Source organism: Methanothrix thermoacetophila PT (genome assembly GCF_000014945.1).
In the GTDB taxonomy this organism is placed as follows: Archaea; Halobacteriota; Methanosarcinia; order Methanotrichales; family Methanotrichaceae; genus Methanothrix_B; species Methanothrix_B thermoacetophila.
Window position 1 is genome coordinate 688211 of sequence record NC_008553.1, and the last position, 57671, is coordinate 745881.

The 57671-nt window shown below is 54.3% G+C and carries 55 protein-coding genes and 2 tRNA genes (2 of these 57 running past the window's edge); 27 read left to right on the forward strand and 30 right to left on the reverse strand.

The window, feature by feature from the left end; translation table 11 throughout:
- Together MTHE_RS03345 and MTHE_RS03350 are read right to left on the reverse strand one after the other, a co-directional pair.
- A protein-coding gene (locus MTHE_RS03345) for an IS5-like element ISMth3 family transposase (protein WP_011695394.1) crosses the window boundary here: on the reverse strand, positions 1-481 show its 5' portion. 389 nt of this gene lie to the left of the window's left edge; only the first 481 of its 870 coding nucleotides appear in the window; its start codon is at positions 479-481; its stop codon lies off the left edge, out of view.
- 434 nt (positions 482-915) lie between these two features.
- The gene (locus tag MTHE_RS03350) at positions 916-1686 is read right to left on the reverse strand and encodes a TIGR01458 family HAD-type hydrolase (RefSeq protein ID WP_232840895.1); all 771 of its coding nucleotides are present in this window, start codon (positions 1684-1686) and stop codon (positions 916-918) included.
- A gap of 181 nt (positions 1687-1867) precedes the next feature.
- Between MTHE_RS03350 and cgi121 the strand changes: the two genes are divergently transcribed.
- Positions 1868-2347, forward strand: coding sequence for a KEOPS complex subunit Cgi121 (gene cgi121 / locus MTHE_RS03355; protein ID WP_011695840.1), 480 nt, complete (start codon positions 1868-1870; stop codon positions 2345-2347).
- 17 nt (positions 2348-2364) lie between these two features.
- Positions 2365-2961, forward strand: a complete 597-nt coding sequence (locus MTHE_RS03360) for a DUF2150 family protein (RefSeq protein ID WP_011695841.1) — start codon at positions 2365-2367, stop codon at positions 2959-2961.
- A gap of 1 nt (position 2962) precedes the next feature.
- Here MTHE_RS03360 and map read toward each other — a convergent pair whose 3' ends face one another.
- Together map and alaS are read right to left on the reverse strand one after the other, a co-directional pair.
- Entirely contained in the window at positions 2963-3826 is an 864-nt protein-coding gene (gene map, locus MTHE_RS03365) for a type II methionyl aminopeptidase (protein WP_011695842.1), read from the reverse strand.
- A gap of 143 nt (positions 3827-3969) precedes the next feature.
- Entirely contained in the window at positions 3970-6711 is a 2742-nt protein-coding gene (gene alaS, locus MTHE_RS03370; RefSeq protein ID WP_011695843.1) for an alanine--tRNA ligase, read from the reverse strand.
- A gap of 63 nt (positions 6712-6774) precedes the next feature.
- Here alaS and MTHE_RS03375 point away from each other — a divergent pair, with 63 nt between their 5' ends.
- Entirely contained in the window at positions 6775-7041 is a 267-nt protein-coding gene (locus MTHE_RS03375; protein ID WP_232840896.1) for a DUF504 domain-containing protein, read from the forward strand.
- A gap of 656 nt (positions 7042-7697) precedes the next feature.
- Here the strand turns inward: MTHE_RS03375 and MTHE_RS03380 are convergent.
- On the reverse strand, positions 7698-9161 hold the full coding sequence (locus MTHE_RS03380) for a DNA-directed DNA polymerase II small subunit (protein ID WP_011695845.1): 1464 nt from the start codon (positions 9159-9161) through the stop codon (positions 7698-7700).
- A gap of 40 nt (positions 9162-9201) precedes the next feature.
- Here MTHE_RS03380 and MTHE_RS03385 point away from each other — a divergent pair, with 40 nt between their 5' ends.
- Positions 9202-9957 (forward strand): S24/S26 family peptidase, encoded by a 756-nt coding sequence (locus MTHE_RS03385; protein ID WP_175265740.1) that lies wholly within the window; start codon positions 9202-9204, stop codon positions 9955-9957.
- Here the strand turns inward: MTHE_RS03385 and MTHE_RS03390 are convergent.
- Together MTHE_RS03390 and nikR are read right to left on the reverse strand one after the other, a co-directional pair.
- The gene (locus MTHE_RS03390; RefSeq protein WP_011695847.1) at positions 9950-10588 is read right to left on the reverse strand and encodes a fibrillarin-like rRNA/tRNA 2'-O-methyltransferase; all 639 of its coding nucleotides are present in this window, start codon (positions 10586-10588) and stop codon (positions 9950-9952) included. The genes MTHE_RS03385 and MTHE_RS03390 overlap by 8 nt on opposite strands.
- Entirely contained in the window at positions 10585-11007 is a 423-nt protein-coding gene (nikR, locus tag MTHE_RS03395; RefSeq protein WP_011695848.1) for a nickel-responsive transcriptional regulator NikR, read from the reverse strand. The genes MTHE_RS03390 and nikR overlap by 4 nt, the downstream gene beginning before the upstream one ends.
- A gap of 382 nt (positions 11008-11389) precedes the next feature.
- On the opposite strand from nikR, the gene MTHE_RS03400 reads away from it, so the two are divergent.
- Positions 11390-11950, forward strand: coding sequence for a hypothetical protein (locus MTHE_RS03400; protein ID WP_011695849.1), 561 nt, complete (start codon positions 11390-11392; stop codon positions 11948-11950).
- 24 nt (positions 11951-11974) lie between these two features.
- The gene (locus MTHE_RS03405; RefSeq protein WP_175265741.1) at positions 11975-12220 is read left to right on the forward strand and encodes a hypothetical protein; all 246 of its coding nucleotides are present in this window, start codon (positions 11975-11977) and stop codon (positions 12218-12220) included.
- A gap of 2 nt (positions 12221-12222) precedes the next feature.
- On the opposite strand, the gene MTHE_RS03410 is transcribed toward MTHE_RS03405, so the two are convergent.
- The 4 genes from MTHE_RS03410 to MTHE_RS03425 all read right to left on the reverse strand — a co-directional run bounded on the left by MTHE_RS03410 (position 12223) and on the right by MTHE_RS03425 (position 16424).
- Positions 12223-13365, reverse strand: coding sequence for a DUF1646 family protein (locus MTHE_RS03410; protein WP_011695851.1), 1143 nt, complete (start codon positions 13363-13365; stop codon positions 12223-12225).
- Positions 13366-13561: 196 nt separating this feature from the next.
- Entirely contained in the window at positions 13562-14650 is a 1089-nt protein-coding gene (locus MTHE_RS03415; RefSeq protein ID WP_011695852.1) for a COG1470 family protein, read from the reverse strand.
- 29 nt (positions 14651-14679) lie between these two features.
- Positions 14680-15495, reverse strand: coding sequence for a hypothetical protein (locus MTHE_RS03420; protein WP_011695853.1), 816 nt, complete (start codon positions 15493-15495; stop codon positions 14680-14682).
- 197 nt (positions 15496-15692) lie between these two features.
- Positions 15693-16424 carry a hypothetical protein gene (locus tag MTHE_RS03425; protein ID WP_011695854.1) on the reverse strand — a complete coding sequence of 244 codons (732 nt, stop codon included), beginning with the start codon at positions 16422-16424 and terminating at the stop codon, positions 15693-15695.
- Between the two features lie 472 nt (positions 16425-16896).
- On the opposite strand from MTHE_RS03425, the gene MTHE_RS03430 reads away from it, so the two are divergent.
- Positions 16897-16971: transfer RNA gene (locus tag MTHE_RS03430), tRNA-Glu, on the forward strand.
- Positions 16972-17342: 371 nt separating this feature from the next.
- Here the strand turns inward: MTHE_RS03430 and MTHE_RS03435 are convergent.
- Positions 17343-17415, reverse strand: a tRNA-Gln gene (locus tag MTHE_RS03435).
- A 54-nt stretch (positions 17416-17469) separates the two neighbouring features.
- Between MTHE_RS03435 and MTHE_RS03440 the strand changes: the two genes are divergently transcribed.
- The gene (locus MTHE_RS03440) at positions 17470-18414 is read left to right on the forward strand and encodes a DUF128 domain-containing protein (RefSeq protein WP_011695855.1); all 945 of its coding nucleotides are present in this window, start codon (positions 17470-17472) and stop codon (positions 18412-18414) included.
- Between the two features lie 2 nt (positions 18415-18416).
- Entirely contained in the window at positions 18417-18812 is a 396-nt protein-coding gene (locus MTHE_RS03445) for a 30S ribosomal protein S6e (protein WP_011695856.1), read from the forward strand.
- Here MTHE_RS03445 and MTHE_RS03450 read toward each other — a convergent pair.
- Both MTHE_RS03450 and MTHE_RS03455 read right to left on the reverse strand, forming a co-directional pair.
- Positions 18802-19947 (reverse strand): geranylgeranyl reductase family protein, encoded by a 1146-nt coding sequence (locus MTHE_RS03450; protein ID WP_011695857.1) that lies wholly within the window; start codon positions 19945-19947, stop codon positions 18802-18804. The genes MTHE_RS03445 and MTHE_RS03450 overlap by 11 nt on opposite strands.
- Entirely contained in the window at positions 19944-21845 is a 1902-nt protein-coding gene (locus tag MTHE_RS03455) for a sodium:solute symporter family protein (protein WP_011695858.1), read from the reverse strand. The genes MTHE_RS03450 and MTHE_RS03455 overlap by 4 nt, the downstream gene beginning before the upstream one ends.
- Before the next feature lie 140 nt (positions 21846-21985).
- Between MTHE_RS03455 and ilvD the strand changes: the two genes are divergently transcribed.
- Genes ilvD through cca form a run of 3 tightly spaced genes read left to right on the forward strand, consistent with a single transcriptional unit; the run spans position 21986 to position 25471 of the window.
- Positions 21986-23632 carry a dihydroxy-acid dehydratase gene (gene ilvD / locus MTHE_RS03460; protein ID WP_011695859.1) on the forward strand — a complete coding sequence of 549 codons (1647 nt, stop codon included), beginning with the start codon at positions 21986-21988 and terminating at the stop codon, positions 23630-23632.
- The gene (gene thpR / locus MTHE_RS03465) at positions 23629-24162 is read left to right on the forward strand and encodes an RNA 2',3'-cyclic phosphodiesterase (protein WP_011695860.1); all 534 of its coding nucleotides are present in this window, start codon (positions 23629-23631) and stop codon (positions 24160-24162) included. Before ilvD ends, thpR begins: the two co-directional genes overlap by 4 nt.
- Before the next feature lie 52 nt (positions 24163-24214).
- The gene (gene cca / locus MTHE_RS03470; RefSeq protein ID WP_268741203.1) at positions 24215-25471 is read left to right on the forward strand and encodes a CCA tRNA nucleotidyltransferase; all 1257 of its coding nucleotides are present in this window, start codon (positions 24215-24217) and stop codon (positions 25469-25471) included.
- A gap of 6 nt (positions 25472-25477) precedes the next feature.
- Here the strand turns inward: cca and MTHE_RS03475 are convergent, their stop codons facing one another.
- Entirely contained in the window at positions 25478-26491 is a 1014-nt protein-coding gene (locus MTHE_RS03475) for a histone deacetylase family protein (protein WP_175265742.1), read from the reverse strand.
- Between the two features lie 946 nt (positions 26492-27437).
- Here MTHE_RS03475 and MTHE_RS03480 point away from each other — a divergent pair.
- Complete coding sequence (locus tag MTHE_RS03480; protein WP_011695863.1) at positions 27438-29600, forward strand: S-layer protein domain-containing protein; 2163 nt, start codon at positions 27438-27440, stop codon at positions 29598-29600.
- Between the two features lie 71 nt (positions 29601-29671).
- On the opposite strand, the gene MTHE_RS03485 is transcribed toward MTHE_RS03480, so the two are convergent.
- Both MTHE_RS03485 and MTHE_RS03490 read right to left on the reverse strand, forming a co-directional pair.
- Positions 29672-30244, reverse strand: coding sequence for a Kae1-associated kinase Bud32 (locus MTHE_RS03485; protein ID WP_011695864.1), 573 nt, complete (start codon positions 30242-30244; stop codon positions 29672-29674).
- A 5-nt stretch (positions 30245-30249) separates the two neighbouring features.
- Positions 30250-31272: a DUF1786 domain-containing protein gene (locus MTHE_RS03490; RefSeq protein WP_011695865.1), complete on the reverse strand. Its 1023-nt coding sequence runs from the start codon at positions 31270-31272 to the stop codon at positions 30250-30252.
- Between the two features lie 151 nt (positions 31273-31423).
- Here MTHE_RS03490 and MTHE_RS03495 point away from each other — a divergent pair, with 151 nt between their 5' ends.
- From MTHE_RS03495 to pfkB, 7 genes are all read left to right on the forward strand, one after another.
- Positions 31424-32671, forward strand: a complete 1248-nt coding sequence (locus MTHE_RS03495) for a cysteate synthase (protein ID WP_175265743.1) — start codon at positions 31424-31426, stop codon at positions 32669-32671.
- Positions 32668-33429 carry an ATP-binding cassette domain-containing protein gene (locus MTHE_RS03500; RefSeq protein WP_011695867.1) on the forward strand — a complete coding sequence of 254 codons (762 nt, stop codon included), beginning with the start codon at positions 32668-32670 and terminating at the stop codon, positions 33427-33429. Before MTHE_RS03495 ends, MTHE_RS03500 begins: the two co-directional genes overlap by 4 nt.
- On the forward strand, positions 33426-34124 hold the full coding sequence (locus tag MTHE_RS03505; protein ID WP_011695868.1) for a GTP-binding protein: 699 nt from the start codon (positions 33426-33428) through the stop codon (positions 34122-34124). Before MTHE_RS03500 ends, MTHE_RS03505 begins: the two co-directional genes overlap by 4 nt.
- A gap of 2 nt (positions 34125-34126) precedes the next feature.
- The gene (locus tag MTHE_RS03510; RefSeq protein WP_011695869.1) at positions 34127-34738 is read left to right on the forward strand and encodes a (Fe-S)-binding protein; all 612 of its coding nucleotides are present in this window, start codon (positions 34127-34129) and stop codon (positions 34736-34738) included.
- Positions 34739-35028: 290 nt separating this feature from the next.
- Positions 35029-35580: a gamma carbonic anhydrase family protein gene (locus tag MTHE_RS03515; RefSeq protein ID WP_011695870.1), complete on the forward strand. Its 552-nt coding sequence runs from the start codon at positions 35029-35031 to the stop codon at positions 35578-35580.
- 44 nt (positions 35581-35624) lie between these two features.
- On the forward strand, positions 35625-36233 hold the full coding sequence (locus MTHE_RS03520) for a superoxide dismutase (RefSeq protein ID WP_175265744.1): 609 nt from the start codon (positions 35625-35627) through the stop codon (positions 36231-36233).
- 82 nt (positions 36234-36315) lie between these two features.
- Positions 36316-37266 (forward strand): 1-phosphofructokinase, encoded by a 951-nt coding sequence (gene pfkB, locus MTHE_RS03525; protein WP_011695872.1) that lies wholly within the window; start codon positions 36316-36318, stop codon positions 37264-37266.
- A gap of 85 nt (positions 37267-37351) precedes the next feature.
- Here pfkB and MTHE_RS03530 read toward each other — a convergent pair whose 3' ends face one another.
- From MTHE_RS03530 to MTHE_RS03565, 8 genes are all read right to left on the reverse strand, one after another.
- The gene (locus tag MTHE_RS03530; RefSeq protein WP_011695873.1) at positions 37352-37768 is read right to left on the reverse strand and encodes a CoA-binding protein; all 417 of its coding nucleotides are present in this window, start codon (positions 37766-37768) and stop codon (positions 37352-37354) included.
- 4 nt (positions 37769-37772) lie between these two features.
- Positions 37773-39125, reverse strand: a complete 1353-nt coding sequence (locus MTHE_RS03535; protein WP_011695874.1) for an MBL fold metallo-hydrolase — start codon at positions 39123-39125, stop codon at positions 37773-37775.
- Positions 39126-39129: 4 nt separating this feature from the next.
- Positions 39130-40005: a sulfurtransferase gene (locus MTHE_RS03540; RefSeq protein WP_011695875.1), complete on the reverse strand. Its 876-nt coding sequence runs from the start codon at positions 40003-40005 to the stop codon at positions 39130-39132.
- Between the two features lie 720 nt (positions 40006-40725).
- Positions 40726-41094 (reverse strand): putative zinc-binding protein, encoded by a 369-nt coding sequence (locus tag MTHE_RS03545; protein WP_011695876.1) that lies wholly within the window; start codon positions 41092-41094, stop codon positions 40726-40728.
- 2 nt (positions 41095-41096) lie between these two features.
- Entirely contained in the window at positions 41097-41330 is a 234-nt protein-coding gene (locus tag MTHE_RS03550) for a thioredoxin family protein (protein WP_011695877.1), read from the reverse strand.
- Between the two features lie 17 nt (positions 41331-41347).
- The gene (locus MTHE_RS03555) at positions 41348-42619 is read right to left on the reverse strand and encodes a sulfurtransferase (protein WP_175265746.1); all 1272 of its coding nucleotides are present in this window, start codon (positions 42617-42619) and stop codon (positions 41348-41350) included.
- A 122-nt stretch (positions 42620-42741) separates the two neighbouring features.
- Positions 42742-43590 carry an ATP-dependent sacrificial sulfur transferase LarE gene (gene larE, locus MTHE_RS03560; protein WP_011695879.1) on the reverse strand — a complete coding sequence of 283 codons (849 nt, stop codon included), beginning with the start codon at positions 43588-43590 and terminating at the stop codon, positions 42742-42744.
- Complete coding sequence (locus MTHE_RS03565; protein ID WP_011695880.1) at positions 43574-44041, reverse strand: PUA domain-containing protein; 468 nt, start codon at positions 44039-44041, stop codon at positions 43574-43576. The genes larE and MTHE_RS03565 overlap by 17 nt, the downstream gene beginning before the upstream one ends.
- Positions 44042-44557: 516 nt before the next feature.
- On the opposite strand from MTHE_RS03565, the gene MTHE_RS03570 reads away from it, so the two are divergent.
- The 5 genes from MTHE_RS03570 to MTHE_RS03590 all read left to right on the forward strand — a co-directional run bounded on the left by MTHE_RS03570 (position 44558) and on the right by MTHE_RS03590 (position 49169).
- On the forward strand, positions 44558-44920 hold the full coding sequence (locus tag MTHE_RS03570; protein ID WP_175265747.1) for a hypothetical protein: 363 nt from the start codon (positions 44558-44560) through the stop codon (positions 44918-44920).
- Positions 44921-45563: 643 nt separating this feature from the next.
- A complete protein-coding gene (corA, locus tag MTHE_RS03575; RefSeq protein WP_011695882.1) occupies positions 45564-46631 on the forward strand; it encodes a magnesium/cobalt transporter CorA in 1068 nt (355 codons plus the stop codon).
- Between the two features lie 325 nt (positions 46632-46956).
- A complete protein-coding gene (locus tag MTHE_RS03580) occupies positions 46957-47403 on the forward strand; it encodes a hypothetical protein (RefSeq protein WP_175265748.1) in 447 nt (148 codons plus the stop codon).
- Between the two features lie 152 nt (positions 47404-47555).
- Positions 47556-48653 carry an AAA family ATPase gene (locus MTHE_RS03585; RefSeq protein WP_175265749.1) on the forward strand — a complete coding sequence of 366 codons (1098 nt, stop codon included), beginning with the start codon at positions 47556-47558 and terminating at the stop codon, positions 48651-48653.
- A gap of 12 nt (positions 48654-48665) precedes the next feature.
- The gene (locus MTHE_RS03590) at positions 48666-49169 is read left to right on the forward strand and encodes an amino acid-binding protein (protein ID WP_011695885.1); all 504 of its coding nucleotides are present in this window, start codon (positions 48666-48668) and stop codon (positions 49167-49169) included.
- Positions 49170-49384: 215 nt separating this feature from the next.
- Here the strand turns inward: MTHE_RS03590 and endA are convergent, their stop codons facing one another.
- From endA to rlmJ, 3 genes are all read right to left on the reverse strand, one after another.
- Positions 49385-50440, reverse strand: coding sequence for a tRNA-intron lyase (endA, locus tag MTHE_RS03595; protein ID WP_011695886.1), 1056 nt, complete (start codon positions 50438-50440; stop codon positions 49385-49387).
- A 2-nt stretch (positions 50441-50442) separates the two neighbouring features.
- Complete coding sequence (locus tag MTHE_RS03600; protein ID WP_011695887.1) at positions 50443-51597, reverse strand: hypothetical protein; 1155 nt, start codon at positions 51595-51597, stop codon at positions 50443-50445.
- A 114-nt stretch (positions 51598-51711) separates the two neighbouring features.
- A complete protein-coding gene (gene rlmJ, locus MTHE_RS03605; protein ID WP_011695888.1) occupies positions 51712-52452 on the reverse strand; it encodes a 23S rRNA (adenine(2030)-N(6))-methyltransferase RlmJ in 741 nt (246 codons plus the stop codon).
- A gap of 69 nt (positions 52453-52521) precedes the next feature.
- Between rlmJ and MTHE_RS03610 the strand changes: the two genes are divergently transcribed.
- Entirely contained in the window at positions 52522-54240 is a 1719-nt protein-coding gene (locus tag MTHE_RS03610) for a ferrous iron transporter B (RefSeq protein ID WP_011695889.1), read from the forward strand.
- A 396-nt stretch (positions 54241-54636) separates the two neighbouring features.
- Here the strand turns inward: MTHE_RS03610 and pstA are convergent, their stop codons facing one another.
- Positions 54637-55866 carry a phosphate ABC transporter permease PstA gene (gene pstA / locus MTHE_RS03615; protein WP_175265750.1) on the reverse strand — a complete coding sequence of 410 codons (1230 nt, stop codon included), beginning with the start codon at positions 55864-55866 and terminating at the stop codon, positions 54637-54639.
- Positions 55856-56761: a phosphate ABC transporter permease subunit PstC gene (gene pstC, locus MTHE_RS03620; RefSeq protein ID WP_011695891.1), complete on the reverse strand. Its 906-nt coding sequence runs from the start codon at positions 56759-56761 to the stop codon at positions 55856-55858. The genes pstA and pstC overlap by 11 nt, the downstream gene beginning before the upstream one ends.
- 311 nt (positions 56762-57072) lie before the next feature.
- Here pstC and MTHE_RS03625 point away from each other — a divergent pair, with 311 nt between their 5' ends.
- A protein-coding gene (locus MTHE_RS03625; RefSeq protein WP_011695892.1) for a DUF5612 domain-containing protein crosses the window boundary here: on the forward strand, positions 57073-57671 show its 5' portion. 70 nt of this gene lie beyond the right edge of the window; the window shows 599 of its 669 coding nt (coding positions 1-599); the start codon lies at positions 57073-57075; its stop codon lies off the right edge, out of view.

The following is a 57671-nucleotide window of genomic DNA, read 5'->3' on the forward strand; positions in this document are numbered from 1 at the left end:
TTATCTCGAAGGTTACGGGCTTCCTTGTTTCAACATCTACGGCGATATGCACTTTTATCCAGCCTCTGCGTTCAACACCATGACTTTCTCTCATCCAGTCGCCTCTATTCGTAACCTTCATTCCTGTTGAGTCAACTGCGACCACTAAATCGTTATCAGGTATTGGAATATTCAACTCCAAATTCGTAATCCTCTGCCATAATGTCGAATAATCGGCAGCCAACAGCCCAGGAACAAATCCGCTTAGCGCCTGAATAAATCCTTCGAGCTGCCTGTATGGTAAATGAAGAAAGGCGTATGCTAAACCACAAAATTGAATAAATGTCTCAGGATAGCGATAGGGTCTGCCATTCTTGTTCTTATTCATCTTCAGTAGCTCTTCATCCCAATTATTCACAAAGTCAGTGCTAAGGTAAAACCATCCTCGCCTAACCAATTTCTCATTGTATTCGCGCCAATTGCGGTTATCCTCATAGGCCATGAAATATATTATATATTTTCCTAGTTTAAATAGTTATCCAACACAGCACATTTAACGGAAAATATGACGATTATGATGTACATTTTTGGGCCTGAAATTCCGAAACCTTCAGCCACCAGCATCTGTTTAAAGGATGTTGTAACTGTTCTCGCTCTTATGTGTTCAGCAACTTGGAGGTCATGCAGTAGGTTGCTGAATACACTCATCCGCTCGCCAGGAGCGCATAGCATGACTGCTGCCTCTCCGGGCAAGTTATCAGATGGATAAGAGCGACTGTTCTTATGCTTCTGGCCACTTTAAAAACTGTCCTGAGCTGTGCTTGTTCTGCTGCACGACTCGGCAGATGAATCTGCTTGATTCGGTAGCTGAGCAAACAATGCTGCCAGCAGAATGAGCGCATATGCAATGTGCAGGAGTAAGCACTGAGGCGAATCTCAGAGCCATCTGGCGAGATCCGCGATCGAGTCCAGGACACAGTCTGGCCTCACTCCCGATCTCTCCACATGCTCCGGGCGGTATTTCCCAGTTCTGACAAGAATGCCGAGCATGCCGACCCTCTGGGCTCCGCCGACATCTGTGATTATGTCGTCCCCGATCATAGCAGCATCCTGTGGATTCACGCCCATATCATTCAGAGCGAGGCTGAAGAATTCCGGCGATGGCTTGCCCACGAGCTCCGCTCTCTTTCCGGTCGCATACTCAAGCGCTGCAACAAACGGTCCCGCGGAGAGGACGAGCCCCTCGGACTCCCTCCAGTACCTGTCCATCTCAAGAGCTATCATATCAGCTCCCTCCAGGACGTGATTGAACGCCCTGTTCAAACGCTCATATGTGAAGTTGCTTCCCGCATCTCCTATAACCACAAAGTCCGCCTCGTCCTCGACAAGCGCGATGCCCGCATCCTCGAAGTCCCTGTGAACGTCACCTGTAGAAATAAGATAGCACCTTCTCTTCCCGGATCGATGGATCCTCTCGATTGCCGCAACAGATGGCGTGAAGATACGCTCAGGCTGTATTCTGTATCCCATCTCAGAGAGCCGCTTCGCAACGGATGCCCTGCATCTCCGAGTGGAGTTTGAGATGAATCTGAAGCTGTACCCCTTCTCCTCCATCAGCTCCAGACACTCCCTCGCTCCGGGAACTGGGTTTCTTCCAACATACAGCACGCCATCAAGGTCCATGAGAAACGCAGAGATCCGCGACATCATATCAGTGAGATATTTCTCAAAAGATAAATGTAGCTCTCAATCCCAGTGTCCAAATGAGGATTAGGTGTTTCCGGCATGCAAACGGAGAAGGTCCGGATTTCCCGGCCAAAGCTCCTATTCGGACAGGCCCTCCCAACGTACCACAACCTATTAAAAACCCGGAAATCTTCGGGTTGTTATGCGGCTACTCTTCGGCAGGCCGATTCCAGGCATAGTTAACGCCATAAAAAACCTCAGATCGAAAGGGTATCTGATCCAGGCACTTGATGCTGCAATGGTTGTGAGCGAGAGGCATGTCTTTTACGCAGCCGAGAAGGCCATAGCAGCATTCCAGGAGGGCAGAAACGTGGCGAAGGATCTCGGCATTGAGATCCTGAGATACGCATCCGGCCAGAGGCAGATAGAGAAGGCGCTATCTCTGGGAGTGTCGGATGCGGCAGAACGCGTGGCCCTGCTCATCGTCGACGATCTGGAGGATGATGAGGTCAGGAGGATAACAGGCATGCTTATAGAGCCAGATGATCTGGGGATTCGATTCGACGCTGAGCGGGTGAGGAGATTTTATGATATATCAGATGCTGAGATCGAGGCTGCTGGAGAGGACAGGATACCGGATCTGGTTCTGGAGAGAGTGGCGCTGGTCGATGCATACAGGTAGCACTGGAGGGAGAGAGCATGAAAGAGGAGTTCTACACACAGAAGCGCTGGCTGAACTGGATGAACAAGGTGAAGGAGAGCCAGTTCAAGTTCCCCGAGTCTGAGCAGGATGCTGGAGGGGCTGTCTTTGTGTATATCATGGACGATGTGATCCTGGCATGTTTAAAGGTATTAGCCAGACTGGAGAAAGGTATGCTCACTCAGGATGAGGCGCTTGAGACTATAAGAAGCATAAGAGATATCGTCTCAACAGAGCACGAGAGCCTTGGAGAGGATGCGGACCTGATGCTCGCCTCGCTTAGGACTTCGCTGGCCGCAGTATTCGAATCATGCAACAGCTACATCCTGGGGGATTACGACAAAGATCGCAGATTGGATGAGATGATCAACGAGGCGGTGAGGGCAGAGGCGGAGGGAAGGATTGAGGACGCCCTGGCTGTTGTGGGCAACATCGGCGCGAGGGTTATAGCCGGGGAGAAGCCGCCGGAGATCCCTGATATGGATTATTGCGTTGTAGCTGAGCTCCTTGATGGAATAGATGCGATAGCCGCTGCAATGGTCGGGGATACGAGCTACAAGGAAGAGGACGGGAGCCCGCTCGAGGAGGAGGTATGAGCTACCGTGTAATGATCTCGCATCCGCTCTCCGTCACTATCACAGTGTGCTCCGCCTGCGAGACAATCGCGCCCTCCACCTCCCAGAGCACAGGATATGTGTGAACAGCACCAGCCCGGATCAGTCTCTGGAGAGAGTAGTCTATGCTCTCCCCCCTCAGCCAGCGGCGCGCGAACGGCAGTCCTTTAAACCTCGTCTCTATCTCAGAAAGCAGCGCCCTCGCTCTCCTGTCCCTGACAGGCCTGCGGGATGTGAGCCCGAATATCTCGACCAAAGGCGCATCTGAGATCCTTCCAGAGCCGTTCGTCGCAAAAGGCTCTATCGCGATCACATCACCTGGCCTGAGCTCCACGCCTGATGTGCAGGACCTGTTGGGCACGGTCGGCTCTGTGTGAGCATTGAACCTGGAGAGGCCGTGGCCGGTCAGGTTTGATACGGGCTTGAATCCAAATCCCTCGATCGCAGACTCGATCGCCCTTCCAATCTCACACGTGCTCACTCCCGGTCCGACCAGCTCTATAGCTGCATCCAGAGCCGCCCTGGATGCATCCACGAGCTCCGGATGTCCGCTCAGGTCGACGGTCACAGCCGCATCCGCGATGTAGCCATCGACATGCACCCCTATGTCGAGCTTCACCATCTCCTCGCCGAAGACTGCATCATCATTCGGTTTCGGAGTGTAATGAGCGGCCTCGCGATCCCGAGATATGTTGCATGGGAATGCTGGCTCTCCACCCATCTCCCGGATGGTGTTTTCCACGTAATCCGCAACCCCCAGAAGCGATACGCCGACGTCTATCTTCGCAGAGGCCTTTCCGAGGACGTCCGCAAGTATCCTGCCTGCAGTCCTGTATTTTCTCAGCATATCATCATCCATAGAGACAGGCGCATCTGGACCTGCGCCCAGCTCACCTCCTCAGAGCAAAGATGCGATCTCACATACATGCAGATCTCCTACATTCTGCCCGCAGAGGAGCAGCTTCCTCTTTGGACTTCCCCGCGGATAATCTAAACCTGAAGCGCCTTTCGGGCTGCGCTCATCCCTGCATCGATGGCTGCCCTCAACCCTCCGACGTTTGGACCTCCTCCCTGAGCAAGATCCGGCTTTCCTCCTCCACCTCCTCCGATGTACTTTGCAGCAGCTCTCACGATATCAGCAGCGTTCAGCCCTCGCTCGAGCCCGGATCTTCCCACAGAGACGACGATCTTGGCAGCCCCACCGCTTGCCCCGCCCAGTATCGCGGTTATGTCCCTCTCAGAGAGCATCGTCGCGGCCTTGAGCAGGGTCTCGCCATCCGATTCCCCCATGTCCCTGGCGACGATACTCACACCATTCACATCCACAGCCTCTGATGAGAGCGTGAGTATCCGGATCCCGGCGATCTCCTCTTTCAGATGCTCTATCACCTTCTGCTGATCCTTCCACTCCTCAAAGAACCTGAAGACCGTCCTGGGAAGCTGCTCTATCGGCACCCGCAGAATGGAAGCAGCCTCCGCGAGAATATCGTCCCGCTCCTGTATTCTCTGCACAGCTGCCTCTCCAGCCGCGAACTCTATCCGCTCCACGCCATCCTGAACCCTCTCGGTCCTGAGTATCTTTATCGGGCCGATCATTCCTGTGTTCGTGACATGAGTACCGGCGCAGGCCTCTATGTCAGACCCCACCCTGACGACGCGGATCTCCCTGCCCGGAGGCACGCCTCCCTGGTAGAGCTGGAATCCGAAGAGCCTCTCAGCCTCCTCGCGCGGCATGAATTCCGTGATCACGGGGATCATCTCCATCACGCGCCTGTTCGCCTCGAGCTCTATCGCCTTCAGCTCCTCATCAGAGATCCTCCTGTAGTGGGATATGTCCAGCCTGGCCCTGTCCTCACTCTTCTGAGCGCCGGCCTGCCAGACGTGCCTCCCCAGAACACGCTTCGCGGAGTCGTTGACGATGTGCGTGGCCGTGTGGTGCCTCGCATGCGCCATTCTCCTTCGCATATCGATCCTTCCGGTGACCCTGTCGCCTGGTGAGAGCCCCTCCTGCTCCACCCGGTGGAGGACAACGCCATCTATCATCTGGACGTCATTGACGTTAAACACCTGCCCGTCCCTCACCAGGACACCACGATCCGCCGGCTGGCCTCCACCTTCAGGATAGAAGAGGGTTCTGTCAAGAACAACAGACCCCTCGAATATCCCGAGGACTGTCGCATCGAACTCCTGATCGAAGGGCCTGTAGTAGAAGAGGCGCTCGGTCTTCTCGAAAGGCGGCGAGCGTGTCTCGACCTCTCTCTGCTCAGCCCTGCTGTGGGTCGATGCGACTATGGAGTAGAAGTTGTCCGGCAGCTCCACATCCACGCCGAGTGCGCCTGCTGTCTCCCTGGCGATCTCGGGAGGGATCCCGTGAGTGTCGTATAGTGATACGAGCTCTGTGAGGGGTATTCTTCCGCCCTTCTTCGAGTAATGCGATGCGATCTTGGAGACCATCCTGCTCCCCTTCTCCAGGGTCTCTGCGTACCTCTCCTCCTCCAGCGACAGGATCTCCGAGATCGTCTCCATCCGCTCCCTCCAGTCATCGTAATCGAGTTTTGATATCTGCATCTCAACGATCTCTGAGAGCGGGATCTCCAGCTTCAGATCTTTCATCATCCTGAGGGTTCTGCGAATCACGAGCCTCGCGAGGTAGCCGGCCTTTACATTCGAGGGTATTATCCCATCGCCGAGCATGTATGCCAGGCACCTTGTGTGATCCGCGATCGCGTAGATCCTCTCCATCGGCGCCATTATGCGCTCAAGCCTCTCAGGAGTCGTGTTTATGCTCTCCGCGATCCTCTTTCTCAGATCCCTCAGCGATGCCTCCCCGAGATCGATCATGCCTGCGAGCCTGGCATTTCTCGCGAAGATCTCCGCGTACTCTGGGTCATGAAGATCGTGCTCCACACCTGCCAGATCGGAGAGCTCTCTCACGATGTCCGGGAAGACCGCGTCGTATATCGTGGGCGATCCCTTGGATGCCCACACGAACCTCTCAAGCCCGTATCCTGTGTCAACGATGTAGTTGTCCATCCGGCTGTAGCGCTCGCCCTTTATGACGTACTCTCCACTGGAATCAAGCCTCAGATTCATGAAGACCAAAGTCGCGAGCTCGAGGCCTCCAACGAGCACCTCTAGGCTCGGACCGGCGTTGCCGCCTCCTGCCCATGGCGACTCCTTGTACGTGATGCTCTCAGGATCAACACCCAGCCCGAGGAGGAGCTCATCACAGAGCTCCACAGTCCTGTCCTTCCAGTAGATCTCGTGTTCTTTTGTGTTGAAGACATGATGCGCCATCATCTCAAACGTCGTGAGATGCCTGCCGCTTCGCCCCACCGAATCGAGATCGTCGAGCCTGATGCACGGCTGGGATATGGTGAGGGGGTTCGCAGGCGGCGGGACCTGGCCTGATGTCACAAAAGGCTGGAAGTCAGCTATCGATGCTATTGTGAGGTAGATGTCGTCCCTCCATCTCGCAACAACCGGGTATCTCTGCACCCTCGTATGCCCGTGCGCCTCGAAGAAGCTCAGGTAATGCTCGCGCATCGAGTCCAGTTCCATCTCCCTGAAAACAGGAGAGCCTATGAATGAGTACGGATCGCACGGCGGATCCCCGCAGGTCCTCCTCGAGGCGTCCCTGGTCCAAAAACTGCCCCCGCAGCTCTCGCACACCTTGCGAACAAAACCCTCTGTCCTGAAGAATTCCAGTTGGTACTCGTCCTCGGGAAACATGTCAATCTACCAGCGTGATACAGAGCGAATATCTTATCAGCTCTAAAAGACTTTCTGAGCATGATGGAGGAGCTCTTCCCTTTTGGCAGGCACCCAAAGCACATCCTGAACGAGATGAAGTGGCGCGGCTTCGATCTCAGTGATGTGGAGATCGAGATACTCCACAGGGGCGCGCCATCGAACAGGATCCACGCAAGGGCGAGCGAGATCGCTCTCGGCAGGTCGTTCTTCACGTACATGGGCACGGATATACCCTACCACAGGATCGAGAAGATTGTGTACAAGGGAAGAACGGTCTTCTCGCGCGCGGATATTGTTAAGGGTCAGTAGTCGTCTACCAGCTGAAAGCTTTCGCTGTTTCAGCACATACCTCTGTTGATTCTGAGGGCATCGAACGCTGCATCAGTATTCCGAGGGATTGGGTCGACTTCTTGCAGCATCCATCGACAGGTGTGGGCTCGAACAGAAGAGTGATTCTGCTGGAACTGAGCGACACTGTCTCCATACCAGTGACACACATAGAAGCAGAGCCGTTTTGGGACCTGTCTGGATAAGAGCCGAGGCTAGAAATTTGGACATTACTGCTTCTGCATGTCAGAAACACGTCTCCTTATTCGGACTCCTCCCTGTTCTGCACCAAAATCTTTATCAGCGATCAGTTCAGTACACTCCCCGCGGTGGTTTTATGGACACAGCTACGGCTCTGGAATACCTGCAGTCTCTGATCGTGCTGGCGATATTCATACTGATATTGGGAATTGGCTTCAAGGTGTGGAGATGGAACTACGTAGTTCCACCAAGATGATTCTCTCTTTTTGATGAATCTGATGGCGTACGGGCGCGATCCGTACCGCAGTTTCCTTTTCCATGATAGGGTCGGCATGTGGCCTTCGCGAACTCTCGACTCCGTCGAAGCTCTCACCTGCAGACACAAATTCTGCTTGATCGAATCGCCGTGCATACCGTCAATCAGCACACCACCTGCATCACGTGAACCTCAGCTTCCTGACCTTCATCGTCGATAGATCAACGTGCGGAACTATTCCAGGCGTGGGCTGTATGTTCATCTTCTTCTGGAACTCTGTCTGTCCCTGCCAGGTGCCGCTGTTGATCAGCGTCACGCCCTTGTATCTCGTTATCCCCACCACGTGGACGTGTCCGCAGTGGAGTATCGCGGGCGGTTTGTCTATCACGTAGTGGTCCTCGGCCTCCGGGGCGACAGATACCCTGTTTCCGTATATCGGGCAGAGATGTCTCCGCCGGAGCATCTCAACCATCGCGAGCTCTGGCTCTCTGTACGAGAGTCCCGGAATCTTAAGGACAAAGTCGTCAATCGACCTTCCATGGTATATAAGCACCGGCCGGGAGGAGATCGTTATCCAGGATGGATTTCCGACGAACATCACGTTCCCGGGAAACAACGATTGTATCTCCTTCGGCAGTGCTGGCTGTGGCTCGGCCTGCCTCACGATATCATGGTTCCCAGGTGATATCACGATCTTCACCCATGATGGGATCTGTGAGATCAGATCTGCGGCCAGCTGATACTGCTCGTAGATGTCCTTTATCTCGAGCTCATCCTCCTGCCCCGGGTAGACTCCGATGCCATCAACTATATCTCCTGCGATCACGATACAGCCCACATCCGAGCTTAGCCCTGTCGGATCCTCTCCGGAAATCCAGGAGACGAAGCGGTTCCATGTATCCATCAAAAATTTATTGCTTCCCACATGGAGGTCTGAGAGGAACAGAGCTCCTCCGGATGCAGCTGTCAGGGGCTGGGGCTGAGCCTGCAGATCCGGCCAGACGATGGACTTCGCGAATATGCGACCCCTTCCATCGGATGTTCCGGTGATGCCCACAACCTCATCTGTCACCAGAAGCATCGAGTCCTCATAGGCAGGTGAATCCCTGGCGAAGAGCACGGTAACCATGCCTGTGGGATCCTCGAGCTCCACGACTCTGGCTCGAGATGTGTTTCTTATCGCCATTACCATCCCAATAACAGAGACCTCGCGCCCGGTGGTCTGCGCACCCAGGCTCTCGATGGGCCTGGAGCTCATTCTCTTGCTCAGAAGATCGCGAATCTTTACGTACCTGTCCCGGAAGTACTTCACGAAGTCGGTGTAGTCCCCTATACACGTCGATCTTCCTGTGATCTCCCTCAACACCTCGACCTCGACACCGGAGCTCCTCTGCTCGGGCGTGCAGGTCGTCGCTGGGGGTTCATTCACGGTTTGTGACACTGGTTTTGCATTCTCTTCCGCCGCCCTTCCTCGTCTCCCGTTCAGAAGTGAGAGTATATGCTCTGCGCTTACAACAACGGTGCTTGCATCGAGGCTGCTTATCAGATGGTCGATCGATACTGTATCTTTTTTCGATAGTATCTCGAGTGCCTCAGGTGTGAGCTGGTATCCCCTCTCAGCAAACATCTGAACGATCTCGAGCATCGAAAGCCGTATAACACCCTCCCACCAGATAAACCTCCCGATGAAGCTATCGGATACTCTGGCGGGTCTTCCGTCCTTTGTCAAGGACATAATATTCGTCGTTGTGGTTGTCGGCGGCGTCTCCCTCATCTCCCAGGTGCTTCTCGGCCTCTGGACCCCGATGGTCGCAGTTGAGTCCGGGAGCATGGTCCCGAACATGAATATTGGGGATATCATCATCGTGCAAGGCATATCCAGAACTGATGTGATCACATGGGAGGAGGGCAAGGCGAGAGGATACAGATCGTTCAACAACCCGGGGGATGTCATACTCTACCGCCCGTATGGGAAGGAGAAGCTTGGAGTGCTCGATATCATTCCTGGCATCCTGGGCATCGGAAGCAGTGGGGATAAGGCCACGCCCATAATACACAGGGCGATGAGATGGGTAGAGATGGGCGAGCCGATGTGGGATGGGGGGCCCCCAGCGCCATTCGCGGGTTACATAACGAAAGGCGATCACAACGAGGTAATCGATCAGATGGCTGGAAGGATTCTGGGGGTGCCGAACTATGCGTACATCAGAGAACACCCGGAGAGGTTCAGGGAGACGGCTGATGGCATTCTCATAGATCGAGAGACGGGACTCGTCATTTACAGCCATGGCAACACGTCTTATGTGACAGATGGTATAAGCTATCTGACACCTGTGAGAAAGGAGTGGGTCATAGGTGTCGCGAGATACAGAATACCATATGTGGGCTATATCAGGCTCATCCCCGAGATGATCGTGGACTGGATTCGCGGTATCATCTGAGCTTTCTCGCAACGACTGCGACGTGATCCCTGTGGTGTGGCAGGTCCACCCTCCTCAGGACCTCCACCCCACTGAGGCGCCTTATCTCCTCGTCGAAGATCTCGGTGGAACGGGCTGTTGAGTCGATGGATCTCGCCTTTATCATCACCACCATCAGACCGTTTGGCTTCAGGTATATCGATGCGTTTCTCGATGCTATCTCCGCCTGGTTGCGCTGCGCCACGTCCTGATATAAAAGATCCACTGGCTCGACGATCCTCCGGTACGTCTCAGGGCGTGCTGCATCCCCGAGTACTGGTATTATATTTTCACGCTGCTCTGCCAGGAGGAGAAGATCCCTCATCGCCCTCGGAGAGATCTCGACTGCGTAGATCATGCCTCCAGTGAGAATATCACCGAGGTAGCTGACCGTGGTGCCGTTCGCAGCACCGAGGTACAGGACTTTACCGGATGGCACCACCCCCTCAAGGCATGGATACCTCAAAAGAAGGGCGGCGAGCTTCGATCTTCGCGGATCCCATACCCTCAGACCGTCAACGATCTTCTCGCCATAGAGGGGCTCCTGGGAGGGCGGGCTGGTTGCGAGACGGTCTCTTCTCAAGATGTAAAGCCCCGGAAGTATCTCCTTCATAGCTCCGCGCCGACAGAGGTTGTGGTGAGCTTCACATGCTTGACGCCCTTCAGTGCCATCATCCTCTCCGCTGCCCTTCTCACATCCTTTCCCTCGCCACGTAGTATCACAACCTCGAGGCAGTTATCCTTGTCCAGATGAACATGAAGGCTCGAGTTTATTATGCTGCCGAACTCATGCTGTATGTCCGTCAGGCTGTCCACCAGGCCACGCTGATGGTGGGAGTATACTATTGTTATCACGCCCACCCTCTCGCCCTCGACATCGCTCATCCACTCATAGTGAATAATGTAGTTCCTTATTGCGTCCCTTATCCCCTCGGATCTCGATGAGTATCCTCTCTGGGAGATGATCTCGTCGAAACGGCTCAGCAGCTTCTCCGGAAGCGATACGCCAATTCTCATGAGCTCCTGTTCCATTAAACCACCACCATTTATTTCGATCAGATATAGTAATAAAGTTATTGGAATAAAATCTTACTATTTTTGATTTACGCTTTTTTCAGTGAGTGCCACCTGTGGGTGACAGAGTTCGTGGCGGGCATGATAGTACCACAGGGGGTGTATGGGTAGCGGATATCCCTTTCTTCAGGGCAGGGAGGAACGTTTTTATTCGAATCAGGCTCCTGATTCTGTAACCGTACAAAGCTGGGCGGACGTGAACGATTTTTGCTCATGTGGTATAATCGTTGAAGAAGCGAGTTCTGGCAACCAGATGCAATCGACTTTGCCTTTCTGCGAGGTCATCGATCCGCTGACTCACAGGGATGAGTTTTTAACCACATCAGCATACCGATACCACATGCCAGATGCTGTGATCCTTTGCGACAGGTCTTTTCTTTATGAGAAGCTCTTCGAAGAGGCAGGTGCTGATGTCCAATTCATCAAACCTGAGATGCTCTGCAGCCCGTTCCTCCCCAGGTTCAGGGCTCTGATAATTCCAACAGGATTCGCAAACCAGCAGTATTCCAGAGCTCTGAGGAATCTGAGAGCCTGCAAGGAGGGGATAGAGAACTTCGTGCGCTCCGGTGGGGTCATCGTGGTCTTCGGCCCGCTGGTTCCGGAACACGACTACGACTGGCTTCCGATCGCGATAAGATACAGGGGTGAATACACAGAGGCAGCGCAGATAAACTTCTCATGCGAGGGGGCGCCACTCTGCAGCGATTCTGGGGACTGCGATGGCTACCTCGAGCCCAGCGAGGGGATCGAGGTGCTCGCCAGGGATTCTTCAGGACGACCGGTCCTGTGCGCAGGCAGATATGGCGAGGGCATGATATTCATCACATCAATCCACGAGTTTCCGTCAGCGGATTTTGTGAGGTATGTGATCTCAATGGGCAAGCCATCGAAGATCATATGAAGGCATGTGCAGCCATCAGGGAAGATGGCCTCGAGAAGGGACATCCTAAAAACACAGCGGAGGAATGCGATGTACAGAAAGCAGAGCAGGCTGAGAGATGAGATCGAGTCGCTGAATGTGAAGCCCAAGGGTGGGGTTCTCCTGGTGAACCTGAGCACCGGAGAGCGCTGGAGCTTTGATTCGTACCACGATGCGATCGAGTTCATGAGGGGAAAAAAGGGAAGATGGTATCTGACAGCAAGTATAAACGAAAATATAACTAAAAAATGAAGTTACAGATGGAACTCCATGTGGAATGGGATATAGAATACCCAGATGAAGTAGAGAACCATCAGTACAAGGCCGAGCGGCACGCCGAGCCTCGCCCACTCCTTGCTCGTTATATTGAGCTTGCCTGCTGATATGATGTTGGGGATGTTCCCGGGGATCAGCATGCCTCCCGATATCAGCAACCCCATCAGCACAGCCTGGATCTGGGTTATCTCCATTGACGGGCTCAGCTCAGCAGCGGTCAGCGTAGCGTTATCGAGAATCGCGGATACCATGTTCACCCAGTACAGGATCTGGGGTGGAATCGTTAGCAGGTACTTGTCGATAACGATCTTCATGCCTCCGCCAAGGAGAAGCAGCGCCATGACGAAGATGTAGACCTTCAGAGCCCTGACGAAGACGTCTCTCAGGCCTGCAGCCTCCTCAGCCGCAACAGCACACGCCTCCTTCGCAGCCTTTCCTGTGAAGAACATCGCGAGCAGTCCCATTGCCAGGCATCCTGGAATTATGTATACTGCGAGCCTGTTGAAGAGGAAGAAGAATCCTGCGTGATAGGGCGGTCCCTGCAGCTTGGTGATCGCTATCGTCGAGAGCGGCTCTCCGACTGGAGTCAGAACAGCGCCAAGACCTATCGAGAAGCATGCGATGATCACGACATTGATCTTCGTCTGCCTGTCAAGGGGCATGCAGTTGACGAGCTCGACGAGGAGAAGAGATGCTATGATCGCAGTTATTATGCTCGACGAGAGGCCGAGTATCACAACCATCAGGAAGACTATAACCTTGAGCGGGACGACCTCAAGAATCCTGGCCATGGCCCTCTGAGCCGTTGCTCTTCCATAATGGAAGAGCAGACCCGCAACCAGGACAGCAGGCACGATGCCCTTTATTATCGGCTCCTTCACGGCCTCCATAACGAGCTCCATGTGCCAGCCGATCTTCTCCACCATCTCTGGGTTGTTGGCGTAAAGATGCTCAAGAACCTCCTTGCTCTCAAATCCCGAAAGAGTCACTGCGAGCACACCCATTACGAAAAGAAACGCCTCCAGGTTGTGCTCTATCTTCCTCACCATGAACGGGCCAACGAGCACGATCAGAACTATCGCAAATAGCCCGATATCAACGGGCGTCGGCTGTAATGCCATTGAATCACCTCTTTATTCTACACCCACAAGACTGAAAGTCTGTTGCCAGATGGTTTTTATCTATTAAATGGTTTTGGTTTTCAAAAGCCGATGCTCGATTTCAGATGCTCTGAGGAGATCAGTGTTCAGAAGGGCCTCGCTGGCGCCTCCCTGTGTGCCTGAAATGCACAAAAAGTGGCTGATGCCCCGGAGGGCGTCAGCTTGATTTGAGCCGGAGATTTATGTTGTCCATGAAGTCGCATGCTCCGCCGATGCATCCTCTCCTGAGCGGCTGGTCCTTGAAGAGTATCTTGCGCATTATCTCAAATGACCCCAGGTACTCCTCGTGCTCCTTCATGCTCCTCTGTCCCGGTTTGGATTGCCGCGCGTCGAGCATGAAGTAGCCTGTGAAGTTGTCTGCGGTCTTGAATTCAGCGCTTCTTCCCAGCGTTCCCGTCTGGTAGAGATTGAAGTTCTGGTTCTTGAACTCCATCGCCTGGAGGTTGTAGCTCTCCCTGACCTTCGCGCCGATCCCGCCGAAGGCGATCGAGCTTCTGAAGCTCTCGCTCCCCATGAGCGTGTCTCCGGGCGCCAGAGCTACATAGTCATCGACAGCGTCCTGCTCCTCGAAGTTCGGATTTCTCCCCTTCGCCCTGTCCACCAGATACTCGTTCTTCACCAGCGCCTCGACGCTGCCGCTGAAGTAGACGTCCTTGTTCGATTTTATCCCGGAGTTCATCGACCTGACGTCCTTGCTGAGCTGGAACTGGCCGCTCCCGCTGATCATGGTCTCGGATGCGTAATCGTATCCCTGGACCTTGAACTTCTCTGTATCTGATGAGGATTCTGCGCCTGGTGCTGTCGCTGTGACCCTGAATCTGTAATCACCTCCCATGGCGTTTGTGGGCGGCGTGACCTGGAGCGGCTCCGAGACCTCGCCGCCGGCAGGTATGAACACCTCCGTGGAGGTCCAGGTGAACCAGTCCATACCGCAGGTCTCAGGGCTGACTGTGATGGTGGCGGTCACGTTCGTGTACCCCTCGTTCCTCACGTTCACAATGTAGTCCAGTGTCTTCCCCGGGGTTGTGTACTCCTTATCCCGCTCGTTGATGGGACCGGTCTGCTGCACAGAGACGACGAGCTTCCCAGGGGCGATTGGTGTGGGCGGAACGGACGGGATGTCAAAAGAGCTTGATGGATACGATGGATACACTGAGTCCGCTGCGTACGGCGGGCCTGTTGGGCTCTCCTCAACAGTGGCTGATGCTGGAATCAGCAGAAGCGCCAGGATCAGAATCCAGATCAATGGAACCACCTCAAAAAAAAAAGAGGGAATCAGCAGTCTACACCCTGGCACGGGCTGGGCTTCTCCTCAGCGAACGGCGCCTCGTGGAACTTGATCAGCTTCTCGACCTCGAAGTTGCCTGTGAACGACTGGTGATCCTTTATGTCCTTGTAGAATATCTTGTGCCACTTGGAGTCGGTGCCCCATGTGCCGTTGAAGTAGTTCCTGGTCTCAAAGCCGACGAGATGCGTCGGGCTCACGTTGTACTTCAGGTTGTACTGCTCTGCCTTAGCAAGGTTCTCATCGATCTCTCCAGGATCTACCTTCTTGTTATTATTCGCATCTTTCCACCCCCACGGCATTCCTGTCGCAGGGTTCGCGGTCCAGTGACCTGTTGGATCCGTCGATGAGAAGAAGACCTTCTGCTCCTTCTCCATCTCTGTTACAGAGAAGACCTCCTGGACCTCTGCTCCGATGCCTCCGTAGAAGGCCTTTGAGTGGAGGTACTTGCCACCGACGAGCGGTGTATCTCCTGAGTAGGTCATCTTCGAGTTCTCATAGAGGTTGAGCGGAAGGCTCTTCGTCTCGTTGGGTCCTGTCCTGTTCAACCTGCTCGCGTTCTCCGAGAGCAGGTGCTCGGAGTCGAGCTCGAAATCGCCGTCGCCAGCCATCACGTTGTAGTACTCGAGAGCGATCTTCTTGTCCACGATCGACGTGCTTATGTCTATAACACCGTTCCCTGCCACCTTCTGCGCCTCGCAGTACTGCTCGTACTGCTTTGGCTCTGGAAGTGGTGGATTTGCTGAAGCCAGATTACATGCTAAAAGAGCAGCTATAAGCATTGCCGCTATTACTACTCCCTTCATTCAGTTTCACCCCCTTAGGTTTATCTCAGATGTTCTCTCTCTTGTTATATAAATTTTATTTATCCCCTCCGGCGCGCATGAGGATGGATGCAAAGAGCGGACGTGAGTGCGGGAGGGATATAATCAGGAGAAGAATTCGATCGAAGTTGGATAAAAATAGTTCAGACCCCGTGCGGGGTCTGCGTCAGGCTACGCGTTCAGATGCACGGGAGCCAGTCGACGCTTATCGCGCCGCATGTCGAGTTGCCCCAGAGCTGGATGAACTTCTCGATCGAGAAGACACCAGTCAGGTCCTCAACGCTGCGGCCGTACTCGACGTGCCTGCCCTTGACTATGGCCTCAGCCATGGGCTCGCGGGACATCCAGCCGATGTGAGCGACGCCGATCACGTTGCTGTTGAAGTTCGCCTCAAGGACGCCTGTGCAGCAGTTCTCCTGGAGTGTCGCACCATACAGCCTGGTCTTGACCTCTGTGTTCTTCTGCAGGTGCTCCGCATGCGTGTACATCTCTGTCACGACAGCGCCGATCCTGTAGTTCTGGACGCAGAGCTTCTCGATCCACTTCTGGTCGTATGTGCCTGTCTGGTAGCTCACAGGCATGTACTCGAACTCAGCTTCCTTGGTGAAGTTGATGTAGTCCATGCAGGGTTCGCCGGTCGGGTAGTCGCAGTCGGCTAAACAACCTCTCATATCCCTGTTCAGCTGCCTCTCGGCCTCGAGCTCAGTCCTCTCGATGATCACGTTACCGGATCCGGACTCCTTCTCGACAAGCTTGGCGCCTGCATATCCATACTGTGTGGAGATGATCATCTCCACGTTCTTGTAGCCGACGCCCTTAATGGTCGCCTTCTCGTACATGTAGTTGGCTGCGCTGGCCATGCCGACAAGAGCCAGAGCAACAACTACGAGAACAGCCAGTTCTCTCTTCATTTCGTTCCCACCTCCATTTTGTTACCCTCAGTTAAAGGATCGATACCTCAGCAGATGCCCCGACGTGGTCGAGGCCTCCCGAAAGAATCGGGGGATGCTGAAGCTCCCTGAGGCCCCGGGATCCAGACCTCCCGTCTGGCAGATGAACGCAGAAAAAGCAACTGCGCCCATCACCTCCGGCCATGCTCCACAGCACACGCCGGAGCCCCCAAACGACCTCTCAGGTTCAGGGTACCTGATCTTAAGACACACGTCAAATATTTCAGTGTTTTGCTCAGGCACAAATCCTGACTTCATATTGATAGCATATAAACATAACGGGCGAGGGCACCATATCGATGCCTCCATATTTCAGCCAGTATTTCTGCATCAGTGGAGGCTGATCCCATGTGTGGGCTTCAACCACTCTCTGACATTTCTCCCCAGTGCCCGAGGGATAGATTAATACGTTGCGAGCAGCTCTTAAGCTAGAGCTCCGGTAGTGTAGCCAGGTCAATCATTCCGGCCTTTCGAGCCGAAGACTCGGGTTCAAATCCCGACCGGAGCATGATCCGCACCCACTGTATGTTTTTCATTATGATGATAGTCGCGGAATACTGGAAATAATATTCTTCTGGGAAATATCATCATATTATAGTCCTTTGCGTCACTTCATGTAAATCCATTTAAAATCTACTGGATGTGTCATACTTCATAGATGATTTTATGTGACGTGCAATATTATATCAACTTATACGGAATACTATAATATAGGCTTTGTTTGACATGGCCGGAACCGGGGATGTTCGGAGAAATCCTGTGAGTTCGGCCTGGTCTGGCTCACGGTCCCTAAAATGTTTTTATATAAAATATCATACATACAATTACTTATCGACATGGGCAAATTGTAGGAAAGGGGGTTAGAATACTCGCATGCGATAGTCCCGGGCGGATTCGAACCGCCGTCGCTGGCTCCAAAGGCCGGCAGGATTGGCCCCTACCCCACGGGACTCCGGTCTGGATCTTGCCCTGGCTATATATATTCCCTTCCTCGTTCTGATGATCGATGAGAGGGCGCGACCAGAGGAAGCTCCTGGAGATTCTGAGAGTCATAGCAGAGGCGAAGAGGCCGGTGGGCGCGAGGACCATCTCGGACATGCTCAGCAGCCGGGGGTATAACCTCGGCGAGAGGGCGGTGCGGTACAATCTCAGAATACTGGATGAGCTGGGATTCACAAGACGTTACGGCTACTCGGGTAGAATCGCAACCTCTCTCGGTCTCAAGGAGCTCAGGGACGCGCTGATACACGAGCGGATAGGCTTCGTGAACACACTGATAGAGGAGTACATGCTCCGCACCACATTCGATTTCGCGAGCGGCGACCTGGTGGCGAACATCAGCCTCATCGACAGGAACGATCTCGAGAGGGCGCTTGAAATAATGGAGATGGTCGCAGAGTCCGGGTACTCCGGGGATCTGGTGCGCGTGCATCACAAAGATGACTGCGCGGAGATCGGGACGGTGTGCAGCATCACCGTGGACGGGCTTCTCCTGAGAGCAGGGATACCTGTGAACACCACATTCGCAGGAGTCCTCGAGATCAGGAACGGGGAGCCCTGCAGGTTCTCGGATCTGATCGCGTACGCAGGCACATCCATAGACCCCATGAGGGCGTTCATGGCGAGGAGGATCGCCAGGGTGATGGACGCGGTGCGCTCCGGCTCCGGAAAGGTCCTGGCGAACGTGAGGGAGGTCCCGGTCAGCGCTCTGGAGGATGCGATGCGCGTGCTGGATCGCGCGCGCTCGATCGTCGGGAGGATCGCTGTGGGCGCGCCAGGCGATGATGTGCTTGGATGCCCTGTGGCGCCGGGTCGTGTGGGCATAGCGATATGCGCGGGCGTCAACGCTCCTGTGGCGGTCGCCGAGTGCGGTATACGCATCCGGACCTGCCCGATATCCACGCTCATCCCCTGCGGCGAGATGTCTCGGATAAGGTTTTATAAGAGCTGAGAATGGCGGTAATCGAGGTCAGAAAGATGGCTGTCAGAGTTGTGATATCAGATCCAAATACAGGAAAGGCATATCAGGTCGAGCTCAAGGACGCGGGCAAGCTCATCGGTAAGAAGATAGGGGACGCTGTTGAGGGCGATCTCCTTGGGCTGCCGGGATACGCTGTTACGATAACAGGCGGCAGCGATCGCGACGGCTTCCCGATGCGCAGCGATCTCCCGGGGATGCAGCGGAAGAGGCTTCTCCTCGCGGGCGGCGTCGGGTACAGGCCGCGCGTGAAGGGGCTGAAGCGAAGGAAGAGCGTCTGCGGGCGCGAGATCTCGCCGAACATAAGCCAGATCAACGTCAAGATAACAGAGTACGGCGCGAAGCCGATCGAGGAGCTGCTCAAAGCGTAAACATCGACCGGAGCCTTTCAAGAGGCGCGGGCAGGCGGCCGCGCTGGATGTCCTTCATTGTCATAGGATCCAGCAGGGAGAATATCATATCAATCGATCTGTCGCTCCTCATGGCCCTGTCCACCATCCTCCTTATAATCACAGAGCCCCTGAGTGGGGCGCCAAGCTCCTTCTCTATCCTCTGCGTGTAAACGTTGAGATCTCCTCCGCGGGCGTGTGTTGCGGCGACTTCCCCCGCGATCCTTCCAGCGACCATCGCCAGCGGCACGCCTCCGCCGCTCGTCGCCATTACGTGACCTGCTGCATCCCCTGCGAGCAGAAACCTCCCGCTCTGTATGATCTCAGGCATCCCGCCCGAGGGCACGATCCCCCTCATAACTGCGACGATCTCGCCCTTTCTGAGAATTCTGCCGGCATGCGGATGCTCCTCCACGAATCTCCTCAGGATAAGAGGGAGATCAATCTCCCCGCGGATGTAAGACCTCCTAACTCCCACACCCACATTCGCGATATCATCGCCGAGAGGTATGATCCACGCGTAGCCTCCGGGCGCCCACCTCTCTCCGAAGTACATCTCTGCCGCGTCTCTGTCTATATCGACATCCACCATCTCATACTCCAGACAGATCCCAGGTTCGTCCCTCTGGACAGCACCTATCGCCTCTGCGATCCTCGATGACGGCCCGTCAGCGCCGATGATAATATCTGCATCGATGATACCCTCGCGCCTTCCCTTAAGGTGTATCGACTCCCCGCGCACATCAGCCTCCGTGCCGACGATCAGCTGCGCGCCCGCGCGAGCTGCGCGGTGCGCAAGATACCTGTCGAAGCTCCGCCGGTCCACGCACCTGCCCGCCACAGGAAACTCCGCGGATCTCCCTGAGGGCGCGTAGAGCCTCTGGATCCGTGTTCTGTTGAGGATACACCTCTCCGGGATCTCGACGAGCGTCTCGGGGAGAACCGCGTCTGGAAGCAGATCCCTGAGCTCGGAGGCCTCAGGTATGAACCCACCGCACTGGACAGGGCTGCCTATCTCCATTCTTCTCTCAACGAGAATAACATCTGCGCCGAGCCTCGCCGCGGTCTCAGCCGCAGTGGATCCCGCGGGGCCGGCGCCGACGACGATGATCCTCATGCGGGCAGTGATGTCGTGTATCCCATGCTCAGAAGCGACTCCTCTATCTCCTCTACCGCGAGATACATCTCGTCCCTGAACCTCTCCCTCTGGGAGAGCCTTGGTTCAGCAGAGAGTCTGATCTCCATCTCATCCCCCCTGTAGAGCTTCACGCACGCAAGCATGTCATGCTGTGAGAGCCTGTACGCGATATGGCTCCCGGTCGGCGTGTACCACTCCGGATGCCTGGATCTCAGATCCTCGATGAGTCTATCCCAGCTTATCTCTCCCCTGATCTGAGCTCCATCCGCCTTCAGCGGGTTCACCCTCAGCGCCAGATCGAGATGCGTTCTCTCTCCGAAACCCCTCTCCTCTATCATTCTCATGATGATAGGATACCTGGAGTTCTTCCTGTCAACTGTGATCATGGCTCCACCAAAGAGCCTCTCTGCGATATCTGAGAAGAATGGCGCGAGCCTCCTGTCGTCGGTGGGCGGCGTGAGAAGGGAGACGATCGCGAATACCGATGCGCTCAGAGTCAGGCCGACGAGCACGCCGTGCTCTGTGAGGAGTGGAGAGATCGTGTCGAGTGGCTCCCCAAAAATGAACTTCTCATACGCGATCATCACGATCTGTGTCACGCCACCGACGATGACAGCTGCAAGCGCGCCCCAGGATGTGGCCCTCTTCCAGTAAAGCCCGCCGACGATCGGGAAGAAGTAGGATGTTGTCCCTATAACGGTGGCTATTATCACAGCCTCCATGATGCTCTCCACATTCAGCGCGATGAACGCTGAGATGGAGATCATCATGACCACAAGCACCCTGCTGATTATCAGCATCTCCCGCATGGTGGCATCCGGTTTGACGAACCTCTGGAAGATGTCCCTGACGATGCAGGACGCGCCAGATGTCGCAAAGGTGTCTGTGCACGACATGGACGCGGCAGCGAATCCTATTGTGAGCAGCGCGACTGCTGCAGGTGGCACGTTCTCGGAGATGAACCTGAGGTACAGCATCTCAGCCTCCACCTCGCCCTCAGGGAGCGGGTAGATCGCGCGCAGGGCTATCGCCGTGAGGAAGCATGCGCCGTAAACGATCGCGAGAAGCATCGACCCCAGGAGCAAGCCCATCCTCGCGCTTCTCTCATCGCGCGCGGCCCAGACCCTCTGCCACGGGTCCTGCTCCGCGATCCAGCCGGGGAGCAGGGCGAGCTGGAAGACAAGGGCGCCGAGCACGCCCCCCATCATGAACGGGTTCCACCACTCCCCGCCGAGGGCAGCGCTCTCCGCGATGATGGATGCGCCCCGATCTGCCGAGAGCTTCAGGGAGAGAATCGCCACAACAACCGCGAGCCCTGCCAGGAAGATGTACTGGACCCTGTCGGTCCAGACAACCGCTCTGAACCCACCGAGGCTGACGTAGAGCGCCACGGACACCGCCATGATCAGAACCGCGTACAGTGGCTCGACCCCGAAGAAAGTCCCCAGAACGAGCTTGAACCCGATGAAATCAACCACTGAGAAGAGAATCATCATTATCGTTATCGCCACCGCGACCGGAGCTCTGACCATTGGATCGTATCTTATCTCCAGAAGCTCAGGCTGGGTCATCGCAGGTATGCGCTTGATCCTGCCTGCGATCAGCGCTATGATCGCCAGCGCAGCTATGTTCGGAAATACCCACACCCATATCGAGCTGACGCCTATGAGCATGAAAAGACCTGTGGAAAGCAGCAAAGCGCTGGCCGTGAGCCATGAAGCCGCAGCCGAGAATCCCAAGGAGGCTGCCCCCAGCTCCCGGCTTGCCAGCCAGAACTCAGTCACAGATCCCTGCCGCTTCGATGAGATGAAGCCTATGCCGACGAGCACAGAAATATATACGCCCAGGATGAGGAGGAATATGTGATATGGATCCAAGCGATACCACCGCTGGGCCACTAAACCATACCCTGTATATATACACTCGGACATCCTGAGTTTTGTTGGAGACAATCGATTTTTATGCAGTTCGCGAAAGCCGCTTATACTAAGCGGGCAGAGCCGGTCCTGGGATCGTGATGAGGAGCGATATCACCAAATCAGGACCTGAGAGGGCGCCGCATCGCGCACTTCTCAAGGCGATGGGCATCACTGACGATGAGATCAAAAGACCGTTCATAGGCGTTGCGAACTCGGCGAACGAGTTCGTACCAGGGCACATACATCTTGACAGGATCGCAGAGGCTGTGAAGGCGGGTATAAGAATCGCGGGAGGCGTGCCGTTCGAGTTCCAGACGATCGGCGTCTGCGACGGGATCGCGATGGGTCATGGCGGCATGCGGTACTCCCTCCCATCGAGGGAGATTATCGAGGACTCGATAGAGATCATGGCCCAGGCGCACCAGCTCGACGGTCTTGTTCTGATACCAACATGCGACAAGATCGTCCCCGGACATCTCATGGCAGCCGGGCGTCTTGATCTCCCGACCATAGTCGTGACGGGCGGCCCGATGCTTCCAGGATTTGCATGCGATCGTGAGCTCGATCTGATCAACGTCTTCGAGGAGTGGCAGAAGGGAGGCGAGTCCCTCTCGATTTTAGAGGATCTCGCATGCCCGGGTGCAGGGTCATGTGCTGGACTGTTCACAGCTAACTCCATGGCATGCATGGCCGAGGCGCTGGGATTGAGCCTCCCTGGATGCGCAACAGCACATGCAGTGGATGCGAAGAAGATGCGCATCGCCAAACTCTCCGGGATGATGATCGTGGAGCTTGTGAAGAGAGGGCTCACTGCGAGAAAGATCGTCTCGCGCGAGTCATTCGAGAACGCTGTCAGGGTCGACATGGCCATCGGAGGGTCCACAAACACAGCACTGCACCTCCCGGCAATCGCTGCAGAATTCGATATCGATTTAGAGCTGGATGTCTTCGACAGGCTGAGCAGGGAGACGCCGCATCTGGTCAATCTGCGCCCCGGAGGCCCGCATCACATGCTGGATCTTGACCGTGCAGGTGGGGTGCAGGCTGTGATGCATCGCCTATCATCCAAACTGGATCTTAGTGTCCTCACGGTCACAGGAAAGACTCTGGGGGCGGTGCTCGCGGAGTTCAAACCTGTCAACCCCAAGGCGAATGCAGAGGTCATAGCAACACTGGAGAGACCTGTGCATCCTGAGGGCGGGATCGCGATACTCAAGGGAAGCCTGGCGCCAGAGGGCTCTGTTGTGAAGCAGACTGCGGTCTCGAAGAAGATGCTCGTGCACAAGGGCCCCGCAGTCGTCTACGACTCCGAGGAGGAGTCGATGAAGGGGATACTGAGCGGCGAGGTCAAGGCGGGAGATGTTGTTGTCATAAGATACGAGGGGCCAAAGGGTGGTCCAGGAATGAGGGAGACCCTGGCACCGACGTCAGCGATCGCAGGCGCGGGGCTCAGCGAGTCTGTGGCGCTGATCACAGACGGCAGGTTCAGCGGCGGTACGCGCGGGCCGTGCATAGGGCATGTCTCCCCTGAGGCAGCTGTCGGAGGCCCAATAGCGCTCGTCGAGAACGGGGATATGATCTCCATAGATATACCGAACAGGAGGCTGGATCTGCTCGTTGATGAGGGTGTGCTAGAGCGAAGACGCGCATCCTGGAGGCCTCCTGAGCCGAGGGTGAGGGGAGGAGTTCTCGATAGGTACAGAAAGTCCGTGACGTCTGCGAGCAAGGGCGGAGTTTTGAGATGAGATGCTTTGTCGCTGTCGATCTGCCGGAGGAGATTAAGAGAGGGGTGCCGGCGATACAGCAGGCCTTCGCGATGAACGGGCTCAAGCTTGTAGATCCGAACCTGGTGCACATAACACTGAAGTTTCTGGGAGAGGTGGAGGAGAGAAGAGTCGATGATATCGTAAATGCGCTCGCGCGCGTGAGGTTCTCGCCATTCCAGGCGCGCATCACGGGCGTCGGCGCATTCCCCGGGAGATCCATCAGGGTAATCTGGCTGGGCGCCACTGGCCCATTCGAGGAGCTGGCGCGCGCCGTGGACACCGCGCTCGAGCCCTTCGGGTTTGAGCGCGACAAGAAGTTCAGCGCGCACGCGACCCTGGCCAGAGTGAAGGACCCGTCACTGAGTCGCATCCTCGCGGAGAGACTGTCAGGCGTATCAGAGGTAGATCTCGGAGCGTTCACGGTCGAGAGGTTTGTTCTCAAGAAGAGCACTCTGACACCGAGGGGGCCGGTCTACGAGGACATCGCAGAGTTCAGAGCTTCTCAGTGAGGTTCTCAAAAGGATAAAACCATCGGAAGAGGAGCGGGGGCAGCTGGAGAGGATATCATCAGATCTCCTCCACAGGGTCGAGGAGATCGCAGCTGCAAGGAACGTGGCATGCCGTGGGATTCTCGTAGGATCCGCGGCCAGAAATACATGGCTCTCTGGCGATCGTGACATCGATATATTCATCGCGGTCCCGGAGGATGGGAACCTGGGCGATGCCCTCGAGATCGCAAGGGAGATCGCGCCTGTGCACGAGGAGAGGTACGCGGAGCACGCCTACGTTCATGCCCGGATCGATGGGTTCGATGTGGATCTCGTGCCGTGCTATGACGTCAGGGATCCATCTAAAATAAAATCCGCTGTTGATAGAACCCCATTCCACTCGCGCTACGTCTCAGAGCGGATAAGGGGTTTGGAGGACGAGGTTCTCCTGCTGAAACAGTTCATGAAGGGCGTCGGTGTGTACGGTTCGGATCTGAGAACAGGCGGGTTCTCCGGATATCTGGCAGAGCTTCTCGTGATTCGCTACGGCTCATTCCTAAGAGTCCTGGAGGGCGCGAGCTCCTGGCGTCCTGGAACGAGGATAAATCTTGCACCGGGTGCGAACATCATGGCGCCACTGGTGGTCATAGATCCCGTGGATCCGAAGAGAAACGTGGCCGCTGCCCTGACCCTCGACAGGATGTTCCAGTTCGTCGCGGCAGCTAGATGCTTCCTCAGGTCCCCCGACATAAGCTTCTTCTTCCCGCTGGAGGCTCACACGATGAGCCCGGATGAGATCAGGGCTGAGATCGAGCGGAGGGGCACGGAGTTCATACTCCTAGAGATCGACGCCCCTGACATGGTTGATGATGTCCTCTATCCCCAGATGAGAAAGGCAGAGGCATCTATCAAAAACCTTCTCGAGAGAGAGGGGTTTCAGGTGCTCAGGAGCGATGTGGACCTAGTTCGCGGAGAGGATGTCCGGGCGCGCCTCCTCTTCGAGCTCTCGATCTGGGAGCTGCCGTCTGTAAGGATACACATTGGTCCGCCGGTCTGGGAGGCGGATCACGTCTCGAGGTTCGTGAAGGGCCACACATCTCCACTGTCTGGACCGTACATTGATAATGGCAGGCTTGTTGTGGAGATACCGAGGAGATACAGAAAGGCTGTGGATCTTCTCGAAGGAGAGGTTCACAAGATCTCTCTCGGAAAGCACCTCTCCTCCGGCAGGATCAGAACGCTATCAAAGCGCGAGATCCTTGAAGGCGTGGACGAGAGTCTTGCGGAGTTTCTCACAGCGTATCTAAATAAAAGAGTCAGAGTCTGTTGATATGCCTCATGCGAGGCTCCTCCAGTACGCTTTCTGAACGCTTCTTACCTCCTCGATCCTGCGGGTGAGCGGCGCATCCTTTAAAGGCATCACATCAGGAACCTCTCCCTGAAAGGCTCTGAGGACAGAGACGACTGATTCTGAAAGTGACTCGAGGCGGTAACCGCCCTCAAGCGCTGCAACAATCCGCCCTCCAGCGTGCCTGTCAGCTATATCCTTCACCAGGCCTGCCAGAGCGCCGAAGCCGTTCTCTGTGAGGCGCATCCCTCCCAGCGGGTCCATCTGGTGCGGGTCGAATCCCGCTGACACGAAGACGATCTCTGGCCTGAATTCATCTGCTACGGGCACAAGTATCTCTTTATAAACAGCCAGGTATCCGCTGTCATCTATTCCGGGGGGCAGCGGGACGTTCACCGTGAACCCCTTCCCCTTTCCATCGCCCACCTCGGTGACCCTGCCGGTGCCAGGGTAGTGCGGATGCTGGTGGGTGGAGAAGTACAGGACGCTGTTGTCCTCGTAGAAGATCGCCTGCGTGCCGTTGCCGTGATGCACATCCCAGTCGACTATGAGCACCTTTTTCAGCCCAAGGGATTGAGCATACCTCGCGCCTATCGCAACGTTGTTGAAGACACAGAAGCCCATGCCCCTGTGAGGGGTCGCATGGTGTCCCGGCGGCCTGACGAGAGCGAACACGGGATCCGGTTTCTTCATGACGTGATCCACGCCTGCGCAGACGCCGCCCGCGGCCATGAGCGCGACATCGTACGAGTCCTTCGAGAGGACCGTGTCTATATCGAGACGGCCTCCCCCACGCTCGCATATGCTCCTAACCTGCTCGATGTAGCGGCGCGAGTGGACGGCCTCGATCTTATCGAGGGAGGCGGGCCTGGGCTCGATTCTGTTCGGATTCAACCCCTCTGCCTCGATCCTCTCCATTATGGCTATCAGTCGCTCCTTCCTCTCAGGGTGCTCGTGGGTCTCGTGCATGAGATAGACGGGGTGGTAAACGATGGATGTCATACAGCTGTTGTATATCTGCATGGCGTTAAAATGCTTTTCTTGTTATGCGGTCAACCAGAGCGCAGCTTGCATCACTTGCACCAAAAACATTCAACCCTATCGCATACCATGCAACCGAGAACCTGTTCTCCGAAATCTGGGATTCGTGGAGATAATATGATCTCTGCTCTTATCCATCTGATGACTTGCTCGAAGAGACAGCAGTCATGCTATGCGCTCGTTTCGACTTATCCTCGACTGCGTCGAAGGCCTGGCAAGCGGATGGGCGCATTAGGCAACCTCCCTGCATGGCCTCCAAGTTGCTGAAAACATGAGAGTGATGATCCCAACTGGAGTAGAATGACTCAGCACATGAATCTTCACAAATCATCGAATACGAGATCTAGGATCTCCATTCCGGTGCTTTTCTGTAGAATGCGGTTTTCACAGGAACAGCCCCTCAGAGACCAGCGCCCTTCACAAAACACCTCACGAATCCTGCAATCGGGAATCAGCGTGCACCTGCATGATACCACATGACCCCCCCACAAGGCCGCATGCATTCATGGTCTCACTGATACGCTGATCAGACTGAGAACTGCCCCCACATCTCGATGCTTTCCCACAAGGCCGTATGCGTCATGATCTCAGTGATACGAGCACATGACTCCAGGAGACCATCGGTGGAGTTCAGGATCAATGGAGCTTGCTGTTCGATATGCACAGCACGGTACAAGGACCAAAAAGGATATAATAGGGAAATACTCTATCACTACGCTATAATTCCCATCAAAGGGGGAATTTATGGAGGGTGATGAAGCTATAAGTCTGCGAGATAGATGCCATGGGGTATATGCAGTGCATTCCCTAGATGGCATATTTCAGACTTTGCTGGGGCAATAGTTTTAAGAATAATCAGACTGTATGTTGCAAACTAATCCGATATGGGAAGATAGGAGGTTAAAGTATGAATAAGACTGCAATAATGATTACAGCGCTGGTAGCGGTACTAGCGACAGCGATGGTAGTCGGCGCAGTCGATAAGGTGGAGATCCGGGGTGCTGTTCAGGAGGTTGTGGATGGCGCAACAGTTACCTGGACTCCGCAGAACTTCGCCGGCTTCTACTACGACATCGATGACGATCTCGGCAACGAGCAGATCACAATGACCATCACCGGGAACAAGCTCGAGGAGCCCAACGGTGTCAAGTACACATCCACAGCCCAGGACAACGACTTCGATTTCGAGGACTGGGGCTGGTACAGATCCATAGGATTCCTCGGTGAGAATTACTTCGCCGGTTACAGCGAGAATAAGCCCACAGTTGATGGTGTGGAGATCGATCCCGAGCTCTACAAGCAGTCCACCGACACGAACACGCTCGTCGATGAGCAGCTCCTGAAGGTCCTGATCGATGATGATACAGAGAGGACGTTCACATCCGGCACACCGCTCAAGCTCGCTGACGGCTACGAGCTCATGATCAAGTCGATCGATGTCGATGGCAACAAGGTCTACGTGGAGCTGATGAAGGACGGACAGAGCGTCGACACAAAGGTCGTCTCCCCGTCCAAGGATGGCGCCACAATGAGTGACAAGACATACTACTACAAGAAGGACATCGGCGACACTGAGGATCTCGTCATAATCGGCGTCCACTTCAAGAACGCATTCCGCGGCGCTGACCAGGATATAGCCACAGTCGATGGTATATTCCAGGTCTCCGATCAGCCGATGGACGTCTCCGTCGACACAGAGTATGACAAGATGAGAATCTCCAGCGTCACCAGGGACACAATCGAGATGGATAACAAGGACAACGCCATAACACTGAACAAGAACAAGGACACGACGCTGATGGCTGGCATCCACATCAAGACAGCTGATCAGGACGTCATAGACGCGGAGAACCCGCTCAGGTTCTACATATACAAGGAGGTCACAGAGCCCGGAACATACGAGATACGCGGCGCTGTTCAGCAGGTCGTTGATGGTGCTCAGGTCACGTGGGACCCGAAGACCTTCGCCGGCTTCTACTACGACATCGATGACGATCTCGGCAACGAGCAGATCACAATGACCATCACCGGGAACAAGCTCGAGGAGCCCAACGGTGTCAAGTACACATCCACAGCCCAGGACAACGACTTCGATTTCGAGGACTGGGGCTGGTACAGATCCATAGGATTCCTCGGTGAGAATTACTTCGCCGGTTACAGCGAGAATAAGCCCACAGTTGATGGTGTGGAGATCGATCCCGAGCTCTACAAGCAGTCCACCGACACGAACACGCTCGTCGATGAGCAGCTCCTGAAGGTCCTGATCGATGATGATACAGAGAGGACGTTCACATCCGGCACACCGCTCAAGCTCGCTGATGGCTACGAGCTCATGATCAAGTCGATCGATGTCGATGGCAACAAGGTCTACGTGGAGCTGATGAAGGACGGACAGAGCGTCGACACAAAGGTCGTCTCCCCGTCCAAGGATGGCGCCACAATGAGTGACAAGACATACTACTACAAGAAGGACATCGGCGACACTGAGGATCTCGTCATAATCGGCGTCCACTTCAAGAACGCATTCCGCGGCGCTGACCAGGATATAGCCACAGTCGATGGTATATTCCAGGTCTCCGATCAGCCGATGGACGTCTCCGTCGACACAGAGTATGACAAGATGAGAATCTCCAGCGTCACCAGGGACACAATCGAGATGGATAACAAGGACAACGCCATAACACTGAACAAGAACAAGGACACGACGCTGATGGCTGGCATCCACATCAAGACAGCTGATCAGGACGTCATAGACGCGGAGAACCCGCTCAGGTTCTACATATACAAGGAGGCGACCATTGAGGCCGCTGCTCCTGCACCTGTAGTCGAGGAGAAGCCTGCAGCTGAGGAGAAGCCTGTAGTCGAGGAGAAGAAGGTCGAGGAGGTTGCCCCGACCAACGTGACCGAGGAGAAGCCTGCAGCTGAGGAGAAGCCCGCAGCTGAGGAGAAGCCTGCCGCAGAGGCAGAGGCAAAGCCCGCAGCTGAGGAGAAGGGCGCTCCCGGATTCGAGGCGGTCTTCGCAGTGACTGGCCTCCTGGCAGTCGCATACCTCGTCACCAGGAGGAACTGAGGAGAGCTTATCGCTCTCCAGCTCTTTTTTGTAAAATCAGGTTCAAAATCAGGGCCTGAGATATTAAGAGATCACAGATACCTTCCTCTGGATCGTATCTCCTCGACCCTGGTGAGAACAGCATCTGCGCGCTGGTATGCTCTTCTGTAGCCGCGCTTGAACGATTCTATAAGAGCATCTGCGTCATCATGCGTGCTTCTCAGGGTCTGGAAGTAGACATGAACATCCACACCCTGCGCCTCGATGCTCTGGTCGTGGTAGGCCAGGCCGAAATCGATGAAGTATATCCGGTTGTCTTTTAATAACATGTTAGATGTCGTGAGATCCCCATGCACAATGCCGGCCTTGTGAAGCCTTCCAACAAGCTCTCCAACTCTCTCTGAAAGCTCCGGAGTTATGATATCCCTGAGCTTTTTCCCATCCACATACTCCATCACAAGCTCGAACCTCGATACATCCCTGATTATAGGAGTCGGAACTCCAGCACGCCTGGCCTCTGCCATGATCCTCGCCTCCATGACAGTTCTCTCCGCGCGAAGCCGCTCATCGAGCTCCTTCATGCGATAGCTCTTCGGAAGCCGCCACTTTCTCACAACATTCCCATCCCGGGTGAGTATAGCCTCAGCACCCCTGCCTATCTCCATTCCCCTCACCCCACGAGCGCTCTCCATGCCTTTACAAGTCCGATACATCCGGTAACCATCATGTCCCCCCAGGGGGCAGCCTGTATCAGCTCCAGATCCACACTCCTCACAAACTCCCTTCTTCTAGGTCCTGTAACGAGAACAGTTCTCACCTCACCTGGAACGTACTCTGTATGAGCACCGTGGCCGCCATCCTCGAAGATCTCGCTGTTCGTGAGCTCTCCGGCACAGAACCTCCTCAATATAAAGTTGAGCCTCAAAGGATCCAGCGCAGATGTGTGGTGCTCGAAGATCGCCGTGATCCTGTTATCGTCCACCAGAGCCCCAATCGTGTGGCCATTCCCTATGTTGAGAACAAGCGCAGGCATTTTGCACTTCGGCTCTTCAAGAGCGCCAAATACCGCAGCCGGGCCTGTGTCCATCAACAGGATATCCATACCCTGATCGTGCAGGTAACTCCAGACAGCGCGCATTCTGCTCAGAACCACAGGGGGTTCTCTGTATACGAAATCCTCGATCCGGCCGCCGTTCTTTAGAGACGCCCTTATGATATCGAATCTGGTGGCCCTGTTCGATCTCTCCGGCGAGAATCCGTGATCCTGTACGGCAACTGCGATTGCCTCAGGCAGATCAACATCAAACGAGCTGAAGGCGGTTCTGAGAGCGATGAGATCCACATCGCATGTCTGGAGATCAACACAATCCTTGGGAGGATCCTCTGTGATCTCTACCCCCATCGATCTGACCCGCTGGAGGTTGTCATGCAGGCTCAAGGCCGCCTCCTCTGTTGCATAGACTCTGAGACCGGAGGCGATATGCCTCCTCACCGCAGCAGTCAGAGGCCCGCCGCCCATTGTGTATCCGTGGAGAAAGACATCCTTTCTGCGATCTGTCGCACTTCTAATCCTCTTCGCGAGCATCACAGTCTGACTGGGCATGACCATCTTGTACAACCCTTCATGCTCCATACCCTCTCTGTAGAGAAGGATGTCCTGTGTGCCCGCCCCAACATCCACTGCCAGCATCATACAACCGCACCGGGACACATACATCTTAGATATTCTCATCGACCAATGATTCATCCCTTTTGGATAATAGTTAGTCTTTGTACTTCACAATAAGGAATTCTAATTGTACAAAACAGAAAAGATTATATGCCGTAATGGTCAACCTCAAAGCATGGGTGAGTACACTCTGAGGTGTGCCGGCTGTGGGAATTTGCTGATCGGCGGCGCAGCCTCATGTCCTCTGGATGGTGGTCTTCCCAGGGCGGATTATATCGAGCGGAGATTCAACCCCAGAAAGCTTCCGGGTATCTGGTCGTTCATCGACTGGCTGCCCGTGGATGGCTGGAATCGAAGCACTGGAGCATCATCTGTGACGTACAGGAGCTCCGGGCTCGCAGCTGAGCTGGGCCTGGATAGCCTGTATATAAGCTTCTCCGGATACTGGCCCGAGCGTGGGGCTCTGATGAGAACATGCAGCTTCAAGGAGCTAGAGGCAGCTCCGACGATGCAGATGCTTCGTGATAGAAAAGCCGGGGAGACCCTGGTGGTTGCATCCGCAGGCAACACCGCAAGGGCTTTCGCCGAGGTCTGCTCGATCACAGATCAACCACTTATCCTTTTTGTGCCGGTCTCCTCACTCGACAGAATCTGGACGACCGTCGAGCCTGGAAGGGTGCTGGTTGTTGGTGTGAAGGGAGATTACGCTGATGCGATAAAGCTCGCCGATGTTTTATCCTCGCGAAGTGGATTCAGGGCAGAGGGCGGCGCCAGGAACATAGCGAGGAGGGACGGCATGGGCACAGTGCTTCTCGATCATGTGAGACGCTTTAATTCCCTGCCGAACCATTACTTCCAGGCGATAGGGAGCGGCACTGGAGGGATTGCGGTTTGGGAGGCATCGATGCGCATCATTGAGGATGGCCGATTTGGAGAGCGACTCCCGCGCCTCCACCTGGCGCAGAACACCCCATGCGCACCTGTGTATAATATGTGGCATGGCATGGGTTCTGAAGAATCTGATTTTGATGCATACGGCTGCCCTGAGGGGATGCACGATGACGTGCTGTTCAACAGAAACCCGCCCTATGCGGTTCCGGGCGGCGTCAGGGATGCGGTCATCTCTTCTGGTGAGAGGATCTACGGCATAGACAACTCCCGGGCTGTCAGCGCTCAGAAGCTCTTCGAGATGAGCGAGGGGATCGATATACTCCCGGCGGCATCGGTTGCGGTAGCAGCGCTTGTCGATGCCGTGGAATCCGGATTTGTTGAGAATGATGATGATATTCTGCTGAATATAACAGGCGGCGGCGTGAAGCGCCTTGCCGAGGATCACAGCCGTGTCAAGCTGAAATGCGATCTCACGGTCGGGCTCAGAGATTCAGAAGATGCATTATCATCGATAGAGGAGATCTTTGCATGATCATCACGATAAAAGGCGGGTTTGATAAAGATGGTTTGCCAGAGCGCGTTAGAAGTGTGGATGTATCGAGCGGAGAGGTTATAGGCATCGTCGGGCCCACGGGCTCGGGCAAGAGCTCTCTGATATCCGACCTGGAGCAGTTCGCCCAGGGCGACACATCATCCAGGCGTTATGTCCTGATCGATGGCTCTCCTCCGGATCCGGAGATGCGGCACGATCCAAGAAAGAAGCCGGTCGCCCAGCTGTCCCAGAACATGCATTTCCTGGCTGACATGAAAGTGTGTGATTTTATCTGCATGCACGCCAGGAGCAGAGGACGGGATCCGGGGCTGCTCTCCAAGGTTCTGGAGATAACGAACACACTGACAGGAGAGCCGGTCCATGCAAATGACAACCTGACAGAGCTGAGCGGAGGCCAGTCCAGGGCGCTGATGGTAGCTGACATCGCAGTCATAAGCGACTCGCCCATCGTCCTCATAGACGAGATCGAGAACGCTGGCATAAGAAAAAAGGAGGCTCTGAGGCTGCTCTCGGGAGAGGGCAAGATCGTGCTGGTTGTTACACATGATCCACTTCTCGCACTCATGACCGAGCGCAGGATCGTCATGAGGAACGGCGGGATGGTTAATGTCATAAAAACCACAGATGAGGAGAGGCGCTTCTGCGATTCTTTATTCAGAGTGGACACCTGGCTTCTCTCACTGAGAGAGTCGATAAGGCGCGGGGAGGTGCTGAGCGCGACGGAGGCTGTTATTTGAAGATGGTGGTCATTGCCGGAACGCCAGGATCGGGGAAGACATCTGTCCTGATGCATACCGTGAAGAATCTTCAAGAGATGGGCATCAGGCCTGCGGTGGTAAAGATCGACTGTCTCTGGACAGAGGACGATGCGCGGATCAATCGTCTGGGTGTGCCGGTGCGCGTCGGTCTCGCGCGGGACATGTGCCCGGATCACTACTCGATATACAACACAGAGGAGATGGTCTCCTGGGCGAGCTCGCAGGGCGCGGACGTGCTCCTGAACGAGACTGCAGGTCTCTGCCTGAGATGCGCCCCGTATCCAGACAGGGCTCTGGCTGTCTGCGTGATAGATGTCACCTCCGGACCGAACACACCACTCAAGATCGGCCCACTGCTCACAACAGCGGATGTCGTCGTAGCGACAAAAGGTGATCTTGTATCGCAGGCGGAGCGGGAGGTCTTCCGGGAGAGGGTTGTCGAAGTAAATCCCAAATGCAGGATCGTGGAGGCGAACGGTTTGACTGGGAAGGGGTCAAGGGAGCTTGCAGATATCATAAAATATTCCAGAGAGATCGACGGGGAGATGCTCCTGAGGCACAATCCTCCTCTCGCGGTCTGCACGCTCTGCACCGGCGAGCTCAGAGTATCGAAGAAACACCACCGCGGAGTTCTGAGGCATCTCGATGGATTCGTGGAATATGTGGGGGAGTGAGCATGCTGGAGAGGCTTCTTCCGGGTTACAACTGCGGGGAGTGTGGGTATAAGAGCTGCAGGGATTTCGCGGAGCATCTCTCCTCCATTGAGGATCTATCGCGCTGTCCATACATGTCGCAGGATCGCTTCCGGGATCACTGTGAGGAGATCAGGAGGATTATCGAGAAAGGTGTATCTCGCGAGAGGATTGTGGGCGTCATGGATGGACTGGAGGCGGAGTTCTCGCTTGGGCCGCTCGATGGGGAGAGGTCGTGCGTAGAGGATATACATCCCCTGGAAGATTGCTCCCTGAAGGCCGGAGACCTGATAAGGTACAGGCCTCTGGGCTGCCCGATAACCCACTTCGCAAGGGTCATCGAGTTCGATCACGGTGTGGCAAGGGTCCACATCGTCGGCCCGCTCTTCGGGGAGAGGGGGAAGTATAGAGAGCTGGGCATATGTATGGTTCTTGCTTTTGAGGGAAAGGTTGTTCGTGGGCGAATCCCCGAGGTCGGAAGGACTGTGAGATTCCTGCCCGAACACTGCATGATGCAGAAGGTCCACTCAGGGGTTGTCGTCCACTCAGAGGGACTGAGGGTCAGAATAGAGGCGATCGATCTTAAGGTCTGGTAAAACGCCCCGGTACCCTCTGCTCCAGCGGACTGGTAACCAAGATGCAAAGTCAAATACAGCTTGTTGGTTGTGATCTCCTGTCCTGAAATATTGGAGTTTGCGCCCTGTTATCCCCCATCAGGACTCGCCTTCTCAAACGATTCGACCACAGGATCTTTGTCCGAATAAGAGCTGAATCCGAAGATTTGGGCCTTACTGCTTAGATGTAGGGGACATTTTCGGACACATCTCGACCACATGAGTCAACGCTTTTAAACATTGAAATTACATTCTTTTTCAGGAGGGATTTTATGCTCAGAAAGAACCCGCGAACATCCTGGAACAGTCAGGAATCGATGCCTTCAGTGGCAACCACAGCCTACGTGGATGAGACTGCTGTTGTGATAGGCGACGTCCGCATAGGTGAGAGGGTTTACGTCGGACCATGTGCGTCTATAAGAGCGGATGAGGCGACGCCGATAGTCATAAGCGAGGAGTGCAACGTCCAGGACGGCGCGATATTCCACGGGCTGAAGGGGAGCTCCATAAAGCTCGGAAAGAAAGTAAGCGTCGCACACGGTGCTGTGGTCCACGGCCCGATGACAATCGGAGATGAGAGCTTCATCGGTTTCAACGCTGTTGTCCATGCGTCCACCGTGGGGGAGAGATGCTTCATAGGCCACAGGGCTCTTGTGATGGGTGTTAAGCTGAAGGATGGAAGCTTTGTGCCGCACGGAAGTGTCATCGACACCCAGGATAAGGCTGACGCCCTTGGGCCAGTACCCGACTCGCTTAAAGGCTTCAACGCAGAGGTCGTGGAGGTCAACTGCGAGTTCGCAAAGGGGTACAGGTCTCTGCGCTGAGCACAGGCGCTGGGTTAATCAAGGACATGTGCATATTATTTTTTATGACACAGAAGTTCTACACACTTCCCGAGCTGCCGTACGGCGCAAAAGACCTGGAGCCCTACATCTCTGAGGCGCAGCTGAAGCTACATCACGACAAGCACCATCTGGCGTATGTAAATGGTGCGAACGCCATTCTCGAGAAACTAGATAAGGCGAGGAGAGAGGGAGCTGATATCGATCAGAAATCAACGCTGAAGGAGCTCTCCTTCCACATCGGAGGACACCTGCTGCACAGCCTCTTCTGGGCAAACATGCGTAAACCACCAAGCGTTGGCCCGGTTGGCGCGCTGGCTGATGAGATAAAAGATGAGTTCGGCTCTTTCGAGCGTTTCAGGAAGGAGTTCACCGCAGCCGCTGTGAGCGTCGAGGGCTCCGGCTGGGCTGCGCTTGCGTACTGCATGCAGACCAGAAGACCTATAATAATGCAGATCGAGAAGCATAATACCAATATCTGCCCCATGTTCAGACTGCTGCTGGTTCTTGACGTATGGGAGCATGCTTACTATCTGGACTACAGAAACGACAGGGCGAAGTTCGTTGAGGCATTCTGGCAGATAGCTGACTGGGAGGAGGCCAACAGAAGGTTTGAGAGCCTGATCGGGAAGTGAGCACTGAGCGCTCGCATGTCAAACCATATGGGATTCGTGGAGATAGCTTTGCTGGGCATTGAGGGGCAGAGGGGTGTAATCCATGATATACACAATCACGCTGAACCCTGCAATAGACAGAACGATGTGGGTCGAACGCATCAGGGATGATGAGCCCAATAGAATCGTAAGAGAGGAGAACTACGCCGGCGGGAAGAGTATCGATGTATCAAAGGTGCTCAAGAACCTGGGGGTTGAGAGCACAGCGCTCGGCTTCATCGGAGGATTTGCCGGAATGGAGCTGGAGGGGAGGCTCCTCAATGAGGGTATCGGCACAGACTTCATCAGGGTATCTGGGGAGACGAGAACGAACATAATCATCCACGAAATCTCTACAGGTCGGCAGCTATCATTCTACGCGAAGGGTCCGGATATCAGGCCCCACGAGCTCGTCATGCTCATCGAGCAGATAGAAGGGCTGAGGGATCCTGAGATCGTGACGATCGGCGGCAGCCTCCCTCCAGGCCTGAGCCCTGCTGTTTACCGGAGGATTGTGACAGAGGCGAAGAAGTGCGAGCATAACGGCTGCAAGGCAAAGGTCTTTCTGGATGTCGATGGCTTATCTCTAAGATCCAGCATAGAGGCAGCTCCTGATGTTATAAAGCCAAACATATACGAGCTCAGCGAGCTGGTGGGCAGGGAGCTGAGGGAGATCGATGAGGTTCTCGCTGCAGCAAGAGAGATAAACAGAAAGGGCGTGGAGGTCGTGCTCGTCTCCATGGGACCTCGCGGGATAGTTCTTGTATCAGCCCACGAGGAGTATCACGCGATCCCACCACAGGTCAAGGTTGAGAACACAGTGGGCGCTGGAGATTCATCAGTCGCTGGCTTCATCTACGGCATGGTCAATGGAAAGTCACTGGCCGAGTGTCTGATCTATGCGGTGGCGGCAGGCACAGCAACGACCCTTACAGAGGGCACGGCTCTCGCAAATATGGAGGACTTCGAGCGGCTGATCCCTCAGATAACGCTCAGGACCCTGAAAACATCTTGACAGCGGGCATCAGGGCGCAAACACCACCCTTCAGGACAGGTGGTCACTTCCATAGAACACGATATATTCATACCATCGCACCGCCTCAGAGGAGCTTTCTGCACTCTACCTTCATGCAGCGGCCCAAAACCACGTAGAAGCCCTCGTCTGCGAGCTCCCCGGCCACAGCCACGTCCTCAGTGCCCGGCTGAAACCAGACGATCCTGCACCCCTTTGCTCTGATCTCCTCCGCCACCTCACGGGCCGCTGATGGCCTCCTGAACACATCCACTATGTCTATATCCACGGGTATATCTCTAAGTGATGCGTAGACTTGCTCCCCCAGGATCTCCTCTCCTACATGGTTCGGGTTGACGAAGAACATCCTGAAGCCATATGTTCTGACTACGAGGGATACGAAGAAGCTGGGTTTGAGGGGATCTGTGGAGGCGCCCAGGACCGCCACAGTCCTGGACTCCTTCAGCACTCTTTTCAGCTCTTCATCACTCCTGACAATGGGCACGGAGTCACACCTGCCTTACAACAGGGCACGTCACGCTCTTCCAGCCCGACAGACCTCCGAGGACAACCGCCAGGTTTCTCCAGCCATGTCTCCTGAGGAACGATGCCGCCACCATGGAGCGCATGCCGCTGCCGCAGAATACGTATACCGCTTTCTCCTTGGACACTTCATCCATCCTTCGGGGCAGCTGCGTGACGTGGATGTGATGTGCTCCTGTTATGCTCTCCTTGGAGACCTCCTCCTCCGATCTCACATCCAGTATCCATGCCTGTCCACCCTGATCCAGATGCCTGCAGAGCTCCTGGACGGTCACGGTTCTTATTGAGCTGCTCTCGTGGCCGGCCATGTGCCAGGCCAGCATTCCTCCTCCAAGGTATCCGGAGATCTCGTCATACCCCATTCTCATCAGAGTTCTGCTCGCCCTCTCGATCTCATCGCCCACCAGTATCACCGGCTTATCATATGAGAGATACCATCCTGCAAGCGCAGCCAGCCCGTCAGCCCATATGAACTGCGATCCGGGTATGTGGGCCCCGCCATATGCCACATCAGATCGTGTGTCTACAATCACACACTCATCGAGAGCCTCTGCGACCTCCTCAGGGGTGAGGGGAGAGATGGCGCGTCTCTTGAGCCTGTGACCTTTTAAGTTCAGATCCTCCATCCGCCGGAAGTACGGGGGTCGCTCGAGCTCCAGCGCAACACTTCTGATGAACTCGTTCCTGCTCCCTGCTCTCAGCTTCGGGTTGTGGAGTCGCTCCATACCTACCGTCGTCCAGGGGCGGTCGGTTATCGCAGATCCGCATGCTGAGCCCGGGCCATGCGCCGGGCACAGCAGGACACCATCACCTAGCGGGAGTATTCTCTGAAAGATGCTCTCGTAGAGCATGCCTGCAAGCTCCTCTGCGCGGTCCATCCCGAGGAGATCCACGCGCCCGACATCTCCCGCAAACATCGCATCTCCGGTGAAGACCGCGTGCGGGACTCCGGCGTGATCCTTCAGAACATAAGCCATTGAGCCGAGCGTGTGTCCTGGCGCTGGCATTGCCTCGATCTGCCAGGCGCCTATTTTCCATACCTGCCCCTCTCTGGCGGGCGCACCATACCTGTAATCGAGCTCAGGATCTGCATGCCAGACGGATGCTCCTGTCAGAGCGGAGAGCTCGACAGAGCCTGTGACGTAGTCCTCATTTCTATGCGTCTCCAAAATGTCTGTTATGCGCATCTTATTTCTGGAAGCGATGTCCACATAGACATCACAGTCAAGCCTCGGATCTATGACGATTGCGCTCCCATAGTCACCCACGATGTATGAGTAGTGCGCCAGACCCTCGGAGACGATCCTCTCAAAGAGCATAATCTCACCTTGGATTCGGGCCTGTGACCGTCGGGTTCTCCTGATATGAAGACCACTCCGTGAATGAGCCCTCGTAGATCCTGACATCTGGATGTCCAAGATAGTATTTGAAGAACAGATACTCGTTTGTAGCCTCCCGGCCAGTCCCGCAGTATACGATTATCTTTTTGTTATCCAGGTCGAAGCCGCTGATCATAGATCTCAGCTCCACATCGCTCCTGAGAAGACGGCTGTTCTTCTCCGTCATAAGGTTCCTCCACGGAAGACTGTGTGCGCCAGGGATGTGCCCGGGCTTGATCCACATCGCCTGACCCTCATACGATGGTGTTGGCCTTGCATCGAATAATATAATATCCTCCCCCTCCATCATGCTTCTCAGCTCATACATCCCCACGAAGTGCTCGCATCTTATCTCAGCTCTGAATCTGCTCTCCAAGACATCGGGAAATTCCTTTGTCAGCTTCCGTCCGGACTCCATCCATCCCTCTATTCCGCCGTCTAGGATGTGCACCATCTGGTGGCCGAAGCGGATGAGCGCATACGCGACCATTGTCTGCTCCAGGCCGTCGCCTATCCCCGCGGCACATCTGCTGTAAACGCCCGGGCCGCTGTAAACAACCACCGGCACATCTCTGGATATCCCCATGCTGCTGAACACAGACTCTATCGACTCTGGAGGCACGAAGCTGGCCGGCTGTCTCCCGCGTGCGACCCTGAGAATCCCCTCATTCATGTAAACGGCCCCCGGGATGTGGCCCATTATGTAGTCGTGCACGTTCGGCTGGACATCGATTATTCGCACGTCATCCATATTCTCATCCAGCCAGTCTGGAGATATCCATCTGACATCGCTTTTTGATGGATACGGATACTCTCTCATACAGCTCAAACCCCACTCTGCAACAGAATAACAATATTTTATTTTACAGGATTGTATTTCAACCTATCGTGAGTTGATTCGGAGGTGTCCGAATAAGGATTAGGTGTTTATGACGTGCAGAAGAGGAGGATATCCAGATTTCCGGCCACAGCTCTTATCCGGACAGGTCCTCTCACATGGAGCAGCCCGGATCAGTAGATTGATTTCTTATTAACGAAAACTGACAAATATTTTCCCATCATAATAACCAGCTGTCTTGGATAGGTATCCTGTGACCAGAGACAGATCGCAGCCGATTGCTGACACAGCTTTGAGATAGGTTTTCTCTCAAAATCACATCGAATTCGTATCGAAACTATTCGAGCAATGATGCCGATCTCCATCGATCCTGTGCGGAAAACAATCCACAAAAATCAATACGCCCTAGAATTTTGAGGAGACTTCATCAAAATCAGCATAGAGTTGGTGTGCTGATCGGTGTCAAAGAGCGTACTCAAGATGATGCATGGATAGCGTTAGATATTTTTGGATGACATCATGATCCTGTTCGAGACACATCCCGGTGATTCGGCAGATCAATAATCTCACAGGAAAATATAAAGAGGTGGTTGGCTGGTCGGGTTTACCAGAGCTCACCACGCCGATGATTCAACCTCATGAACATTTTATACATGATCCCTGTGCGTATCACATGACGCTCCCGAGGGCTTTGCTGAGTATCTACTTCATACGCTCCTTTATCGCATCGACGACGCTTCTGAGCTCCTCCTCGCTGATCGACAGATCAGGGGATTTCTTGACACCCAGCTCTGTTATCACGACATGCACATCCGGCTGAAATCCGCATCCTTCCAGGCTCTTACGACAGCATTCCAGGGAGCATCCGTCTATGGAGATGATTGCATCTGCACCCTGCGCAGAGGCTGTTATCCCTCTGATGCTGGCTGTTATCCCGGCCAGGCATGATATCCTGCCGTATCCCTGTGCGGTCAGCTCCCTGCCAGCGGCATTCGCGAGCTGGCCGACGTTCGAGCCGCCAGCGCATGTGAATATAGCGCGTCTGGCCTCGCATAGGCAACTCTCTGCCATCTCTACCCCTTCAGCAGGCCCTTGATCTCTTCCACGCTCAGAACACGCCCAACGGCAACCGTCTCTCCGTCGATGCACAGCGCCGGGGTCATCATCACCCCGCGATCCATGATCTCCATAATGCTGTCGACCTTGACTATCTCCGCGTCTATGCCCATCTCCTTAACAGCCTGGCGCACATTGTTCTCCAGGCCCTTGCATTTGGCACATCCTGTGCCGAGAACCTCTATCTTCAAGCATGTCACCTCCATGATCAGAATCTTCCGAGCTTCCTGTACCTCTCAGCCTCTAACTCCACTGCGATGCGTTTCTCGAAGCGCTTGGTGAGCCCCCACGCTGAGAGCTCGACGCTCAGGTTGTATACCCCTCCAGGAACGCCAGATGCGTCCCATGTGCCTGTGTAAACATATGCTGATTCTGGATGCAGCATGATCCTTTCAATCTCTTCGTCAGAGCTGTCTGTCACAACGGCCAGGACATCGACAAAGGACTCCGCCACCGGACCTGAATTCCCTGTATCCGCAGCTCCAATCACGTTCACGATCTTCCTCCCAGGAGATGTGTAGTTCCCAAGCCTCACACCGGTGCTCTTACTCCCGCTGAGTCCACCTGTGTAGATCGTTATTGGCTCGCATGTTACACACCCCATCAAGTTAAGACTCTCATTTTTACTGATTTCAGAGAACCTGGCGGTTATCACGACCGCTCGCTCCGGGCTCACCTCTGCGCTGAGATCTGATAGCTCCATCCTGAGCTCTGGCTGGTGGTCAAGCCAGTCCATCCATGTGTAGAGCCTCGCATCGTACCCCAAGCTCCGGAGGGCAAACCAGACGAGAGATGCCTGTCCGCCATTCAGGCTGTAAACGACCACAGGTCTTTCGTGGTCGAGATTGAAAAGTGGAACGAGCTCGCTCGCGTTCTTCAATCTCCCATTGCTCAGGACAGACGACGATTCTATGTTCACCGCTCCTGGAATATGCGCCGCCCTAAACTCATCTGCACTTCTGGCGTCCACGAGCTGCGCAGCGCCACTCATCACGTAATCATACGTGGCGAGCAGCTCCGGCCTCAGCTCAGGGGTGTAGTTTGCTGAAGGTCTGGTCGACGGCTCTTCACACATACTTGCCTCGCTGCTCTCTGCATCCAGCACCCTGACATCCTCCTGCCCCAGGTAGCTCAGAAGCCAGCAGATGTATGTCGGATCGCCGCACTCCATGCAGCTCCCGTAGACGACTACGGAATCATTTCTTGTTACGCCATGAGATCCTAGTATCCCGCAGATATCCCTCACAGAGCGCAGCCTGCCGTCGGCGACGAACTCCGCGCGCGGAACATGTATCGCGCCCTGAATGTAGTGATCTGGATCATCATTGCTCACATACATGATCACATCAGTCTGTGAGATGTCACCGATATCGACCACACCCACAGAGGACGCCGCTGATGTCAGAAGCAGCAGCGCAAGTGCACTTCCGAGCAGGACAGGGAGGCTGTGTGACGTCTCCGTGTGATGTTTTACCTTCATATGTGCTACCCAGCCCCTAAGGCGCATTAAATTCCTCTTGATCATCATGATCTGAGTAGTGTGGATTTATTTTGGCTATAAGTTTTGTGATGTAACGTCTGCAGATCACAAATCGTCTAGAATCAATCCATATACGTTGATACGTCCTGATCTGAAATCCGCTTGTGAATCTGCATGCCAGCATTCATGCTTCCACTCCTGTATCCCTCCAGATCGAGTGTGATGTATGCAAATCCCAGCTCTTTGAGCGCATTCACTATGCCATCCCTGTGTCTCACAACCTGCTGGATCTCAGACTGCTGAACCTCTATCCTGGCGAGATCGCCATGTGCCCTCACGCGGATCTGAGAGAGGCCGATAGCCTTAAGCGCATCCTCTGCCAGCTCCACTCTTTTAAGCAGTTGTGGAGTTATGCGCACACCGTATGGAATCCTTGATGCGAGGCATGCAGATGATGGTCTGTTCCAGAAATCGAGCCCGATGGATCTTGCGATCTCCCTGATATCGGATTTAGATATGCCAGCATCAACAAAGGGGTGGCATATGCCCTCCTCATCGGACGCCCGTATTCCAGGGCGGAAATCCTCGTAGTCTGTGGTGTTGACTCCATCGGCCACACAGCTGATGCCGAGAGAGTTCGCGAGCTTCTTGAGAATTCCCGCAGAGGATTTCTTGCAATGATAGCACCTCTCAGGGCTGTTCTCAATGACGCTCTCTAACTCAAAAACATCATGCACGGCCACGATGCACCTGATCCCCAGAAGCTGAGCAACAGACGTCGCATGCTCGAGTTCCCTTCTCGGCATAAGCGGGGAGTCCAGGATCACAGCCACCGCTCCATCTCCGAGAACATCTCTGGAGATCGCAGCGAGCAGGCTGCTGTCAACCCCTCCTGAGAAAGATACGAGCATGCTCTCCTTAAAGGCGATTATCTCTCTGAGCAGGTCAAGCTTCTCAGCCACGACGCACATTCTCCTCTACTCCATATCTCACCGAAACTGCCACACCCCTCTTTATTTGAAGCATCTCATCCGGCGCCAGAACCGTTCTCCCAGTGGCGATCAGCCTGTCATTCTCATCAACGACCAGTACCTCATCACCCGCTCTTATCTCAGGGTCTGCATACAGTACATGCCTCGCGAAGAGGTTCTTTCCAGCGGAGACAAAAGGCACAGCATCGGGAGAGGCGACCACCCTCAGTCTTGGATGAGAGAACGCCACGTGCAGCCTCTTGGCGCCGAGCATGCTCAGCGTGAGATGCGAGTCCCGCGCACGGACGGTCGCAATCCTCTCATTCCCTGATATAAGGTATCTGAGCCTCTGCGTGCTGGACAGCTGGAATGTTGTATCGTCAGGAAAAAGAGCTGCTCCAGCTCCCCGCCCAAACTGAATATCTGCAAGCATCCTGGCAAGGTTGATCATGATATGTGGTGGAATGCTGGGGGTTTTAAGCTGTTTCCAACATGGTTAATATTTTTACTCTGCTTTCCAAGTTTTTCTTCATTATAAGATATTTTTTATGATGAGCACCTAATATGCTTTTGGGATATACCATGAACAAGCTTGTGGAGCATCAAAGCTTAATCCGTATCTAGCGAACTTCGCTGATCCCTTTACCAAACCAAGTTCGCTCATTATGTGGGTAGCAACTTGTATGGCATGCGATCTGGTGATAGCACTCATTCATTCGCCACGAACGCATAGCACGACCACTGCTCCTTCTGGCAAGCCATCAAATGGATAAGAGCGACCAAGTTTTGTCTCATTTCGGGACCTGTCCGAATAAGATAAAAACCAGAACTGGATATAAAATTACTTCACTGAGTATTCCTATAAACCCTTATTTTTACAATGGCGGATTCTCGCTGATATCGTATTTGGCTCACATTTGCCTCAAAACCAGAGGTTTTTAGGAATACTCCACTGAAATTTAGAGAGGTGATGCTGATGATATCAGCATCTTTGATCTCAGTTTTATCCAGTCTACCTCTCTTCAGCAGGAATAAGGTGCCTTTAGAAATTAAGCTTTTCGCAATAGCGACCTATCTGGTCTCATCCAGTGTGAGGAGGACGGCAGCGGTTCTTGGTGTTGGAAAATCGAGCGTGCATTACTGGATCACCCGATTCAAGTATTCGCTGGATTACAAACCCGATGAGATAAAGTCTCTTGGGATAGTGAGACTCGATGTGGATGAAACCATTCTGAAGTATAATGGTAAGAAATGCTATCTTTTTGCTGCAATTGATCTCGAATCTGCACATACTAATGTGGGAGCAGCGGCTACTTTCAGTAGCCGCTAAATAAAATAATTCATCTAAGAGTATACTCAGCAAGAAATAATCTGACATCACATGCATTCTTAAAAATGCACCTACTAACGTAGGTGCAGCAGATACTTTCAGTATCTGCTGAGTCTCGAGCATGTGTAACGCGGAGGAGATCGTTCTGGATAGAGGACTGTGGTACACAGAGACGCACTCTGTCAACTTTATATAAAATGCAACATAAAAGTCAGATACGAATCTTTTTGGGGAGAGAAGCCTCGTGGAATCTGTATTCTCCTCTTTCAAGCAACGAGCAAAAATATTGTTCTGCTCAATAACTGTGAACTTCAAAACGCAGGGATAATAACCTGAGAAGCCTTAGATGGATGAGCGCTATAGAAGAAGTCGCCTCAAAATTCCCAGACGTATTAATTTGTATGGATTGTATTTCCGAGCAGGATCGATGCAGATCAGCATCGTTGCTTAAATAGTTTAGAGATGAATCGGAATGCTGGAACAATTTCTGTAAAATGTTTATATTCTACTATAACTTCGCCAAGAAGTGCTAATGTTATTCGGACACGTCCCCCAAAAGCGGACAGAAAACTATTTGTTAATGGAAACGATAAATCTCGGGAATACCGTCCTTGTTCTGAGAATTTAAAGGGGGCTGTATCGGATGCAGGACCTGGCAGCCAGAAAGGTTAGCAAGATAGACCTCGATCCCATGGAGCTCATCGAGCGGTACGAGCCACGCGGCGCGCCGGAGAAGGCCAGGATCACTGTCATCGATTACGATGAGGTCCAGTTCCAGGAGGAAGAGGTCAAGAGCGTCGAAGAGTGCGCACCATACAGATACAAGCCTACCGTCACGTGGATCAAGGTAAATGGGATTCGCGACACCGAGACTATGGAGAAGCTCGGCAAGATATTCGACATACATCCGCTCACAATCGAGGATATCATAACAGGCCAGCGACCCAAGATGGAGGATTTCGGTGAGTATATTTTCATAGTTCTGCGTGTCTTTTACTACGACAGGATCGCGAATGAGATAACCTCTGAGCAGTTCAGCCTGATCTTCAGCTCCAATTTTGTGATAACCTTTGAGGAGAGCGGGGGCGATGTGTTCAAGCTCATCAAGGAGAGGATAAAGAACGAAAAGGGAAAGATCAGAAGGAGAGGCACAGACTATCTCGCGTATGTGCTCCTTGATGCGATTGTAGATAATTACTTCTACATACTGGAGCGGCTTGGTGACAGGATAGAGCTGCTCGAGACTGTGCTCGTGGAAGAGCCATCTGAGGAGAACCTGAGGGAGATCTACGAGCTCAAGAGCTCCATGATATTCCTCAGAAAGTCAGTCTGGCCACTCAGAGAGGTCATAACGAGGCTCGAGCGAGGCGATTCGCCATTAATACATGAGGAGACCATAATTTACCTTAGGGACGTTTATGATCACACAATACAGGTTATCGATAACATCGAGATAATGCGTGATATGCTCTCTGAGATGGTCTCCATACATCTGTCCAGCGCGAGCAACGAGCTGAACAACACAATAAAAATCCTTACATCAATAACAATTATATTCATGCTGCCAACACTGATCGCTAGCATTTACGGTATGAACTTCAGATATATGCCCGAGCTTGAGTGGAGGTACGGCTACTTCGCCACGCTGATCCTCATGGCATCGGCTGTCGTGACCACAGTATTATACTTCAAGAGGAAAGACTGGCTTTGATATCTGGAGCGGTCTCACAATCACACAGGCAATCGAAGGAGATTGTACATTCTGCGGTCACCTTTGGGGTTCACGGCCACTGATCTATCTAATATGGCGGTCTATTTCGATGCGGTCTCTTATCTCCTGAGACCACGCTGCGCGTCAGAGTTATGCAGGCATTTGTGCTGAGTCTGCCTCATCCAGCTGTCGGTTTAGCTATCTGTCGGTCTTTCGTTGAAGATTCATAACAGCAAATCGATCCGACGAGGGCCAGCCCAATAATGCCATTAGCGCAGACCGGAGGCACATCTATATATTTCATGATCTCATCTCTCTCGCAAAAATGAGCAGAAAAACGTGGGGTATTGCAATGTTGAAGAACATGATTATGGTAATTCTCATGGGTTCGCTCGTTCTTGGTCCAGCTGGTGCGGTCTGGATGAATTATGCTCCCAGCGCAGGGGAGGTTGTTGCACAGTTCAGCAAGCCGGTATACACGATCAACACGACGGGCCAGTCCATGCAGGGATACTATCCTCTCATGGGACAGAGCTTCTGGTTTGAGCCCATCCCAGTTGCAGGCCAGATTGCTGCCGCATCGGAGAATGCCACGCCGGTTGTGCTCGGCAGCATTCCTGTGAAACATTACATCACTGACTTTGGCCAGAACTGGGAGAGGAACGTGGAGTTCGCACAGACAAGATCATCATTCAGGATCGCCGCAGATGACACTCTCGGATCGCTCGGGCAGAACTGGAACATCTTCGATACAGGATGGATCGTGATTTGATGTCGTGGCCGTGATCCGTCTCCTCGCACGGTAATCTCTGGCATTGCACAGGCCAGACTTGATTTGCCGGATCAAGGGGTTGCAACGGTGCGGTGGCTATCGCACTGGTGCATCCAATACATTTAACTATCTTAAGGGGAGGTAATTTATCTGTGCGATCCATCCAGAAGACCGGCGTAAAGGGCTTGAGCGGGAAGACTGACAGGAACCGTATAACAGGTGCAAGGTTTTTGCTTCTCAGACCTGCTGGATATCCTCTAAAGAGCACGTTTCAGGAGTCTCCTGTCGTATCAGACCCAGTGCTATTCGAACGGTACGCAAAGGAGCAGTGGTACGGCGAGCTTGTCAGAGCAGGAGCATATCTTTTCGACAGGCGACTATACCCGGACTTCGCATTCAAGGTTGTGAAGGTGTACCCCAGAGAGGCGGTGATTGGGGCAGATACAACGATAGTTGTGGAGAAACGGATAGAGCCGGCAGCTGTCGTGGAGCCTGCCTCCTTTGATGATGTTGTCGGTCAGCTCGATGCAAAGAGAAAGGTCAAGGTTATAAAGAGATACCTTGAGGAGCCTGAGAGGTTCGGGAGCTGGGCCCCACGCAACATACTCTTCTACGGCGCATCAGGTACAGGCAAGACGATGATAGCCAGAGCGCTTGCCACCGAGGCAAATGTTTCCATGATGCCAGTGAAATCAACATCACTTATTGGAGAATTCGTGGGTGAGGGGGCCAGACAGATCCACAGCCTCTACGACAGGGCTGAGCAGCTCTCTCCGTGTATCATATTCATAGATGAGATCGACGCCATAGCGCTGGACAGGCGCTACCAGGATCTCAGGGGCGATGTCTCGGAGATAGTGAATGCGCTGCTCACAGAGATGGATGGCATCTCATCCAGACGCGGCGTCTGCACGATAGCCGCGACCAACAAGATCGAGCTCCTCGATCCGTCAATACGATCGAGGTTCGAAGAGGAGATTGAGTTCAAGCTCCCATCCCATGAGGATAGGCTTGAGATATTGAGGAGAAATGCCAGCAAGATGCCGCTGGAGGTCAGGGGCGACCTCGCAGAGATCGCGAAGCTGACAGAGGGCTTCTCCGGCAGGGACCTTGTGGACAAGATCCTGAAGGTGGCGCTCCATCAGGCGATCATCGAAGACTCCAGATTCGTCGAGCGGCGTCATTTGATGGACGCGCTCCAGCGCATCAAGCGCGATGTGAAGGAGCCTCCGGGAGAGATGTTCATCTGAGGAGGCGCTTGCATGTGGCAGCAGATCCTGAGTAAGTTCAGGCGCTATCCTGCTCAAGAGAAGGTCGTCAGGCTGATACTGTCAAGGGGTTTTCAGATAAATGAGCGCGGCAGGGTCGCTTCCGGCTCGATAGAAATCCCTCATGCGCAGATCGCTAAAGAGATCGATGTTGATAGAAGAGTGGTCGACACCACAGCGATGGCCATTCGCGAGGATCCCGAGCTCTGGAAAGTATTCAAAAATGTGAGATCTGTGCTTTTTCTTGCGGATGTTGCACCTGTGCTCGGGCTCGGCGTGATCGAGATCACTCCCGTAGATGCCAGACAGACCGGCCTTCTGGGGAGCGTCGCCATAGCTGTGGCAAAACATGGATTGAGCATACGCCAGGCAGTATCTGACGATCCCTTCTTCGTGGAGGATCCGAAGCTCACAATCATCACAGAGGGTAAGATCCCCGGCGAGCTTGTGACAATTCTGAAGGAGATTGATGGCGTTAAAAAGGTCACAGTGGAGTGATCTTTTCTTTGGCTCATGAGGTCAGCCCCTCAACCAGCATCAATCCTGATCCGCTGACAGACAGTAGCGGGAGCAGGCTCTGGTTTTCAGGCCGGAGAAGAAGTCACCTTTCTGTCATACCTGTAACACCTAGAGCATGGGACCGCTCTGGTCCGCCGAAGATCGGGAGGATGTGTTTAGAATGATGCCATTTATGTCCCCATAGAGATGCGATCTCAGGGCTTGAGCCTCCTGACCTCCACATATTCCACGCCGTCGTCGCTGTATGCGAACACCATCATCTTTCGCACGCTGTGAGCCAGCCGAACCGCTCTGGAGAGCACAGGGAGATGAAATACATGATCTACTCTCACAGTATGCACCAGGTATTCTGAGTGCGTGCCCCTCTTTTCCGCATCAACGCTCTTGTACACTCTGAAGTGCGTCCCGAACTTGAAGCCGGTCTTCACGACGAGCTTCCGGTCCCTAAGATCCCTGTAGACACGGTACTTCATCTCGAAGTCCTCCTCGATCTCAGACGCCCTCCTCATCAGCTCGTCCAGCGGAACTGGAACTCCGGATCGATCCACAAGCTGGATCATGCCCCTCTCAAGAAGGTACGCGGTCTCCACGAGCGAGAGCTGGAGCCTCTCCCCGATCATCTTCCCATAAAAACCGTGTTTATGCAGCCTCTCCGATGCCTTGGGATCCCACAGCACCACCCTGTCATCCAGAAGCGTCGCCTGCCCGCCAGGCTCTGCAGATTCTGTCCTGCCCGAGGGATTTGATTCCCTCACCTCGTAGTACGTTATATCGCTCTCCTCATCGACGACCGCGAGCATGAGCCTTCTCCTCATCTGGCTGGAGAGCCTCAGGGGCTCAACGATCCTCTCTATAGGCAGCGGTGTCCGCTCAGAGACGACAAAAACGTAGAACTCTGCAGGCGTCTTTCCGGGATGTCCCCCACGCGGGTAAACTCTGAAGTCGGGGACTCCTGGCTGGACATAATAACCCCTCTCCCTCAGGTCCTTGTACACCACATACCTGAACTCGAAGCCCTTCTCGAAAGAGGATGCGAGCTCGAAGAAGCTCCGAAAGCTCAGGATGTGCCCATCATACTCGATCCTCAATCTGGATCTGTCGAGAAGATATGCGGCCTCGACGAGCGTCAGCTCGAGCCCGTCATCAAGAGGCCGCCCGAAGTAGCCCTGCTCGTAAAGCACCTTAACAGCATCTTTCCCGAGATGGACTTTCCCGGATTCAAGCCTTCCAAGCAGCGGCTCCTCTGACATGATCAGATGCTCAGCTTGTCAGGCCATACGCCATGGACCACTCCGATGGCTCTGTCTACCGTCTCATGAACATCAGCAGCGGGATATCCGCAGGAGAGCATGTACGCTTCCACGTGGTTGGGCACAGCGATCGACATCTGCTCGACCATCGAGACAGTCTGCATGATCGTGTAATCGCCGAGTTCGAAGGGTATTATCGCATCTGACACGAGAAGCTCAAATATCTCTGGAGAGATCGGCCTCTCAAAGCCTGACAGGAACGCCTCGAGTATCTCGCTCGTCCACTCATGACGCCTTCCGCCCGCGTCCTGATAGGGTATCACGACAACCTCACGCGTGCTGGCGAGCCTCTCGACGAGATCCTGTGGTGTCAATTGCCCCTTGAATATCAAATTGAGAAAATTCGTATGTGGTATCGTCGTCGGCACCTTCGAGGCGCGTATCGAGAACCTTACATCCTTGAAGATTGTGCCCGCGTCCGCGCCCTGATGACCTGCACCCCTTCCGAACTGTATGGCACTCGGCGATGCGCGCACGACTGTGTGCGGATCTCCATGTCTCCTGTCGATATTCCCAATTATGCCGCAGAGCCCGAGTGGGCGCGCAGCATATGCAAGCCTGCTCAGGCCTGTCGTGTTGCAGCTGGTGCACTGCACGACCCTTGGCTTCGCCTTCAGAAACCTCTCGTAGTTCTCAAGCCCGAAGAAAAACTCTCTCCTTAGATCCTCCTTCACATCATCTGTGAGCTGGAACCCCTCCTCCTCGAGCCCCTTCTGGAGCTTATCCCTGTGGGCCCCGCCCATAAGTGCTACGAAGCAGCCGTGCTCCAGCCCGGATTTCAGGTATGGCAGCTCCTCATCACCAGGTGTGCCAATCATGACGAACTCAGAGCTCTCGAAGAAATCCCTGTATCCTCCCTCCAGCTTGAACCCTGCACTCTCCCATTTTGCCCTGTCCTCGTCATTGCTGGCATACGCCCTGACACCGCAGATCCTGATCATCTTCCTCAGCATCGATACGGCTCTGGCATGCGGTTTTCTCACGAGAACATTTATATCGCCACTGATGCCGGCTGCCTGCTTAACAGCATGCAGGGCGAAAATTGTTCTCTTGCTCTCCGTGCCATCAAAACCCACAAAGCCAGCATTCTTATTCAAGTACGATCACTTCCTGCGCGGTGTTGAGAGTGCACCATATTTAAGATTTCTTGGAATGACCATCCAGACGCACTCATAACGCCAATCCGACGGCTGCTGGTTCAGCTGCATCCCTCAAACAACACTCTCCCCAGCGACCAGATTTCTCAGGACGGATCTGAATTTCCCGGCGCGGTGGCAGAGGTGTCTTCTGAGACATTCATCACCGGATGATACAGCCACGATGCAGCCCCTCCACCGTCCCCCTTCCAGGCCAGCCTCGTGGAATACCAGAGGATGCAGATCCAGATGCTCAGGAAACGCAGCACCATCCATGATATGCCAGCTCATCGCCGTCCAGCCGCGGTCAGAGGCATCTTTTAAAAGCTCGATCGCCTTATCCTGATCATCCGGAGAGGGGGGGTCAATGAGCAGAAGCCCTGGATCGCGTCTATTCAGGAGATCCATGACCCCAGAAAAGCCATCGCCCAGATGAAAATGTATGTCAGGACAGGCACTCCAGCTCTTCCCGACATCCTCGCTGATGTCCCATAGCTCAGCCACAACCCTCCTGCGGAAAAATCTGCCGAGCCTGAGGATGATCTTTGCGGATCCTGGGTAAATCTGGAGATGCTCATCATTCATCTCCTCCAGAACCGCGAAGTACGGGCTCTCGATCTCTGATCTCAGATGCCAGCACCTTCCTATGCCCCACCTCCACTCTCCATTGGGAGCAAGCGTGTACGCAGTGTAACCGGCATGCGATTCTGCATACACCAGATCCGAACGGCAGAGCAGATATGCTGCAGCCTCTGATAGCAGAAAGTGCTTCCAGACATCTCCGGCATTTCCTGCATGCTCCCTGTGGTCATACATCGTAATCTCCACAGGTTCTCAGGGAAGCTATATCTTTCTGTTCGATAACCTTCCCTCCGGAGTCTCAATATGCATGAAGAGAAGCCACTCAAGATACTTCTCATGGGCAACCCGAACGTGGGGAAGAGCGTGATATTCTCGAGGCTGACAGGTGCTGATGCCATCTCCTCGAACTATCCCGGAACAACTGTGAGCTACACAGAGGGCAGCATAAATGTGCTGGGCAGAAGCGCCGCGTTGATCGATGTGCCCGGTGTGTATTCACTTGATCCGAGCTCAAAGGCGGAGGAGGTTGCGAATCTCATACTGGAACAGGGCGCTGATCTGATAGTCAACGTTGTGGACGCGACAAACCTGGAGAGAAACCTGAATCTCACCCTGGAGCTCCAGGAGCGCGGTATCCCGATGGTAGTCGCACTCAACCTCTGGGATGTTGCTGTGAGAAGGGGTCTGGAGATAGATGTCAAGAGACTCTCAGAGGAGCTGGGCATAAAGGTCGTGCCAACTGTTGCAGCAAGCGGCCTTGGGATACGCGATCTCGTCGAGGCGATCGAGATCTCCATGAGCTCAAGACCGCCTGCATTGAGCCTCGATCCCACGGAGAGATGGCAGAGGGTGGGTGAGATAGTATCGAGGGTGCAGAAGGTCCATCACCGCCATCCATCTCACCTCGAGCGGCTGGAAGACCTCACGATACGACCATGGACAGGAATTCCCGTGGCGCTCATCGTCCTCTATCTCTCATTCAGCCTGATCGTGGGAGCCGGAGAGCTGTTTATTGAGAATGTGAGCGACCCGTTCTTTCTCAGATACAGCTACTGGGTATTCGCGCTGGCTGATAGATACACATCTGGACTCTTGCATGACATACTTGTGGGAAGATCTCCTGAGCTGCTCGAGTCGTTCGGCCTCCTGACAACCGGACTGTACATACCATTCGGCATCGTCCTCCCATTCCTCATACCATTCTATCTGGTGCTGGGGTTCCTCGAGGACCTGGGGTACCTTCCCAGGGTGAGCGTGCTCATGGACGCTCTTATGCACAGGCTTGGCCTCCACGGTGCTGCGATAATACCGTGCGTCCTCGGGATGGGCTGCAGCGTTCCTGGCGTCCTGGGGCTGCGCGTTCTGGAGTCGTCGAAGCAGCGCTTCCTTGCAGCAACGCTCATGACAATGAGCATACCCTGCGCATCGCAAACCGCCATGGTCTTCGGAATCCTGGCTCCACACGGTCTTAGATACATATTTGCAGTCTACGCAACCCTCCTCATAGTATTCATCATCTCTGGCATGATCCTCCACAGGCTGATCCGAGAGGAGTCACCAGAGATATTCATGGAGATCCCTCAGTACAGGATGCCCGTGATCGGTGCTCTGCTCAAGAAGACATTCGTGCGCATCAGGACGTTCATATCAGAGGCTGTTCCCTACATAGGAATTGGCATAGTTGTGATGAATGTCTTCGAGATCACGGGTCTCATGAAGGCCATCGGCGAGCTGGCAAGCCCGATCGTCTCGGGCATTCTCGGCCTCCCAGCGGATGCTGCGACTGCACTCATTCTGGGCTTCCTGAGAAAGGACATCGGCATAGGCATGTTTGTACCTCTCGGTCTCACACCGGAGCAGCTCGTCATAGCTGCTGTTGTGCTCGCGATGTACTTTCCATGCGTCGCAACCCTGACGGTGCTGATGAAGGAACTCGGTCCGTATGATACAATCAGAGCGGTGGTCTTCCGCCTGCTCGCAGCTGTGATGGTGGGCGGTATGCTCAGAGTTATTCTTCTGTGAGTGTGATGGGAAGCAGCAGTGCGCAACTCCCAGGCAGGAGAGACGTTCACGCAGGCATATAACCTCACAGGCATTGAATCCGGCATCCGAGGTTCCGATGCTCGCCGGACGTGTCCGAATAAGGATTGAGTATCACCTCCACCCAAAAACAGCAAGCCACAGATTTCTGAATTCAGCTTTTATTCGGACATCCCCTCGCTGACCAAAATCTATAAGTATTAATAAGTACAATCAGTTTTTGCTGTAGCTCTGATGTGAACGGCCAGGGCCTGCTCCTCGAGAGCGTTTTTCGCCTGGCACGCATCCGGCGAGGCTTGGAGTTCAAAGTTGTGCGCGCCGTGATGGGCGCAGCATCGCTCTGAGCAGGGGAACCGGGGTATATCAGGGCTGCAGCACCTACCATCTTATATTCTTTCTGTAGTGGTTTCTCACGACTATTGCCAGGAAGTTCATCGCGAGCACCAGCCCCATGAGAACCAGAGCTGTGCCCCACGCTCTCTTCTCGACATCCCACGCCCCGAGGAAGTATATCAGCTGCAGAAGATGGTAGCAGAGGTTGTTCACAGGCTGATACACATCCGGAACCACGCCGTAGACCTTGTCCACATACACTGGAGTGAAGGTCACAGCGGTCCACATGATCGGCGCGGTCTCTCCAGCGGCCCTCGCCACTCCAATTATCAGGCCTGTGAGTATGCCGGGCAGTGCTGATGGAATGACTATCCTCAGGATCGTCTGCCACTTTGTGGCGCCAAGAGCCACGCTTCCTTCCCGCAGCGAGTTAGGAACAGATCTCAGCGCCTCCTGCGTCGTCAGAATTATCGTGGGGAGGTTCATGAGCCCCAGAATCACGGAGCCTGCAAGCAGGGATATTCCGACCGTGGATACGAGAAATGCGAGCCCGAAGAGACCGTATACTACAGATGGAACCCCATTGAGGCAGCTTATCGATATCGTGATGATGCGGTTCAGCGTGTGACTCCTCGAGTATTCATTCAGATATATGCCAGCGCCTATGCCGAGAGGGGCTGATACCAGCATGGCACCTAGGACAAGCCACATGGTACCCTCAATGCAGGTCACAATGCCGCCCTCCTGCCCGAGATTCCTGTGCGGCTCTGTCAGAAACTCGATGCTTATGGCTCCGATGCCGTTGTATATGATGACTGAGAATATGCCGCCGAGTATCACAATGGCCAGCACCGCCGAGCCTCTGATAAGAGTGAATGCCAGAACCTCTCTCGCTTTTGGACCGAACCCGTAGAGCATGTTGATTGCGTCTTTTAATAACAAAACGCCCGCAATGAGTGAAGCTGCAGGCGCGAGAAGCCTGTAGCTGAACGAAGCCCCTAGGTTCAAGGGGCTGATGACAAGATCCGGGGGTGAAAAGAGAAGAAAGATCGCAATCGCGATGATGATCAGGGCATCGAGATACACCACCATCGCATTCCTGGTTTTCAGCGTGAAAGCCATCTGGATGAGCATGAGCGCCGCAACCGGCAGGAGGAACTGCCAGAACAAGAGCAGAATTTTAAGCTGTGGCTGGATGGCAAGCGCAATCAGCGATGAGAGAAGCAGGATCGAGCCTGCGACTGCGAGCGCTGCTGTTCTTTTATCAGTATCCACCAAACCTCCTCCTGATGCGCTCTCTGGCCAGGTCTCCTATCACGCTCAGTATCGATACTATTGTGAGAAGCATCAGCCCCACTGCAAAGAGCGCATGGTAGTGCAGGGAACCATGTGCCACCTCACCCATCTCCCCGGCTATGACAGATGTGAACGTCGCGCCCCGATCGAATACATCGTATATCGGGGTGGGTATCCGGGCGATGTTTCCAACCACCAGCAGCACAGCCATGGTCTCGCCGATTATGTTGCCTATGTTCAGAAGCACTGCTGCTGTTATCCCCGACGATGCTGCTGGAAGCACAACATATCTTATCGTCTGCCATCTCGTCGCTCCGAGAGCCATCGAGCCCTCCTTGAACTCGTTCGGCACAGCCCTAAGCGCATCCTCGCATATCGTCGTTATCGAGGGTATGAACATCACACCAAGCAGTATTGCGCCAGCAAGTATAGATCTGCCTGTGAGCATATCAAATGTGTTACCCAGGTACGGCACGAGGATTATAATGCCGAGGAACCCGTAGACTATAGACGGCACGCCGGCGAGCAGCTCAACTGCTGGCTTCAGCACAGCCCTGGTCCTAGGCCCAGAGAGCTCTGCGAGATATATTGCAAGGGGTATGCCCACCGACATGTTTATCGCCAGGGCGAGTATCGCGACCAGGAGTGTATTTACTATCAGTGGGCGCATCCCGAAGATGTTTCCAGACGAGTGCCATTTCTCGCCCAGGACCAGGTTCAGCACTCCAACCTCGAAGATGGCTGGCAGGCTCTCCCGTATGAGGTACGCGAAAATAAGAATCATGATGGCGATGGACGCCACTGCTGTAATGAGGAGTAATGACTCTATGATCCTCTCTGTCAGACTTCTCAGAGCGGTAGGCAAAACGCTCATACAATCCCAGAGATCGGTGTGCAGCATAAAGATCTTGTCTATATTCAGTATATAGATACATGACCTTGATCACCATCCTAAGAGGCCTTGCTGAGATATGCAGATCGGGATCGAGCTGTACAGCAATCCGAATCCACGCGCTAGAAGCTGCAAGGAGTGAAGTGTTTGGCCTGCATGATACGATCCTCATCTGAGATGCATCGACTCCGCTGAAGCAGTTGCTGAGATTTGTCAGACATTTGTAACTAAAGGTTCATCTGGTTGCTTCATCACATCCGGGATGTGATGAGTTCCAAAGCATGGGGGATGATATGAGCTTTGCGATAAACATAATATGCGAGGACAGGCCAGGGATGCTGCGCGATATAGCAGGCGTGGTGGCGGATCACGGCGGCAACATCGTCTACACCCAGCAGTTTGTCCTGGACAGAGGCGTGAACAAAGGAAAGGGGACGGTGTACATGGAAATCGAGGGGGATGTGCGTGGTGGAATCGAGGGCATGGTCGAGGCCCTCAGATCGATGCCCATGGTATACGAGGTCACCGTGCACCCATCCTTCAACCAGATCTACGGCTCGCGCGTCATAATCATAGGAGGGGGTGCTCAGGTCGCCCAGGCCGCCGTGGGAGCGGTGAGCGAGGCTGACAGGCACAACCTGCGGGGGGAAAGGATAAGCGTCGACACGATCCCGCTCGTGGGAGAGGACGCGATCGCCGATGCGGTGAGCGCTGTGGGCAGGCTCCACAGGGCCTCGATTTTAATCCTGGCCGGCGCTCTGATGGGCGGGCGCATAACAGAGGAGGTGGCGAAGCTCCAGAAGGAGGGGATACCCGTCATAGCGCTGAAGATGGCGGGCACTGTGCCAAAGCAGGCGGATCTGGTCGTCACGGATCCGATTCAGGCTGGCAC

Excerpts from the sequence above, each read along its gene's own strand:
- MTHE_RS03450 (WP_011695857.1), bottom strand. The coding sequence starts at position 19,947 with ATGAGGATCATCGTCGTCGGCGCCGGCCCCGCGGGATCCACTGCGGCT.
- pstC (WP_011695891.1), bottom strand. The coding sequence starts at position 56,761 with ATGAGCGTTTTGCCTACCGCTCTGAGAAGTCTGACAGAGAGGATCATA.
- MTHE_RS03375 (WP_232840896.1), top strand. The coding sequence starts at position 6,775 with ATGGAGGAGCTCTTCCCTTTTGGCAGGCACCCAAAGCACATCCTGAAC.
- cgi121 (WP_011695840.1), top strand. The coding sequence starts at position 1,868 with ATGCGGCTACTCTTCGGCAGGCCGATTCCAGGCATAGTTAACGCCATA.
- MTHE_RS03520 (WP_175265744.1), top strand. The coding sequence starts at position 35,625 with ATGACACAGAAGTTCTACACACTTCCCGAGCTGCCGTACGGCGCAAAA.
- MTHE_RS03500 (WP_011695867.1), top strand. The coding sequence starts at position 32,668 with ATGATCATCACGATAAAAGGCGGGTTTGATAAAGATGGTTTGCCAGAG.
- pfkB (WP_011695872.1), top strand. The coding sequence starts at position 36,316 with ATGATATACACAATCACGCTGAACCCTGCAATAGACAGAACGATGTGG.
- MTHE_RS03385 (WP_175265740.1), top strand. The coding sequence starts at position 9,202 with ATGAAGCTATCGGATACTCTGGCGGGTCTTCCGTCCTTTGTCAAGGAC.
- MTHE_RS03410 (WP_011695851.1), bottom strand. The coding sequence starts at position 13,365 with ATGGCATTACAGCCGACGCCCGTTGATATCGGGCTATTTGCGATAGTT.
- MTHE_RS03495 (WP_175265743.1), top strand. The coding sequence starts at position 31,424 with ATGGGTGAGTACACTCTGAGGTGTGCCGGCTGTGGGAATTTGCTGATC.
- larE (WP_011695879.1), bottom strand. The coding sequence starts at position 43,590 with ATGTGCGTCGTGGCTGAGAAGCTTGACCTGCTCAGAGAGATAATCGCC.
- MTHE_RS03425 (WP_011695854.1), bottom strand. The coding sequence starts at position 16,424 with ATGAAGAGAGAACTGGCTGTTCTCGTAGTTGTTGCTCTGGCTCTTGTC.
- rlmJ (WP_011695888.1), bottom strand. The coding sequence starts at position 52,452 with ATGTATGACCACAGGGAGCATGCAGGAAATGCCGGAGATGTCTGGAAG.
- thpR (WP_011695860.1), top strand. The coding sequence starts at position 23,629 with ATGAGATGCTTTGTCGCTGTCGATCTGCCGGAGGAGATTAAGAGAGGG.
- MTHE_RS03545 (WP_011695876.1), bottom strand. The coding sequence starts at position 41,094 with ATGGCAGAGAGTTGCCTATGCGAGGCCAGACGCGCTATATTCACATGC.
- MTHE_RS03485 (WP_011695864.1), bottom strand. The coding sequence starts at position 30,244 with ATGGAGATAGGCAGGGGTGCTGAGGCTATACTCACCCGGGATGGGAAT.
- MTHE_RS03360 (WP_011695841.1), top strand. The coding sequence starts at position 2,365 with ATGAAAGAGGAGTTCTACACACAGAAGCGCTGGCTGAACTGGATGAAC.
- MTHE_RS03475 (WP_175265742.1), bottom strand. The coding sequence starts at position 26,491 with ATGACATCCATCGTTTACCACCCCGTCTATCTCATGCACGAGACCCAC.
- endA (WP_011695886.1), bottom strand. The coding sequence starts at position 50,440 with ATGTCAGAGGAGCCGCTGCTTGGAAGGCTTGAATCCGGGAAAGTCCAT.
- MTHE_RS03555 (WP_175265746.1), bottom strand. The coding sequence starts at position 42,619 with ATGAAGGTAAAACATCACACGGAGACGTCACACAGCCTCCCTGTCCTG.
- nikR (WP_011695848.1), bottom strand. The coding sequence starts at position 11,007 with ATGGAACAGGAGCTCATGAGAATTGGCGTATCGCTTCCGGAGAAGCTG.
- MTHE_RS03535 (WP_011695874.1), bottom strand. The coding sequence starts at position 39,125 with ATGCTCTTTGAGAGGATCGTCTCCGAGGGTCTGGCGCACTACTCATAC.
- map (WP_011695842.1), bottom strand. The coding sequence starts at position 3,826 with ATGCTGAGAAAATACAGGACTGCAGGCAGGATACTTGCGGACGTCCTC.
- MTHE_RS03565 (WP_011695880.1), bottom strand. The coding sequence starts at position 44,041 with ATGATCAACCTTGCCAGGATGCTTGCAGATATTCAGTTTGGGCGGGGA.
- MTHE_RS03400 (WP_011695849.1), top strand. The coding sequence starts at position 11,390 with ATGCCAGATGCTGTGATCCTTTGCGACAGGTCTTTTCTTTATGAGAAG.
- MTHE_RS03445 (WP_011695856.1), top strand. The coding sequence starts at position 18,417 with ATGGCGGTAATCGAGGTCAGAAAGATGGCTGTCAGAGTTGTGATATCA.
- MTHE_RS03440 (WP_011695855.1), top strand. The coding sequence starts at position 17,470 with ATGAGAGGGCGCGACCAGAGGAAGCTCCTGGAGATTCTGAGAGTCATA.
- MTHE_RS03590 (WP_011695885.1), top strand. The coding sequence starts at position 48,666 with ATGTGGCAGCAGATCCTGAGTAAGTTCAGGCGCTATCCTGCTCAAGAG.
- MTHE_RS03420 (WP_011695853.1), bottom strand. The coding sequence starts at position 15,495 with ATGAAGGGAGTAGTAATAGCGGCAATGCTTATAGCTGCTCTTTTAGCA.
- MTHE_RS03515 (WP_011695870.1), top strand. The coding sequence starts at position 35,029 with ATGCTCAGAAAGAACCCGCGAACATCCTGGAACAGTCAGGAATCGATG.
- MTHE_RS03380 (WP_011695845.1), bottom strand. The coding sequence starts at position 9,161 with ATGCTCGAGATCGTTCAGATGTTTGCTGAGAGGGGATACCAGCTCACA.
- MTHE_RS03540 (WP_011695875.1), bottom strand. The coding sequence starts at position 40,005 with ATGAGAGAGTATCCGTATCCATCAAAAAGCGATGTCAGATGGATATCT.
- MTHE_RS03610 (WP_011695889.1), top strand. The coding sequence starts at position 52,522 with ATGCATGAAGAGAAGCCACTCAAGATACTTCTCATGGGCAACCCGAAC.
- MTHE_RS03390 (WP_011695847.1), bottom strand. The coding sequence starts at position 10,588 with ATGAAGGAGATACTTCCGGGGCTTTACATCTTGAGAAGAGACCGTCTC.
- corA (WP_011695882.1), top strand. The coding sequence starts at position 45,564 with ATGCAGGACCTGGCAGCCAGAAAGGTTAGCAAGATAGACCTCGATCCC.
- MTHE_RS03580 (WP_175265748.1), top strand. The coding sequence starts at position 46,957 with ATGAGCAGAAAAACGTGGGGTATTGCAATGTTGAAGAACATGATTATG.
- MTHE_RS03350 (WP_232840895.1), bottom strand. The coding sequence starts at position 1,686 with ATGTCGCGGATCTCTGCGTTTCTCATGGACCTTGATGGCGTGCTGTAT.
- MTHE_RS03480 (WP_011695863.1), top strand. The coding sequence starts at position 27,438 with ATGAATAAGACTGCAATAATGATTACAGCGCTGGTAGCGGTACTAGCG.
- ilvD (WP_011695859.1), top strand. The coding sequence starts at position 21,986 with ATGAGGAGCGATATCACCAAATCAGGACCTGAGAGGGCGCCGCATCGC.
- MTHE_RS03405 (WP_175265741.1), top strand. The coding sequence starts at position 11,975 with ATGGCCTCGAGAAGGGACATCCTAAAAACACAGCGGAGGAATGCGATG.
- alaS (WP_011695843.1), bottom strand. The coding sequence starts at position 6,711 with ATGTTTCCCGAGGACGAGTACCAACTGGAATTCTTCAGGACAGAGGGT.
- MTHE_RS03510 (WP_011695869.1), top strand. The coding sequence starts at position 34,127 with ATGCTGGAGAGGCTTCTTCCGGGTTACAACTGCGGGGAGTGTGGGTAT.
- MTHE_RS03490 (WP_011695865.1), bottom strand. The coding sequence starts at position 31,272 with ATGATGCTGGCAGTGGATGTTGGGGCGGGCACACAGGACATCCTTCTC.